Annotated in this window: 48 protein-coding genes and 1 pseudogene (2 of these 49 cut by a window edge); 24 read left to right on the forward strand and 25 right to left on the reverse strand. The window is 41.1% G+C overall.

The features are described 5' to 3' along the window. Window positions 1–1,806, reverse strand: partial view of a YdbH domain-containing protein gene (locus HRT96_RS09005; protein WP_293155203.1) — the 5' portion only. Its footprint begins 876 nt before the window's first position; only the first 1,806 of its 2,682 coding nucleotides appear in the window; its start codon is at window positions 1,804–1,806; its stop codon lies beyond the left edge, outside the window. 123 nt (window positions 1,807–1,929) lie between these two features. Between HRT96_RS09005 and HRT96_RS09010 the strand changes: the two genes are divergently transcribed. Next, window positions 1,930–2,181, forward strand: coding sequence for a hypothetical protein (locus HRT96_RS09010; RefSeq protein WP_006034457.1), 252 nt, complete (start codon window positions 1,930–1,932; stop codon window positions 2,179–2,181). 14 nt (window positions 2,182–2,195) lie between these two features. Here the strand turns inward: HRT96_RS09010 and HRT96_RS09015 are convergent, their stop codons facing one another. Beyond that, window positions 2,196–2,720, reverse strand: coding sequence for a YgjP-like metallopeptidase domain-containing protein (locus HRT96_RS09015; protein WP_006034458.1), 525 nt, complete (start codon window positions 2,718–2,720; stop codon window positions 2,196–2,198). A 146-nt stretch (window positions 2,721–2,866) separates the two neighbouring features. On the opposite strand from HRT96_RS09015, the gene HRT96_RS09020 reads away from it, so the two are divergent. After that, window positions 2,867–3,211: a YajD family HNH nuclease gene (locus tag HRT96_RS09020; RefSeq protein WP_293155208.1), complete on the forward strand. Its 345-nt coding sequence runs from the start codon at window positions 2,867–2,869 to the stop codon at window positions 3,209–3,211. Window positions 3,212–3,339: 128 nt separating this feature from the next. On the opposite strand, the gene HRT96_RS09025 is transcribed toward HRT96_RS09020, so the two are convergent. After that, on the reverse strand, window positions 3,340–4,593 hold the full coding sequence (locus tag HRT96_RS09025; RefSeq protein WP_293155211.1) for a BamA/TamA family outer membrane protein: 1,254 nt from the start codon (window positions 4,591–4,593) through the stop codon (window positions 3,340–3,342). A gap of 261 nt (window positions 4,594–4,854) precedes the next feature. Between HRT96_RS09025 and HRT96_RS09030 the strand changes: the two genes are divergently transcribed. Beyond that, window positions 4,855–5,712: a DUF547 domain-containing protein gene (locus tag HRT96_RS09030; RefSeq protein WP_293155214.1), complete on the forward strand. Its 858-nt coding sequence runs from the start codon at window positions 4,855–4,857 to the stop codon at window positions 5,710–5,712. Between the two features lie 46 nt (window positions 5,713–5,758). On the opposite strand, the gene HRT96_RS09035 is transcribed toward HRT96_RS09030, so the two are convergent. The 3 genes from HRT96_RS09035 to hisA form a co-directional block, all read right to left on the reverse strand. Continuing rightward, the gene (locus HRT96_RS09035; RefSeq protein WP_293155217.1) at window positions 5,759–6,313 is read right to left on the reverse strand and encodes a type II secretion system protein; all 555 of its coding nucleotides are present in this window, start codon (window positions 6,311–6,313) and stop codon (window positions 5,759–5,761) included. 68 nt (window positions 6,314–6,381) lie between these two features. Continuing rightward, on the reverse strand, window positions 6,382–7,650 hold the full coding sequence (locus HRT96_RS09040) for an HD-GYP domain-containing protein (RefSeq protein WP_293155220.1): 1,269 nt from the start codon (window positions 7,648–7,650) through the stop codon (window positions 6,382–6,384). 205 nt (window positions 7,651–7,855) lie between these two features. Next, a complete protein-coding gene (gene hisA / locus HRT96_RS09045) occupies window positions 7,856–8,614 on the reverse strand; it encodes a phosphoribosylformimino-5-aminoimidazole carboxamide ribotide isomerase (RefSeq protein WP_293155223.1) in 759 nt (252 codons plus the stop codon). 235 nt (window positions 8,615–8,849) lie between these two features. Between hisA and HRT96_RS09050 the strand changes: the two genes are divergently transcribed. Continuing rightward, complete coding sequence (locus tag HRT96_RS09050; protein WP_293155226.1) at window positions 8,850–11,765, forward strand: HD domain-containing phosphohydrolase; 2,916 nt, start codon at window positions 8,850–8,852, stop codon at window positions 11,763–11,765. 457 nt (window positions 11,766–12,222) lie between these two features. On the opposite strand, the gene HRT96_RS09055 is transcribed toward HRT96_RS09050, so the two are convergent. The 6 genes from HRT96_RS09055 to HRT96_RS09080 all read right to left on the reverse strand — a co-directional run bounded on the left by HRT96_RS09055 (window position 12,223) and on the right by HRT96_RS09080 (window position 21,068). Continuing rightward, the gene (locus tag HRT96_RS09055) at window positions 12,223–15,783 is read right to left on the reverse strand and encodes a methylmalonyl-CoA mutase family protein (RefSeq protein ID WP_293155446.1); all 3,561 of its coding nucleotides are present in this window, start codon (window positions 15,781–15,783) and stop codon (window positions 12,223–12,225) included. Window positions 15,784–15,861: 78 nt separating this feature from the next. Further along, a complete protein-coding gene (locus tag HRT96_RS09060; RefSeq protein WP_293155229.1) occupies window positions 15,862–17,034 on the reverse strand; it encodes a dihydrolipoamide acetyltransferase family protein in 1,173 nt (390 codons plus the stop codon). Continuing rightward, on the reverse strand, window positions 17,034–18,011 hold the full coding sequence (locus HRT96_RS09065) for an alpha-ketoacid dehydrogenase subunit beta (protein WP_293155232.1): 978 nt from the start codon (window positions 18,009–18,011) through the stop codon (window positions 17,034–17,036). Before HRT96_RS09065 ends, HRT96_RS09060 begins: the two co-directional genes overlap by 1 nt. Then, on the reverse strand, window positions 18,008–19,114 hold the full coding sequence (gene pdhA, locus HRT96_RS09070; RefSeq protein ID WP_293155235.1) for a pyruvate dehydrogenase (acetyl-transferring) E1 component subunit alpha: 1,107 nt from the start codon (window positions 19,112–19,114) through the stop codon (window positions 18,008–18,010). Before pdhA ends, HRT96_RS09065 begins: the two co-directional genes overlap by 4 nt. Then, a complete protein-coding gene (locus HRT96_RS09075; protein WP_293155238.1) occupies window positions 19,107–20,180 on the reverse strand; it encodes a Glu/Leu/Phe/Val dehydrogenase dimerization domain-containing protein in 1,074 nt (357 codons plus the stop codon). The genes pdhA and HRT96_RS09075 overlap by 8 nt, the downstream gene beginning before the upstream one ends. A gap of 201 nt (window positions 20,181–20,381) precedes the next feature. Further along, window positions 20,382–21,068 carry a helix-turn-helix domain-containing protein gene (locus HRT96_RS09080; RefSeq protein WP_293155241.1) on the reverse strand — a complete coding sequence of 229 codons (687 nt, stop codon included), beginning with the start codon at window positions 21,066–21,068 and terminating at the stop codon, window positions 20,382–20,384. A gap of 401 nt (window positions 21,069–21,469) precedes the next feature. Between HRT96_RS09080 and HRT96_RS09085 the strand changes: the two genes are divergently transcribed. From HRT96_RS09085 to HRT96_RS09095, 3 genes are all read left to right on the forward strand, one after another. After that, complete coding sequence (locus HRT96_RS09085) at window positions 21,470–21,634, forward strand: hypothetical protein (RefSeq protein WP_293155244.1); 165 nt, start codon at window positions 21,470–21,472, stop codon at window positions 21,632–21,634. 90 nt (window positions 21,635–21,724) lie between these two features. Next, window positions 21,725–22,228: a nitrilase-related carbon-nitrogen hydrolase gene (locus HRT96_RS09090; RefSeq protein WP_293155247.1), complete on the forward strand. Its 504-nt coding sequence runs from the start codon at window positions 21,725–21,727 to the stop codon at window positions 22,226–22,228. After that, window positions 22,153–22,686, forward strand: a complete 534-nt coding sequence (locus tag HRT96_RS09095) for a nitrilase-related carbon-nitrogen hydrolase (protein WP_293155250.1) — start codon at window positions 22,153–22,155, stop codon at window positions 22,684–22,686. Before HRT96_RS09090 ends, HRT96_RS09095 begins: the two co-directional genes overlap by 76 nt. 204 nt (window positions 22,687–22,890) lie before the next feature. Here HRT96_RS09095 and HRT96_RS09100 read toward each other — a convergent pair whose 3' ends face one another. Next, entirely contained in the window at window positions 22,891–24,054 is a 1,164-nt protein-coding gene (locus tag HRT96_RS09100; protein WP_293155253.1) for an Imm49 family immunity protein, read from the reverse strand. Window positions 24,055–24,528: 474 nt separating this feature from the next. On the opposite strand from HRT96_RS09100, the pseudogene HRT96_RS09105 reads away from it, so the two are divergent. The 4 genes and pseudogenes from HRT96_RS09105 (at window position 24,529) to HRT96_RS09120 (ending at window position 27,879) form a co-directional block, all read left to right on the forward strand. Next, window positions 24,529–26,027 (forward strand): annotated as a pseudogene (locus HRT96_RS09105) (ISNCY family transposase). Between the two features lie 521 nt (window positions 26,028–26,548). After that, complete coding sequence (locus tag HRT96_RS09110) at window positions 26,549–26,923, forward strand: hypothetical protein (RefSeq protein ID WP_293155256.1); 375 nt, start codon at window positions 26,549–26,551, stop codon at window positions 26,921–26,923. Between the two features lie 113 nt (window positions 26,924–27,036). After that, entirely contained in the window at window positions 27,037–27,330 is a 294-nt protein-coding gene (locus HRT96_RS09115) for a hypothetical protein (protein WP_293155259.1), read from the forward strand. A 306-nt stretch (window positions 27,331–27,636) separates the two neighbouring features. After that, a complete protein-coding gene (locus HRT96_RS09120; RefSeq protein WP_293155262.1) occupies window positions 27,637–27,879 on the forward strand; it encodes a hypothetical protein in 243 nt (80 codons plus the stop codon). Between the two features lie 156 nt (window positions 27,880–28,035). Here HRT96_RS09120 and HRT96_RS09125 read toward each other — a convergent pair whose 3' ends face one another. Both HRT96_RS09125 and HRT96_RS21950 read right to left on the reverse strand, forming a co-directional pair. Next, entirely contained in the window at window positions 28,036–30,066 is a 2,031-nt protein-coding gene (locus HRT96_RS09125; RefSeq protein ID WP_293155264.1) for a leukocidin family pore-forming toxin, read from the reverse strand. A 428-nt stretch (window positions 30,067–30,494) separates the two neighbouring features. Beyond that, entirely contained in the window at window positions 30,495–30,689 is a 195-nt protein-coding gene (locus tag HRT96_RS21950; RefSeq protein WP_366052031.1) for a helix-turn-helix domain-containing protein, read from the reverse strand. Window positions 30,690–31,403: 714 nt separating this feature from the next. Here HRT96_RS21950 and HRT96_RS09130 point away from each other — a divergent pair. The 3 genes from HRT96_RS09130 (at window position 31,404) to HRT96_RS09140 (ending at window position 33,004) form a co-directional block, all read left to right on the forward strand. After that, window positions 31,404–31,985 carry a hypothetical protein gene (locus HRT96_RS09130; RefSeq protein WP_293155267.1) on the forward strand — a complete coding sequence of 194 codons (582 nt, stop codon included), beginning with the start codon at window positions 31,404–31,406 and terminating at the stop codon, window positions 31,983–31,985. 173 nt (window positions 31,986–32,158) lie between these two features. Beyond that, window positions 32,159–32,416 (forward strand): hypothetical protein, encoded by a 258-nt coding sequence (locus HRT96_RS09135; protein ID WP_293155270.1) that lies wholly within the window; start codon window positions 32,159–32,161, stop codon window positions 32,414–32,416. 6 nt (window positions 32,417–32,422) lie between these two features. Further along, on the forward strand, window positions 32,423–33,004 hold the full coding sequence (locus HRT96_RS09140) for a CPBP family intramembrane glutamic endopeptidase (protein WP_293155449.1): 582 nt from the start codon (window positions 32,423–32,425) through the stop codon (window positions 33,002–33,004). A gap of 194 nt (window positions 33,005–33,198) precedes the next feature. Here HRT96_RS09140 and rarD read toward each other — a convergent pair whose 3' ends face one another. Further along, the gene (gene rarD, locus HRT96_RS09145) at window positions 33,199–34,122 is read right to left on the reverse strand and encodes an EamA family transporter RarD (protein ID WP_293155273.1); all 924 of its coding nucleotides are present in this window, start codon (window positions 34,120–34,122) and stop codon (window positions 33,199–33,201) included. A gap of 334 nt (window positions 34,123–34,456) precedes the next feature. Between rarD and HRT96_RS09150 the strand changes: the two genes are divergently transcribed. Beyond that, window positions 34,457–35,791: a sodium-dependent transporter gene (locus HRT96_RS09150; RefSeq protein ID WP_293155276.1), complete on the forward strand. Its 1,335-nt coding sequence runs from the start codon at window positions 34,457–34,459 to the stop codon at window positions 35,789–35,791. 127 nt (window positions 35,792–35,918) lie between these two features. Here the strand turns inward: HRT96_RS09150 and HRT96_RS09155 are convergent, their stop codons facing one another. The 8 genes from HRT96_RS09155 to HRT96_RS09190 all read right to left on the reverse strand — a co-directional run bounded on the left by HRT96_RS09155 (window position 35,919) and on the right by HRT96_RS09190 (window position 44,485). Beyond that, on the reverse strand, window positions 35,919–36,308 hold the full coding sequence (locus tag HRT96_RS09155; protein ID WP_293155279.1) for a CBS domain-containing protein: 390 nt from the start codon (window positions 36,306–36,308) through the stop codon (window positions 35,919–35,921). After that, window positions 36,305–36,655, reverse strand: coding sequence for a P-II family nitrogen regulator (locus tag HRT96_RS09160; protein WP_293155282.1), 351 nt, complete (start codon window positions 36,653–36,655; stop codon window positions 36,305–36,307). Before HRT96_RS09160 ends, HRT96_RS09155 begins: the two co-directional genes overlap by 4 nt. 73 nt (window positions 36,656–36,728) lie before the next feature. After that, window positions 36,729–37,538, reverse strand: coding sequence for a DUF1538 domain-containing protein (locus HRT96_RS09165; RefSeq protein WP_293155285.1), 810 nt, complete (start codon window positions 37,536–37,538; stop codon window positions 36,729–36,731). Next, window positions 37,535–38,275 (reverse strand): DUF1538 domain-containing protein, encoded by a 741-nt coding sequence (locus HRT96_RS09170; RefSeq protein ID WP_293135963.1) that lies wholly within the window; start codon window positions 38,273–38,275, stop codon window positions 37,535–37,537. The genes HRT96_RS09165 and HRT96_RS09170 overlap by 4 nt, the downstream gene beginning before the upstream one ends. 197 nt (window positions 38,276–38,472) lie before the next feature. Then, window positions 38,473–40,125 carry an AMP-binding protein gene (locus HRT96_RS09175; RefSeq protein WP_293155288.1) on the reverse strand — a complete coding sequence of 551 codons (1,653 nt, stop codon included), beginning with the start codon at window positions 40,123–40,125 and terminating at the stop codon, window positions 38,473–38,475. Between the two features lie 56 nt (window positions 40,126–40,181). Next, window positions 40,182–41,168 carry an acyltransferase gene (locus tag HRT96_RS09180; RefSeq protein WP_293155291.1) on the reverse strand — a complete coding sequence of 329 codons (987 nt, stop codon included), beginning with the start codon at window positions 41,166–41,168 and terminating at the stop codon, window positions 40,182–40,184. A 258-nt stretch (window positions 41,169–41,426) separates the two neighbouring features. Further along, window positions 41,427–43,634: a TonB-dependent receptor gene (locus HRT96_RS09185; protein WP_293155294.1), complete on the reverse strand. Its 2,208-nt coding sequence runs from the start codon at window positions 43,632–43,634 to the stop codon at window positions 41,427–41,429. A gap of 209 nt (window positions 43,635–43,843) precedes the next feature. Beyond that, window positions 43,844–44,485, reverse strand: a complete 642-nt coding sequence (locus HRT96_RS09190; protein ID WP_293155297.1) for a LysE family translocator — start codon at window positions 44,483–44,485, stop codon at window positions 43,844–43,846. Window positions 44,486–44,614: 129 nt separating this feature from the next. Between HRT96_RS09190 and HRT96_RS09195 the strand changes: the two genes are divergently transcribed. The 4 genes from HRT96_RS09195 (at window position 44,615) to ugpC (ending at window position 48,911) form a co-directional block, all read left to right on the forward strand. Further along, window positions 44,615–45,907: an extracellular solute-binding protein gene (locus HRT96_RS09195; RefSeq protein ID WP_293155300.1), complete on the forward strand. Its 1,293-nt coding sequence runs from the start codon at window positions 44,615–44,617 to the stop codon at window positions 45,905–45,907. A gap of 72 nt (window positions 45,908–45,979) precedes the next feature. Next, window positions 45,980–46,861 (forward strand): ABC transporter permease subunit, encoded by an 882-nt coding sequence (locus HRT96_RS09200; RefSeq protein ID WP_293155303.1) that lies wholly within the window; start codon window positions 45,980–45,982, stop codon window positions 46,859–46,861. A 32-nt stretch (window positions 46,862–46,893) separates the two neighbouring features. Further along, window positions 46,894–47,739 (forward strand): sn-glycerol-3-phosphate ABC transporter permease UgpE, encoded by an 846-nt coding sequence (ugpE, locus tag HRT96_RS09205; RefSeq protein WP_293155306.1) that lies wholly within the window; start codon window positions 46,894–46,896, stop codon window positions 47,737–47,739. A gap of 80 nt (window positions 47,740–47,819) precedes the next feature. Then, window positions 47,820–48,911, forward strand: coding sequence for a sn-glycerol-3-phosphate ABC transporter ATP-binding protein UgpC (gene ugpC, locus HRT96_RS09210; protein ID WP_293155309.1), 1,092 nt, complete (start codon window positions 47,820–47,822; stop codon window positions 48,909–48,911). Window positions 48,912–49,089: 178 nt separating this feature from the next. On the opposite strand, the gene HRT96_RS09215 is transcribed toward ugpC, so the two are convergent. Beyond that, complete coding sequence (locus tag HRT96_RS09215) at window positions 49,090–50,298, reverse strand: NupC/NupG family nucleoside CNT transporter (RefSeq protein WP_293155312.1); 1,209 nt, start codon at window positions 50,296–50,298, stop codon at window positions 49,090–49,092. Window positions 50,299–50,904: 606 nt separating this feature from the next. Here HRT96_RS09215 and HRT96_RS09220 point away from each other — a divergent pair. The 5 genes from HRT96_RS09220 to HRT96_RS09240 all read left to right on the forward strand — a co-directional run. After that, window positions 50,905–52,077, forward strand: coding sequence for an isovaleryl-CoA dehydrogenase (locus HRT96_RS09220; protein WP_293155315.1), 1,173 nt, complete (start codon window positions 50,905–50,907; stop codon window positions 52,075–52,077). Between the two features lie 5 nt (window positions 52,078–52,082). Then, a complete protein-coding gene (locus HRT96_RS09225; protein ID WP_293155318.1) occupies window positions 52,083–53,690 on the forward strand; it encodes a carboxyl transferase domain-containing protein in 1,608 nt (535 codons plus the stop codon). A 77-nt stretch (window positions 53,691–53,767) separates the two neighbouring features. Beyond that, a complete protein-coding gene (locus tag HRT96_RS09230; protein ID WP_293155321.1) occupies window positions 53,768–54,583 on the forward strand; it encodes an enoyl-CoA hydratase-related protein in 816 nt (271 codons plus the stop codon). 5 nt (window positions 54,584–54,588) lie between these two features. Then, window positions 54,589–56,739, forward strand: coding sequence for an acetyl/propionyl/methylcrotonyl-CoA carboxylase subunit alpha (locus tag HRT96_RS09235; protein WP_293155324.1), 2,151 nt, complete (start codon window positions 54,589–54,591; stop codon window positions 56,737–56,739). Beyond that, window positions 56,739–57,671: the 5' portion of a hydroxymethylglutaryl-CoA lyase gene (locus HRT96_RS09240; RefSeq protein ID WP_293155327.1), read on the forward strand. It continues 36 nt past the right edge of the window; only the first 933 of its 969 coding nucleotides appear in the window; the start codon lies at window positions 56,739–56,741; its stop codon lies beyond the right edge, outside the window. Before HRT96_RS09235 ends, HRT96_RS09240 begins: the two co-directional genes overlap by 1 nt.

The raw sequence follows: 57,671 nt of genomic DNA on the forward strand, positions 1-57,671 counted from the left end.
CATGATTAAAGACGGGATGCTTTGTTTTGGAAAGAGTACATAACCAAACAGCTTATTTACAGTCACTTTATTTGGCGTCTTTTGATTTGACGACATTTTATTTGAAGACAAGTCCCTCGAATTTAGGTTTGCTAGCGCCATGGTATTTTCAGTTTTTAATACCACATCATCCAACTGCCAATCAGAACTTATATTTATAGCTTTAGCACTAAAATGCCCCTGATGCTGCGCCGTTAATCTTTCTATCTTATAGTCGCGTTGATAGCTGTTGTTGAACAACGCTGTCGATAAAGCAAAGTCAAACGCTTGTACCTCGCCCTTGTCGATATTCACTGTCATCGGTGCGAGTAAAGCAATCTTAATATTCTCGCTGGATATATCCATGTAATTAAATTTCAGCGCCGTTAATGCGGCTTCATTAACGGTGACTTTAATATTCATTGCTGACTCGGTCGGATTGACGTCGATATGTCCTTGCGAATTTAGCTGTACTGGTACATGAATATCACTGACATAATGACTGTTGGTGATCACCGCGAACGACCAATCACTCTGCCAAGATTGCGGAGTTAACTGTAATTTATGCACCTTTACAGCTACACTATTTTTAGCTGTTTTATCCAGCATTTGCACTTTAATACCGAGTTGCGTTGCTTGTACTCGCCAGCGTTGAATATCACGTTCCTGTATTGAAAGCTGTAAAGATAAAGGTAACTCAGGTGTAATAACGATAGGTGCTAATGTTGGTGACGCTTCTTTGTTAAACGATTGACAAGCCGTTTTGTCTATATTGAATAGCTGAGTATAAGACGCACATGTATCTGCGGTGAGATTGATTGGGTCTATATGCGCGATGTTTAAATTAACATGCTCAGGTAACCAATTAATACCCTCAAGCACGAGTGCGGTATCGACAGTAACATCTGCATTGGCAATCATGACTTGCTGGTTATGACTCATTCCAAGATTACTAAATGACAATTTGACGGCCACATTATCTATCAACAGTGGATCGAACCTTGTTTCAAGCGTTGCAGTACCTACTATAGTGGTGCTCAGATCGGGCAACAGCTTGTTCACAATGGTGCTAATGTTGGTTAAATCTGTGGTTAATTGCACTTTAATTAACGCTTGGTTATCCGCACTATCACGATCACTATCGATATCGATATCGATATTGTTGCCATCAACATTATTATCGACAATATAGTTTAACTTAGCTTCTAACAGGTTTCGTCCTGCCTGCCACACTGAAAACCCAAACTCAGGAACATCCGCCATATATTTAAAGTCGATGTCTTTGATGGCAATAGAATTCAAGTCCAAAGCCTTTAGGTCTATTACTTGAAAAACGTTGGTCTTGAAGTGAAGTTGCTTTAAATTAAACTTAGGTAAATGACTGCCCTGCACTGTTATGTTGGCAATATGAAGATCGGGTATCCAATTAGGTAACTCTGGCAAAGTAAGCGGCGTAATGCCAGATTGCGGTGCCGCTTGATTGGTTTGACCTTGCGTAGTTTTTTCAAACTGTAAATAATCAACATGCAACTCAAGCTGCGCAAGAGTAACCGTCTCGATAAATAAAGGTTGCTGTAAGTCAAATTGAACCGCGAGTCCATTTAACGTCGTAACTTTTACACCGTAAGGGGCGGCGAAATGATTAGTAACACCGACGATAATACGTTCACGATATACCAAGGTGACAGCGACACTTAATAGCATCAGAATTAGCAGGCTTAAGCTCCAGGTTCTGAGTTTATTCGATGATTTTGTTGTTTTTGTATTGGTGTTGTTCGACGCCGACATTGAAGTGCTGACCTTTACGAGTATAATTTCCTATCCTGAACTACAAACATAGTGAAATCAAGGATGAGATGCGTGTAAACTACAACATTATTTCTGATACTACTTCTCATAAGAAAGATTTAAATGGCTAAACCAAACAAAAAAGGTCCCACTCAAACAGTTGAGATCTCATGCAGTAAATGTAAAACACTGCTGTTTAAGTACCGTAAAGGCGGTAAAGGCAGCCTAGTGAAATGTTTTAAAGAGCGTATCGTCACAGACTACTGCGAAACGCCCTGTACTTGCCCTAAGTGTGGACAAATCTTTGCAAGAGACATGCTAATCAGAGGCACGCCAGCTTATAAAATGGTAGGTGGCAAGGTAACGATGAAGTAGCTGTCTCGAACTAATTAATAGATCTCACCGCGAAATTCGACTTGGGTTAAATACAAACGCATATCAAATTCTAGCTGATGGTAATCAGGCAACATATGTTCGCAAAGTTTATAGAAGGCTTTATCGTGATTTTTTTCGCGAACATGACTTAACTCGTGTACCGTTATCATTTGTAAAAATGCTTCTGGACAACGTCTAAACATCTCACTGATGCGGATCTCGTTTTTACTCTTTAATTTATTGCCCTGCACGCGTGATACAAAGGTATGCAAACCCAGTGCGTTATTCACCACATGAATTTTAGGATCATAAATGATCTTGCTGATCGGCGATGACTTCTTTAAATAATTGTTCTTTAAATCCATAACATATTCACGCAATTTCTTATCATTGGTAATTACATGCGTTGTTGGGTATTTAGTTAATAAGAATTGACTAAGCTTATCCTGCTCTAACATCAATTTGACCTGGCTTTTAACTTGATCTGAATAGGCTGACAGGTATTTAAGTGCGGTTGAATCTATTTTTGAGACTGACATAGGTAGCTAAAATACTGGTAAATTGAATAGCGCACATTTTACCTCATCCACATTTGTTCTGATACCCATAACTGGCTTAAATAAGCAGTTGATCAGTGTTGGATATACTTTTACAATACCCTTTTTATTATTATGGATGCACAGTTATGTCATCAGATACTTTAGGTTCTAGCGCAACGTATAAGCGTATGGAGCAAGGTTATCGCGAGAAAGCACTTAAGTTATTCCCATGGATATGTGGCCGTTGCACACGCGAGTTTGTTTATTCTAACTTAAGAGAGTTAACGGTTCACCACATGGACCATGACCACAGTAACAACCCGAATGACGGTAGTAACTGGGAATTACTCTGCTTATATTGTCATGACAACGAGCATTCAAAATACACTGAGCACGATCAGTACGCGACAGAAATTGAAGCGGGTGATAACAATCAAGACTCGGCGACTTACAATCCTTTCGCTGATTTAAAATCAATGTTCAAGAAGTAACAATTGATTTTCACTGTATTTCAGCTTTAATTTCAAATACTAAAAAGCCGTAATTGCAACCCTTTAAAGGGGTCTCAATTACGGCTTGTCTGTTTCTTATCGATGTCTTTTCTATCGTTTCTTTGCTGCTAGAATGGCTGATTAATCATAAACCACATTTGTGCATCATGTTCACTTTTCGCATAATCGATACGCACCAGCACACCTTCAACATTAAAACGTAAGCCTAAGCCCGCAGTCCATTTCAAGTCATCATGCAGCGCCGATAAATCAAAACTATCAGCAACCTGTCCAGTTTCGACAAAGGCTGACCATTGCCACCACGGGAAATCGTAAAACGATAAATTATGTAACGGTTGCCAATGTGGTTTTACGCGGTATTCGGCACTATAAGCGACTGCGCTTCGGCTGTAAAACTGGCCTGATGAATAACCTCGTAAACGATTAAAACCACCCAATTTAATACCAGCAAAAGAGGGCGAACGATGTTTATCAGTAACGCCGGTACCACTATCCCATGTTGGCGTATCGGCAAGGTAATAGTTAAATGCTAAGACTTGTTCTTTGAACAAGCTATTTGCATCCAAAGGCACAAACACACTTTGCTCAAGTTCCCAAGTCGTCCAGCTATTACGTTCATCGTTACCGAAATCGCGACGCACCGTAAATCGAGTTTGACTGCCCGCCTCTGTATCACCAATACTGTCTCGGTTATCCCAATTCAGTTGTAGTTCTAACCCTTGTGCAACATCGGGTAAATTAACATAACCAGTCACATCACGCTTTTGCTGAAACGGGGTAACACTAACGCTGGTAACGCCAGATTCGAGTGGATTAAATGCTATCTCACCACGTTGTTGCATTAGACTACGAGCGGCACCATTGGCACCCAAGCCCCAGGGCAATACATATTTAGCCTTAATACGTAGCGACGAGTCAGTACCCTCAGCAATAATTTCGTTGGTAGATCGAGGTGCACCTAGCACTCTTGCCGCGGGTACATAATAGATACCATTACTAAAATAACCACGATAATATTCAATCGAAAATAACCATTGTGTTAAGCCCGGTAGTGCGTAATTATTGAATGCAATAAAACCAATGTTACTGTCATTCTCACTGTATAAACCCAAACCAAAAATTGATGCTTGTGGCTGCCCCGCATGCTTTATAATCCCTGACACACCGAAAGCAGTACCGAGTGTTTCGGTTGAAATAATAAACGGCACACCTGCAACTTCGGTATCAAATGTAGGTCTGTTAGTCGCACTATCTTTTGTGATTTCTGTTGCCATCTCTTCGGCAACCTCTTCAGCACTAAGCGGACTTGTCATCAGCAATGCGGAGCATAACAAGGATACACAAACATTCTTATAAGACACTCATACTCCAAACAGTAATAAAATCGATATGAATAAAATCCGGGCTCAAAAATATATCCTATAACTCTTAATATGTATACGATAATACAGAAATAAGCAGCTCTGGCAGCTATTTATACTAGATTACTCAACTTAAACAGCCAAACCACTAAGTATCATATAAACCATAATAAGTGATCGCCATGAGCTATGATTAATACTATAAACGATGACCAATGTTGTACAATAAGTTCAACAACTTCAATACAGGCAGGGATAGATGTGAACGACAATCAAAAATCATTAATAAGTAAATCAACGATTACTCTGTGGTTATTACTCATAGGATTGTTTAGTGGACTGTATTCAAATAGTGTTATTGCCGCAACAACGTCATATTGGAACAAGAGCAATGAATCAATGGCAGCAGATATTGACCACAGCCAGTGGCAATATATTTTAAATCGTTATTTAATCATGGGAGAAAATAATGTTGCCATTAACTTGTTTAATTACAGCGGTGTCACCAATGTAGATAAAGCAATCCTCAAACAATACCTAACCCAAATTCAACAGGTTAATCCATTACAGCATACTAAATCACAACAACAAGCTTATTGGATTAATTTGTATAACGCGCTGACAATACAGCTGATATTGGACAACTACCCGGTAAAATCTATTACCAAATTAGGTAAGCGCTTCTTTTCTTTCGGTCCTTGGGATGATGATGCAGTCACGGTCAACGACAAAACCCTGAGCTTAAACGACATTGAACATGAAATACTGCGCCCTATTTGGCTAGACCCACGTATCCATTATGCAGTGAACTGCGCTAGCTATGGTTGCCCGAATTTGGCTGCAACTGCATTTACCGCGAATAACATGGAACAGCTATTAACTGCGAGTGCTTATGCCTATATAAATAATCCACGAGGCGTTACTGTTAAAGGGGATGACTTGGAAATATCGAGTATCTACAAATGGTATTCAGAGGATTTTGGTGATAATGACCAAGCATTAATTGAACATTTAAAGCGTTATGCAAAACCTAACTTAAAGCAAGCTTTACAGTCATTTCAGAATAATCCTGGCGATATCGATTATGAATATGATTGGCGTTTAAATCAGTCAGAATAATCAGTTAAAAAGTGCCGGAATAACGATACTCTGTCGCAGAGAATCGTTATTGTTCTTTAAAATGTGTCGTCACGCTACCGTTATTACTATCATAACGAATATACAAATCTAAATTACTTGTTCTTTTGTACAAGCAAACCCCTTCAGGTTCAGCTGGTTGATTAAAGTAGCCATAAACAACTGTAAAATCATCATTGTAACCGGTTGCTTTATCAATTTTATTACCACCTGTATTCAGAATCGTATTCCAGAGAGAAATACAATCGTCCCTGTTATCGGTGGTAATTATTTGATCATTACCAGCAAAACTCTGTGCTGGCCAGCCAGCGGAATTAAAGTCAATTTGCCCTTCAGCGCCCGTTCCATACAATTGAACATTATCATTTGAGGCAATGTCAGTGGCAGAACCCATGATCACCCATTTACTGTGAGCTAAATTGACCGCACTTTGTAAAGCACCACCGGTACCTTCGACAACAGCAATATCAGCATCATCAGCTAAGTTCAAAAAACGCGGTAATGCTGTGGCGGATAATACCCCGAGTACAATGATCACAATAACTAACTCGATAAGAGTAAAACCACGCTGTAACGTATTCACAATAATAAACCTTTGATATTAAGTAAGCCGCAATTATAGAGCAATAAGTCTAATTGTATATGTCATAATTAACCATTGTCCTTTGTACTTTCAAAGTAATAACTAATTCGACTTCTCGGGTTTAGATATTCATAAATACGTTCCGGTAACTTGTCGGGTTTAATCACACCCGTAATTGTTAATTCAAGTTGTTCCAGATCAATAATAGGCGCTTCTGCACGAGGTACTTCAGCATCATAAATAAGAATATTAGGGTATAATAATCTATTCGTATTCACTGACAGTACCATCCCGATTTGATCATTCGATAATCGCACGACACTACCCGGAGGATAAACCCCCACTACTTTCACTAATAACTTCAAATCACTTTGGTTGTACTTATTTGCACTATTCTTATATAGCCAAGATAACGCATTAGAAGGGACTCTTGCTTTACTTATATCCATTGGATGACAAAGTGTATCGTATGTATTAACAACACTGACAAGTTGAGCAAATAAGTCAATGTCATCACCTTCTAAACCCTTAGGGTAACCGCTGCCATCTAATAATTCATGATGTTGAGCAATAATAGCTTTTGCCGACTCCGGAAAAGTATCAACTAAATTAACGATATCCAGTCCATATTTAGGGTGTAAATTTAGAAAGTTCTGTTCTGCATTAGTAAGCGCAGTCGTTTTTCGTAATATTTGTGGCGGTATTTTCAGCTTGCCCATATCATGAAACAGCGCGCCCATACCGATGCTTTTGATTACACTCGCATCTAAACTTTTCATTCTAGCCAGCAACATAGCGAGCACAGAGACATTCAATGAATGATAGTAAATATTTTCATTTTCTTTGGTTTCACTCATCAAATGCAAAACAATGTGTTCTTCTTTTAACAACGAATCAACCATATTACCAATAAGTTGTTCGGCCTCATCAATGGCATTTAATGGTCGACTAGATAGTTTGCTCATCACAGAACGGACTTGAATCATCGCCGACTTAAAGTTTTTTTCAGTTTTGGTAATTCGTCGACGATGACTTTTTAATTTTTCAATTCCTTGCTGTTTACGCTCCCATAACTCACATCTAATTTGTTCAAGATCGATATTCGAAGCAGGTTCTGGTGATTCAGTACCAGGCTTTTGAGGTGGCAACAAGCCATTGTCACTTCGTTGTGGATAGACAGTAACGTGTGAAACACCAAGTTTACGAATAAGCAAAAGTTGTTCTTGAGAGTCTATTTTGAAATTATTGAACATGAAAGGATGATCACACCAACCCAAGGGTAATTTTACGTAATTCCCCACTTGGATACGATCTATTGAAACTTTAATACCACTCATAATAAACCACAAAACAAAACAGAGTTGATATTTTAGTGGAACGACCTAGTATTTTAAAGATGTTTTTATAATAGAAATGGAGAATAATATTTAATCTTGATTTTCATCACAGATTTAAGCGCATCTAATTTTATTATTACTTTTGAAAATAGATAGCGGGCAATATCTGCACAATGTCGTATGGTGCCCGTTATATTAATAAGTATTAATGTCCCTGATTCCAATCAATGCATTGCTGTAAAGTTATACCGGAACCACCAAATATATCCAGCGCACTGCCAATAGTTAAATCAACGTGACCATTGGATAAACGTTCCACTAGAGCCAAGTCCTCGATGCTACGAGCACCACCAGCATAAGTGACAGGAATTTTAGTATGTTGACCCAATAAGCTAACAAGTTTTTGATCAATACCATTTTGTAAACCTTCTACATCCGCAGCATGAATCAAAAACTCGGCACAATGTTCAGACAGTTGTTGTAATGTCTCAGCATTAATCACAGTACTTGTTACTGTTTGCCAACGATTTGTCGCTATATTCCAACCTTGTGCTGTTTTCCTGCAACTCAGATCCAAAATCAAATGTTCTTTACCGACTTCACCTTTCAATTGCGCTAACTTATCCCAACTAAATTCATTACCATCAAACAAATATGACGTCACAATGACATGAGATGCACCGGCCTCTATATACTTAGCGGCATTGGTTAAATTAACACCTCCACCAAACTGCAAACCATGCGGCCATGCTTGTAAAGCTTTTAATACTTCGGCTTCGTTATCTGGGCCTAATGCAATCACATGACCGCCACGTAAATCATGTTGACGATAAATATTGGCATAATATGCAGCATCATATTGGCTAATAAAATTAGTCGCGGCACCTTGGTCATTCAAACTACCGCCAACAATTTGTTTTACTTTACCCTGGTGTAAATCAATACAAGGACGAAACTGAGTCAAAACAACACTCCTCTGTTTGAAGACTAAACGATCAATTCCTGATCTTTACCCATTTATTAGATTTTATAGTATACCCAAACTACTTGAAGATGCTATATCAGAGATTGACTCAGATAAAACATCCGCGAACACATTAAATACTCACTTAGAGTTAATATGCTATTCAATAGTGTCATAATTTTATGCTACCCTGTTATTGGTAATACATTAGTATGTAGACTCACGGGAGCTAGACTTGCAAAAGATTAAAATATCACTGACTAACTATACTGCAATTGCATTTTCAGCATTTCTGTTTATTACGATTAGTATATTAATTTCAATCAGTTATAATCGCATGTCAGAGATGGCTCATGATGCAGTTTCACAACAGTTTCAACGTTATGTTGACGATATTTATACTTCAGTGAGTGATAAATACAGACCCATAACACAACTTTTTGGTTACCTTAGTACCAGCTCTGATTGGAACCATAAACAAGCCTCCGATGTCAGTTTAATCAAAGCAACTGATCTAACTCGATACCTCGCGAAAGATACATTAACCAATTCGATTTATATGGGTTTCCCGAATGGTGATCTGCTGGGCGCACATAAACTAAGCTCTAAAACTAAACAATACTATTATGACGCACCTGAAAACGCCAAGTTTGTCATCGAAACGCTTACATACAAACAAGCTAATTCAAATGAACTTACCCGGGTCTACCTCAGCAACAATTTTGACGTCATTGATACGACAGTAACTAAAAATGATTTGTTGAATGTCTTCGAACGTACTTGGTATAAAATTGGTATGCAGAGCCCTAACCTAGTGCCAACACCTATATATAAAGATTTAAGAACAAATGAAGACTCATTGACGTTGGTACAAAAACACCGGTTTTCTGATGTTGTCATCGCAACCGACCTTAATATTCGAGCCATAGTCGATAGTCTAAAAGCTTCCGATTTAAGTAATGATGCTATTCGAGTGCTATTTGGTGACAAAGGCCAGTTCGTCGTTTATCACGATAATGATAGCCGCTTCTCTAATTTCAACGATGTATCAGTTGATAATGCGATGGGCAACCTGCTAAAAAAAGAAAAGTTTAAGACAATTGTCCGTGATAACCTCAATAGAAATAATCTTTTTTCCTTTAATTTAAAAGGTGAAGAATGGTTAGCTCAAAGCCACAACATAACATTCATGCAGAATAACAACGCACGCCTTCTCATTGCAGTGCCTAAAGATAGCATTTTAGGTCCATCAAAAAAAATGCTCCGAGATACCATGCTGATGTTAGTTTCAGTCGGGGTTTTATTCATTCCATTAAGCTGGTTATTCGCCCGTGTATTAACTCGACCTTTACGTACCCTCTCTGAACAAATTAAACAAGTGACGGCGTTAGACGTATCAGAAAGCGAAACAACACTGTCTCATATTAAAGAGATCGCAGAACTACAGCAATCAACGGCGAAAATGCGGAAAACACTGGATGATTTCTTACGCTTACTCACCATGCTCTCTAACGAACAAGATATTCATAGTTTATTAGAGAAAACCTGTTCTAAAGCCAGTGTGATGCTTGAAGCTGATAGTGCTTTTGTATATTTAAAATCTGAAGAAGATGACAGCATATTAGAACCCTTTATTTTGCATACTCAAGATGACAACATAAATGCGGATGTCACACAGTGCCCTAGTCTCTCGACACAATGGCCGTATGAAAAATTAAGAAACAATGTCAATGTCAAAGATATTCAATTTAATCTTATCCACCCAATGTTAAAAACAGCGTTAGTTAAAGCAGGCATACACTCCGAAAATAGCAATGTTTATACGTTGACTATCCCGTTAGTTGATCGCAGTGGTAATATTCTTGGTCTGCTTGGTTTTAGTTACAGTGAATGTCTTGTTGGTGAAGAATTGACGCATGTCATGGGTGTCTCAAAAGCATTATCGGACTTTGTCTCACTGTCTTTTGAAGGACAAGATTCAATTGCTAAACAGAAAAAGTTTCTTAACTCATTTATCAAACTGATTGCCGGTGCGATTGATACAAAATCACCCTATACAGGTGCTCACTGTCAACGCGTTCCCGAGCTAGCAAGTATGTTGGCCAATGCTGCTTGTCAGTCAACACAAAAACAATTTTGTAAGTTCAACCTGGATGCAGAGGGCTGGGAACAGCTCAATATCGCGGCTTGGTTACACGACTGCGGAAAAGTGACGACACCTGAATATGTCATTGATAAAGCGACCAAGCTAGAGACAATTTACAATCGAATTAATGAAGTAAGGATGCGATTTGAAGTACTTATTCGAGATGCGCAGATTCAAGCACTGACCGCTATTACACAGGGTGAATGTGCGAAACAAACCAACCAAATACTGGCTGACAACATACACCAAATCGAAGCTGACTTTGCATTTATTGCTAACTGTAATCTGGGCGAAAATTTTATTGATGATGATATGAAGGCCCGCATAGAAGCGATATCACAACAAACTTGGTTGCGTTTTCTCGATGATGAACTCGGACTTTCACCTGCTGAACTTGCACAAAAAGACAGAACAGGCCCTATCACACTGCCGGTAATGGAACCCGTGTTGTCAGATCGCGCCGAACACATGATCTCACACATTGATAACTCATTAGAATTAGAGGCACATTTACGCTTTAACATGAAACGCCCGCTGCACCGCAACAATCTTGGTGAACGGCATAACCTGATGATTCAACGTGGCACAATCAACACAGAAGAACGCTATATCATTAATCATCATGTGATTCAAACAATTACCATGTTGGAACAACTGCCATTACCGCCACATCTAAGCCGTGTACCCGAGATTGCAGGTGGTCATCACGAACAACTAAGTGGTCGAGGTTATCCGCGTGGTCTTCAGGAAGGAGACATATCCCTTGAAGCACGTATATTAGCTATTGCAGATGTATTTGAAGCGCTAACTGCGAGTGATAGGCCTTATAAAACAGCTAAGTCGCTGAGCCAAAGTATTAAAATATTAAGCTTTATGAGTAAAGATAAGCATATAGATAACGAGCTATTTAAACTGTTTTTAAGCTCTGGTATTTATCTTGAATATGCACATAAATACCTAAAACCGGAACAAATTGATGACGTCGATATCTCAGAGTATTTATAGCAACCACTGCTTCTGGGTTTTAGGCTTTAGTCTGTGAATTGTGAATTGTGAATTGTGAATTGTGGCTATTTTCTATATGCCAGAAACTAAAATGCCACCTATAAATAGATGGCATCAAATTCTGAATTCCTAGAAATTAGTAACCTAAATGTCTTGGGTAAGTGAATTTTAAATTATATAAATCACCAAAAACAGGTGTTGCAGGTACTGAATTTTTCATAGGGGTCACCTTCTAAATCATTAATCAAAAATCGAACCACGTGGCTCAGTTCATCTCGGTTCCTTGGAGGCGGTTTAACGGACTCATCCTTTGAGCATTTTTCTATCTTCTTGTTCAGAAGATGTGACCAATGTAACATAAATAAACCATTGCGCAAGCTTTCATTTGAAACCGATCACATAATCAATCAAATTAACTAGACAATATATACCCACGCTAAGCTTAATTAATCAACAGCTACATATTACGGCGATATTTACCACCGACTACATACAACACATCCGTCAGTTGGGATAGACTTGCAAATGGCGCTGCAGACATGAGCGCAGCAAAACTATTACTTTCACAGCCATGATTAGATAATAATGCCGTTTTCATTGCTGCCAATGACAACTCACCCTGCTGTTGATGTTGCTGCTTAAATTGTAAAACACCGTCTATCTGTTGCTGCTTTTTATTATCACTGCAGCGTACCAATTGTTTATTGCTCGATGGTATCGAATCATGGAACCCCTCATCCCTAGACATACAATTAACCCCTACCATATCGAGTTTTGCGCTGCCTTTTAATTTCTCGTAATACATGCTTTGCTGCTGGATCTGCGTACGTTGATAACCGGTTTCAATTGCACCAAGTACCCCACCACGACGGGCTAAACGATTAAACTCGCCATATACGGCTTCTTCAACCAGGTTAGTCAATAGCCCAATCACATAACTCCCTTGCAACGGGTTTTGATTTTTATTCAGTCCAAACTCACGATTAATAATGGATTGAATCGAGAGTGCACGATAGACCGAGTTTTCCGTTGGCGTAGTAATGGTTTCATCATACGCATTGGTATGCAGACTGTTACAGTTATCACAAAGCGCATAGAAGGCCTGTAAACTGGTTCTAATATCGTTTAAATCAATCTCTTGTGATTGCAGGCTACGTCCTGATGTTTGGATGTGATATTTTAATTTTTGGCTACGTTCATTAGCGTTATATACCGACTTTAATGTTCGCGCCCAGATTCGTCGTGCAACCCGCCCAATCACGGCATACTCGGGGTCCATCCCATTGCTAAAAAAGAAACTCAGCCGTGGTGCCACATCGTTTATATCCAGACCCTGCGCCAAATAATATTCTAATAAGGTAAAACCATTCGCGAGTGTAAAGGCTAATTGAGTGATTGGATTCGCCCCGGCCTCCCCAATATGATAACCACTCACTGACACAGGGTAAAATTTCGCTATCCCGTTGCGACTAAAATAGCCTTGCATGTCGGCCATTAATTTAAGGGCAAAGTCTAATGAGAAGATACATTCATTCTGAGCAATTTCTTCTTTTAAAATATCAGCCTGTAACGTCCCTCTGACCTTATCGTAAGTCGCGGTTTTCAACGCAGTGTATTCATCCTCTAAGCCCAGTAAATCAATCATTAACATCTGCCCTGAGATACCGAGTAACTTAAGTCCTAAACCATCATGGCCTTGCGGTAAATTGCCACGATAAACTGGCCGTTCGTTAGCTCTATTACGATTACTGCCACAAGACGACAAATACACGTTAATGAGTTTGTTGGCTTTTCGCCATAGATTCGCTTGCGTTAAATACAACTCAACTTGCTGGTCAATAGCGGTATGTAAAAACCACGCCATGAGGATTGGTGCAGGTCCGTTAATCGTCATCGAAACCGACGAGCCTGAATCACACAGGTCAATGCCGGAATACAACACTTTCATATTATCCAATGTGGCGATCGATACGCCTGACATACCAATGCAGGCAAATACATCAGGACTGATAGCGGGATCGTGTCCATACAAGGTATTTGGGTCAAATGCCGTAGACAATCGAATCGACTTTTGACCTTTAATTAAATAATGAAAGCGTTTATTGGTGTCTTCTGGCAAACCTTCTCCGGCAAACATCCGTGTCGGGTCTTCATCATTGTGTCTGGTGGGAAAAACGCCCGCGGTATAAGGATACTGCCCAGGGAGATTTTCATTCAGTAGAAAAGCGGTAATGTTATCCCAATGCCTCTCGTTTGGTTTTGCCACGTGGGGGATCACGGTACCACTTAAACTGACAAAATGATCGCGATGCTCACCATATGATTGATGGCAAGCAATGGTATCAACGCCCTCTTCAATTCGTTTAAGTGCTAATTCGTCATCGTCTCTAAACCAAGCAAGTAAAGCTTGCCTAAGTGGGACAGAAATCTGGGCCAAAAGCTTGTTATAACGTGATCTTAACGGGGGTAATAACGCTTTCAGTGAGGCATCGGTGACTAAGAAACTATCCGTATCAGACTCATTATCTACATCCGCTTGAGGATAACGAGCGAGTTTCGCCGGTAAACAAGGATCACCTAAGTCGCTTAACATCTGATAGCAAGTATGTAGCGTTCTAACTTGCTCTATTTGCTGGCTATTCTGCGCTGTTATATCGACATAATGATTGTAAATAGCGGTTAAATAGTCCGAGTTTTGTAACTGCAACTGACTCGTCGTTAGGGTCCAATCATAACGCGGGTATGTCGTTAATGTTTGTTGGTAAGCATTTTTTACATCGGTCTGTGCCGTAAAAGGTAACTTGGTCATCAAAAATGCAATAAAACGACCAAAACCATGATCGTTATAATGGCTCGCTACCATAGCAAAGATGGGAAGTTCATCACTCGCAATATTACTTTCGTGCTGGTTAAAACGCCATTGCTGCTGCACATCATTAAAGGCATCTTCACTACCTTGTTGATCCGCTTTATTGAGCACCACAGCATCGGCATATTGTAACATCTCTATTTTTTCTAATTGGCTACTGGCACCATAATCCTTGGTCATTAAATAAAGGCTGAAATCAACCATATCAACAATGGCACTATCACTTTGACCGATACCCGCGGTTTCAATTAATACCAGGTCAAAGCCGTGGTTAATTAACATCGGCACGCAGGTTTGTAATGCTAGACTGACTGACACATTGGCCTGTCGTGTGGCAATAGAGCGCATGAATAATCGTTCGTGCGGCAAGCTATTAATACGAATACGATCACCGAGCAAGGCGCCGCCAGTTTTTTGCCAACTGGGATCGACGGCTAAATACGCAACCTTGATATCCGGATAAAGCTGTAATAACGCCCGTAATAATTCATCACTAAATGTACTTTTACCCGCACCTCCCGTCCCTGTGATCCCCATCACCAACGATTTTTTGGCTGGCGATCTAGAAGACAATACCGATGACACTTTATCTTTACTGACTCTTGTACTAGTGCCGTTATTAGCTAACCGGTTTTGCTCAATCGCCGTAATTAATTGTCCAAAATACAAATCAGTTACCGGGGATACGCCCGGTTTTTTAACCTTAAACTTCGCGTTACCTTTTGGCTTAATCGCCATTAAACGCCCGAGTAAATCACTGATCATCTCATCTAAACTCAGCACATCGGCACTGGTATATACACGGGAAACGCCTTGTTCTTCCAACGTTCGAGCTTCGTCAGATGTTATCGTTGCACCACCACCAACAAACACCGCAGGTTGAGCGCCAACATCAGCGAGACTAGATAATAAGTAACCAAAATAGGCATTATGCCCGCCCTGATAAGAGCTCATCGCAATCGCGTCAACGTCTTCTTGCAATGCAGCCGTCACCACATCATTAACTGAACGATTAATACCTAAGTGGATGACTTCAACTCCCCGCGCTTGTAATAACCGCCGTACAATATTAATTGCAGCGTCGTGACCATCAAACAGACAGGTCGCTGTTAATATTCGCAAGGGATACTTGGTTGAAGTCGTTTTCATCACTCTTCACTCCATACTTGTTATAAAATATTGCTGTAAAAAATTGTTATAAAATCTCGTAATCACGGGGTACTTGTATTAACTATCCAGCGCTAGGTCTGCCATTAACACAGCTAAGAATCGAGCGGCTTCGCCACCAGTGATAGACCGATGATCAAAGGTTAATGACAAGGGTAACAAGGTGAGTTCGACAATTGTCCCTTTACCATCATCCGACGCTGTCTTGTTTAAATTAGTGTAGGCAAGTTGCTGAAATAATCGGCCGGTACCAAGGATTGCTACAGTAGGGGGCATGACGATTGGATTCGCATATTTACCGACCATACTGCCAAAGTTAGATAGGGTGATGGTATTGCCGCGTAAATCGTCCGCCGCTATTTTTCGCTGTGAGACTAATTCTTTGATGGTATTAATTTTGTCACGCATCGCGCGTGCACAGTAACGTTGCGCATCGCGGATCACTGGCACAAATAAGCCATCTTGGGTATCTACCGCTAAACCTAAATGCATGGGTTTAATGATACGACGACCAATTGCATGACTGTCATACCAAGCATTCAATGTTGGTTCTGCTGCACACGCAAGTGCCATTGCTCTGATTAAGCGTACCGTGATATCACCCAGAGCAAACCACGCTGTAATATCAGCATCATCATGGAGCGTCACAGGAACAACTTCGGCATGCGCTTGGGTCATCGCTTTGGCCATACTGCGGCGAACACCTTTCAGTGGTACGAGTTCACCCACATCTGCAAATATTTTAACCACACGCTCTACGTCTGCAGCTGTAATGGTACTGTGTGGGCCAGAAGGTGTAACAATGCTTAAATCAATATTGTATCGATGTGCTAATGCCCGTACTGCTGGCGTTGCTTTTACGCCAATACTGTTGCCCGATACCGATTGCGGCGTTTCTTTTAACTTAGTGTCGGATGTATGCAATTCCCCAACAACAGATGTCGAGGCTTTTACTGGTTCGCGTGTTGCAGCACCATTTTCACTCGATATTACGGTGCCCTCTTCTACGAACTCAACAAGTGGATCGCCGGTATGAATAATGTCACCACGTTCACCATACAGTTTCACCACAATAGCGTTTTCAGGACACGGGATCTCGACAATGGCTTTTGCCGTCTCCATCGACACCATTAACTGGTCTGCCGTCACGACATCACCAGGTTTAATAAACCATTCAACAATTTCAGCTTCGGGCAAGCCTTCCCCTAAATCAGGTAATTTGAAAATATGCATCAGAACTCCATGACTTTGTTAACGGCGGTAATAATTTGCGCAACGCTTGGCATATAATATTTTTCCATTTTAGCTAAGGGCATTATGGTGTCATAACCGCTCACGCGTATGACCGGAGCCAACAACGTCATCAAGCCTTCCTCAGCAATAATGGCTGCGATTTCAGAAGCTACCCCACCACTTCGAGCTGCTTCAGACACGATCACACAGCGACCCGTTTTTGCTATCGAGCTTAATATCGTGGTTTTATCGATGGGTTTAATCGAGGCAAGATCAATAACTTCCGCCGATATATTACGTTCCGCCAACTGATCTGCTGCTTGTAAGGTTTCGTATAACATTGCTCCCCAACTAATTAAAGTCACGTCAGCACCTTCGCGCAGGGTAAAGCACACATCTAACGGTAATGCTTGGCCGTTATTATCAACAGATTCAGTTTGTAACCGGTATATACGCTTTGGTTCTAAAAACACTACAGGATCAGGGTCTCGAATTGCAGCCAGCAACAAACCGTAAGCCCGTCCAGGAGAAGATGGAATAACCACACGAATACCGGGAAGATGCGCAAAAATAGCTTCGGTACTTTCACTGTGATGTTCAGGTGCATGAATACCACCACCATACGGCGCACGTAACACCATAGGACAGGTTAAACGGCCACGCGTACGATTACGCATTCGACCGGCATGACATAAGAATTGATCGAATGCAGCATAGATGAACCCCATAAATTGAATTTCGACAACGGGTTTCATCCCCTGCGCTGCAAGACCAATTGCCATACCGCAAATGAGTGATTCGGCTAAGGGAGTATCAATAACGCGCTCACGCCCAAACTCTGCCTGTAATCCTTCTGTCGCACGGAAAACACCACCATTAGCACCAATGTCCTCACCCAGTAAGACGACATTTTCATCTTCTGCCATTGCATCAAACAAGGCATGATTAACTGCATCAATGAGTGTCATGTCCTTCATTTTTCACCTTCCTGTGAGACCGTGTTTCGAACTTGCTCTAACTGGTCTAAATACTGATCGGGCAAGGTTTCATACAGATATTCAAACATGGTGGTTGGCGACGCAGGTGGAATAGCAAGATAGCGCGTTACCGCGGCATCAATCTCCTCACTACACTCTTTTTCTAACAGCGTTATGGCGGCATTATCAATGATCAATTCATCCATGAGTAAATTTCGCAGTCGAGTCATGGGCTCTTTCTGCCAAGCTTCTCCGACATTATCCTCATCACGATAACGAGAAGCATCATCGGCAGTGGTATGATCGGATAACCGATAAGAAATGGTTTCAATTAGATGCGGTCCTTGCCCTTCTCTGGCTCTGTCGATAGCGGCTTTAATTTTGATATAACAAGCAATCACATCATTGCCATCTACTTGTTCGCAGCTAATCCCACCAGCAATGGCTTTTTGCGCTAATGTTTCACAACTCGATTGCTCATCGCGCGGCAAAGAAATAGCCCATTGGTTGTTATTGATAATAAATACTAGGGGTAACTGCCATACTCCAGCGGCATTAACTGATTCATAAAAATCACCCTTGGATGTCGCGCCATCGCCACAAACAACAACTGCAACACGTGGCTCTTTACGTAACTTCATGGCATAACTGATACCAACAGCATGGCAACACTGACTAGCAATAGGGATGGTACAAGGCATATCTTCTCGCGGCCCCTTAAAATCCATCCCCCGCTCATCCCCACCCCAGTACATTAAGATCTCTTCGGGTGTTACCCCACGAATAAGTACCGCAGCTGTTTCTCGGTAAGCTTGAATAAAAACATCTTCTGCGCGCATCGCTTTACCTATCGCCGCCCCTACCGCTTCTTGACCTAGGCAAGAGGCATAAGTACCAAGACGGCCGGTACGTTGTAACGCAATGGCTTTACAATCAAAAGTGCGGGTAAATAACATCCATCGATAAAATTCAACAAGCAATTCGTTACTCACACCGGCGGCAGAAAAATATTTAAAAGGTTCTGACAGTTTGCCTTTTTCATCAAGATATTGGGTATAACCAACGCGGAATGTACTTTCGACCTTAACGGTATTTTTATTCATAATCAGCTCCGGAAAATGGTCCCGTCAGTATCTTTTCAGCTAAACTATTAGCGACATCAACTGTCGAACTGTTTTGCTGCTCTGCTTGGATAAATATAGCTAATAGCGTGTCATACAAGGCCGCCAATTTATGCTGCACCACATCCGGTTTATTAAGATAGGTGATCTGTAATACCCCCCCGGAATTAATGACATAGTCAGGCGCATATAAAATGTCTTTGGCAGCCAACGCATCCGTCATATTCGGATGTTGTAATTGGTTATTAGCAGAACCAGCAATGATGGAAGTGTTTAATTGGGCAATAGAATGTGCATTAATCACTTGGCCTAATGCACACGGTGAAAAAACATCACAATGAACAGCATAAAGGTCATCACCAGTGACAATATCAGCGCCGAATTCATCGACCAGTCGCTGTGTTGCTTGCTGATTTGGGTCGGCGATCGTTAACTTGGCTCCGTCATTGTGCAGTAACTTCGCCAATGCATAACCTACATTCCCAACACCTTGAATTGCCACATGAAGCCCGGCAAGTGACTCCTGTTGCAACTTAAATTTAACCGCCGCTTTTATCCCATAATAAACGCCTTTCGCTGTATGCGGAGACGGGTCTCCCGACGCTAACCCTGCCGTTGTCGTGCACATAACATGGTTTGTTTGACTGGCGATTACGTCCATATCAGCAATCGTCGTACCGCTGTCCATGGCAGTAATGTAACGACCACCTAAACTTTCAACAAACCGCCCAAACGAGGTAAACAGCGCCTTACGATCCGTTAAATTTTTAGGTTTTAAGATAACCGCTTTACCGCCACCAAAAGGTAGTCTATTTATTGCCGTTTTATAACTCATGCCAGCCGCTAAACAGCAAGCGTCTTTAACAGCAGCATGAGCTGAAGGGTAATTAATCATTCGGCAGCCACCAATAGCAGGGCCTAACTTGGTACTGTGAATAGCGATAATGGCTTGTAACTGCGTTTCTGGATCACGCCAGAAGTGCACATCGCTGAATGGATATTGTTCAGCCATGTCAAATAGATCGGTAGACTCTATAAAGCTTGCCATGAACGGTTCTCCAACCTTGGGTTGTGAATACCCTGAAGACGCACAGTTAATTACATTTTAAGTCATTGGGTATAAAGGAGGTTACTCTATGGATAACTATAGACACGATACGCAACAGTGCCCATTCGCAAACCCTTTATCGTGACGAAGAACGCGTCAGCGGTGAAAGTCTAAAAAATGAGCTAAGGACATCTCAAGCAGCTAGGCTAGTCTGCTCTTAATACTAGAAAATTCGCTGAAAGCTAACCATTGTGGGATGTTTTGCATCAGATATGAGGTACCACTAATAACCAAGTTACCATTAGACTCAGCCTTAGATAGGTTGGTGTCGCCCAGCCATAACTGAGTCATTGTTTTTAGGTCAGTAATGAAATTTATATCAGGATCAAATCCTGGATCATCAACACAGAGATCAATTTCACCATTTTCTGCCAGCAACCACCAATTGCGATAGACTTTACTCAAATCTTTAAATTCAAAATGTAATACAGTGCGGCCCTGAGGTAATGCTGAACTATTAATAGTGCGGCGCATGTCCCACATTAACAATTCGACACTCAGATCATCATCCGACATTTGACTTCGCACCCAACGAGATCCCCACTCTCCCAGCCCCATCACAATAGGCTCTAGTTCGCGCCCAGCTTGAGTGAGATGATACTCATTACTCCGGTTATCACTGGACCGTTTAAGCTCGACCAGACCACGTTTTTGCAAAATATTGAGTCGTTGCGATAGCATAGTGGGAGAGATTAATGGCAAACCACGTTTAAAATCATTATAACGGTGACTGCCGCACAACAGTTCACGTATTAACAACAGAGTCCAACGTTCCCCCAGCGCCTCGCAAGCTTTGGCGATAGGGCAAAACTGTCCGTAACCTTTCATTTTCATCCCCCCCTTAGGCCGCTCCAATAACGCTACAGTTTCCGTAGTTTAAGCTACAGTTTCCGTACTTGATGAATTATAGACGATCAACTGTACTTGAAGTATCACACCACCAATATAGAAGCTTCAACATGGACATTAAAAATACATACCAAGGTAGCTGTTTTTGCGGCGAGGTTAAATTTACTGTCACAAGTGAACCAAACCTGACGGCTTATTGTCATTGTGACTCCTGTCGTCATTGGTCTGCTGGGCCTGTAAGTGCTTTCACTTTATGGCAACCCTAATCCCTAAAAATTACTCAAGGGCAGAACAAAATTAACAGCTACAACAAAACACCCGGCAGTACTCGTAAGTGGTGTAAGTGCTGTGGAGGCCACCTTTTTACTGAGCATCCAGACATGGGATTAACAGACGTGCCCGCTGCTGTACTACAGGATTTTTCCTTCGAGCCGACGCTGCATGTCAACTACAAAGAATCAGTGCTGCGGATAACAGATGGTTTACCCAAAATAAGTGATTTACCAAAAGAGGCTGGAGGTTCCGGTAACTTATTAACTGAATAATTACTAAGCCATATATATCCAATCCAGATGCTCACTAATCACCATGTGGCATAAAAATGAAATTATTTACTCACTCACGGAGAAACACTCATGAACATAAAAGTTGCAATTGCACAAAAACCACCAGTGCTGCTCGATCTTGAAGCATCAATCAATCAGGCTGTGGAAACAATCAACGAAGTAGCAGATGAAGGAGCGCAACTGGTCGTATTTCCCGAGGCATTTCTGCCAGGTTATCCCACTTGGATATGGCGGCTCCGTCCAGGGGGAGACATAACTCTTGGTAATGAAATTCACACGAAATTAAGAAATCATGCAGTCAATATCGCTAACGGCGATCTTGATAGAATCTGTGAAGCTGCGACTAAAAATAATCTTGTTGTGGTGATGGGAATGAATGAGATTGACTCGGAATTTAGCGGCACTACATTATTTAATACTGTGGTAGTGATCGGATTTAACGGTGCTATTTTAAACCGCCACCGAAAAATGATGCCAACAAACCCCGAGCGTATGGTTTGGGGGTTTGGGGATTTGGCGATGCCAGTGGCCTCCGAGTTGTTGATACTCCTGTTGGTAGGATCGGTTGCCTGATCTGCTGGGAAAATTATATGCCATTGGCTCGCTACGGCCTATTTGCTCAAGATATAGATATTTATATCGCTCCAACTTGGGATAGTGGTGATACTTGGATCGCTTCAATGAATCATATTGCTCGCGAAGGTGGTTGCTGGGTTTTAAGCTGTGCTACAGCAATACAAGGTAAAGATATTCCAGAGACGTTTCCACAACGAGACGAGTTGTTTCTAAGTGATGAATGGATAAATTCGGGCGATGCTGTCGTAGTTAAACCTTTTGGTGGTGTTGTAGCCGGTCCGCTCCATCAAGTGAAGGGTGTTTTATTTGCCAATATAGATTTAGATGCAGCTCGAGATTCTCGCAAAGCTTTGGATGTAACTGGTCACTATAATCGACCTGATATTTTCCATTTAGAAATAGATCGTCGCACAATGCCTCCGCTAACATTCATCGATAACACGACTATCGACTAGTACAATAACCCAGCCATTTTTGTCCAAGAATGAGTTAGCTAGTCTTGCTAACTCAAAATTGCCCCTTTCTGCGTTAGTGCTTTTACTCAGCAGCAATAAGGGCATAGTTATTTGCCATCGATTTTCTCATGTAAAACATCTCCACCTATGGAGATGGAGATGGAGATGGAGATGTTTAGTTTAAAAGAAGACTATCGGTAATAACTAATCATACTCAATAAACCTCACATTCGTGATAGCCTCTTGTGAAAATTGTGCGATAAACGCCTGCCAGCGTGTTGTCATAGCTGCTAACCAAGCTTGCGGATCTTGTATTAAGCTTGGCTCCATAGAATAAAGCGTTAGAACCCAATCGTCTCCAAGTACCTCGATAAAAATTTCACCAACAATATTTTTGTTGATCTGTTTAGAATCAATATCACGGCCAATAACATCACAAAGAGGCGGTAATTCTCGTTCTTCTTTTGCCCACTTTAGCGCTGCTTCGTAAATATGCCTCGATTCAGGTTGAGTTCTGGGCAAATGTTCCGCGGTAAACTCAAAATCACTGCATATTGGCTTAGGTAGTGCTTTTATTTCCGGAAAGGCCTCATCGTAAGTCGGAAACTCGCCTTTTACTAGCCACTGCGGCATATAATCAGTTTCAACCTCTGGTACTAGGCCGAACCTATCATAGGCATAAGCCGCAATGCCCGTGATACAAAGCGCAATCATTGCCTCTGCATCATGTGACCTATCTTCATTATCATAGTAGGCTTTATGTGCCTGCAGTGCGTGCAACAAGCTACTCTGATAATGTGATTCTCTCTCTGCGCTGTGAACAACGCAGATCAATTCAACCAAGGGTAAATAGAGATGATTAACGTATTCTTTCTGCTCCTCCCACTCCACATAAAAATGAGCAGACGCTTCTACCACCTTGTCTCTTAGCTTACGCATATCTGCGTAGGGGTTAAACATACCTTTGCATAGTTCGGCAAATGCAAGATTAAACCCATTAATCTTACCCGAACTATATGGCTTTGAAATGATATTATCAGCAACTACCTCACAACTATGCCCTTCTAACGTGAGTGTTATCTTTTTACCTTCATGTAACTGAGAAAAGACACCCAACATCCCTGACTCTGGAAATGTATACAGGTTACGCATAATTTGGGTTTTAGGTTTATTTAGTAAATAACTTTTCCCAATTAAAGCTTGTAATCCATTTACACTACATAAATTCCGATAACGACTTGCATTAAAATTACTTAGTTTTCGTCTTTCCCAATTTTTAATATCACTGACATAATCTGAATTTATTCCTTCCTGTATTGAAGGGCTAAGAGTGTCGAACTTATTAAATCTATGATGTATCAATGTCATGTTGGTTTTCCTACTATCCGCCATTAAATGTCCATATAAATAAAATTAATCATGTCCGAAAATACAGCCTAAAATTAACGTGTTAAATGACTAATCTACTGATTCTATGATAGTTTAATGTATTGCTACGATTTTTTATATATGTTTAAAAAGGGCTTATGCAGATTTTTGTATAATTAACTTAGGGTTACAGCTGTATCAGTCACGCTAAAACACTAATTGAATACGTCTACATATCGACTTAGCATAGTTTCTGTAATGCGAATAATAGGCACTGAAGCTTAAGCTCCAACACGGTTTTGTCCAAGAATGAGTTAGCTAGCCTTGCTAACTCAATGTGAACACCAAGGGACTCTGTCGTACCATAACTACCAAGCGACTCTGTCGTTTTTATAATTACCAAGGGAAATTGACGGATCAAATTTTTAAGTAATCCTCTGAGTATCACTGTGTACTTTTCAGAGGTTACTAAGGATGATCGTGATGAATTCCCAATCCCAGCTCACTGTTGATGTGATTGCTAAGGTTGCTGAAGGCAAAATTAGCATTCTTAATGCCTCAAAACTGCTCAATAAGTCCAGTCGAACCATTGAACGTTATCTCCGCCGATATAAAAAAGATGGCATTCGTTTTGTTATCCATGGCAATACGGGGAAAACACCAACCAACAAGATCCCCGACTCATTGAAGCGACAAGTTCAGTCACTCATTAAAGATAAGTACTATTATTTCAACCTGTTGCACGTCATTGATATTTTGAGGGTGAGAGAAGGAATTCAAGTGAAGCGTGAAACGCTTCGCTCTTGGGCTCATGCTATTCACCATGTGAAACGGGCTAAACATCGTCGTTCAAAAGTGAGAAGAAGGCGTGAACGGATGGAATCATCGGGATTAATGCTGCAAATGGATGGCTGTCCACACCTGTGGTATGGGGATAAGAAGTCTTGCTTAATATGCGACCAGTGATATCCATGCTGAATTCTTTCCGTCCGAGACTACCGATGGTTGCATGAAAGTGATGAAGGCTTATATCGAGAAGCGAGGGCTGTTTAAAACTCTGTACGTTGATAGAGCGGGCATTTTTGGGGGACCTCTTCTCACAAATGCAAAGGGCATGTGAAGAACTCGGGATCGAGATCATCTTTGCCAATTCACCCCAAGGTAAAGGTCGGGTCGAACGCGCATTTGATACCTTCCAAGACCGCTTGGTTCCAGAGCTTCGGTTGGCAGAGATAACGGACATGGACAGCGCTAATCATTACCTGAAAAATACCTTTATTCCAGATTATTGGTTGAAACAACTCACTGTCCATGCAAAGAATATTAATTCGGAATTTAAACCAGTCCCAGCGTACATCAACCTTGATGCTATCTGTGTTCAGAAATAATACAGAAAAATCCGTCGTGATCATACCTTCAGTTACAACAACACCATGTACATAATCGATTCCCCTTTAAGGCATTCAATCGTGAACCAGAAAGTAGAAATACGGAAACAGTTGGGTGGCGGCTTTACCGTTTATTTTGCCGATAGAAAGCTCATCACGTCTGAAATCAAGGAACCATGCAAGCTAACTGAATACGGGGAAGAAGTGCAGAAAAAAATCGATGCCATTGACCTCGCAGAAGAGCTGGGTAACTTATCTGAAGCGGCTCGAATAAGTGGTTGCTCAAGGGAAAGCATCTACAATAATCGACGCCTGCTTGAAACTCAGGGACCTCTGGCGCTTAAACGGATGTATGGTATCCCTCGTCATACCAATCGTATAGACCAAGATGTTGAAGATAAAGTCATAGAGCTAACATTAGAAAAACCTCACCTGACCCAAATCCCTATCAGCAGTGAAATGATGATAAGACACAATATATCAATCAGTCACTCGACAATTAGAAATATCTGGGTAAGAGAAAAACTGAATACTAAGGTGTTACGGATCGAACGTGCAGGAGCATTAGCGAAAGCAACATATTAAAATGAGGGGGGTGGACTAAACTTAACAGTGTAAATGACAAAGTCCCACGGTAATTACTCCGTCACACTCCCTCGGTAATCACATAATAGGACTAACTCAAAATTGCCCCTAAATGCCTTAAGTAACTGCTCACCCAAAATATATTCATATCGTTATTCCATACATTAAATCATGAAAAATTGATCGGCTGAGTTGATTATATTTATGGATAAAGAAAATTGCTAGATAGGATGATTTTATACAGTGTTATTGGCATTTTGGTAAACTGAGTCTCAATTTGTCAAAAGGCAATCAGGTTTATCTTGAACCATGAAACTAATATCAATATAATCAATTACATAGCTAGTTTTGTATATAACTTACAAGACTAAATAAATAATTTACAGGACGACTCGTTTTCCCATAAACATGTAATTAATAAATTTGAAGTATAATCTTACTTTTCAATTAATCACCTTTTATTGAGGAATGTATTTGGCAAATCAAGAGTCCTGTTATACAAACGTTACATGTCATAAATTATGAGTATCTACGAAGAAGAATTAGAAGGTCGAGAGTTCGATTGGTTCGCAATAGATAGCGAAGGAAATATCAGCTTATTCTCAACTGCTGGTGAAGGCTCAATACCTTGCCTAGTTATTGAAAGTTATGCGGAACATGACGATATTTCGGAGCGACTCGACTCCCCAAATTGGGGATGCTCAGAAGTTTGGTCTGATTATGCCCAACTTGGGTTTTATGTGTTTGACTGGAATTTACATGGTGGCCCCTATAAAAGAGAACGTGAACCTACGAGTAATATGGACACTGAGTTAAAGAGAAAATTAATGGCAATGGCTAGTATTCCTTCGTTACCAGTAAAGTTCACGGAACTAAAGGAAATGGCAAATGTGTAGCTCAGCATGTAACAAGTCAAAGCACTCTGACTTGGTAATGCTGTCCCCTTTTTTATTCCCAAAAGCCGCCAACTTCACCAAACCGGTGTTTCGGCGTTGGTACCTAGGAAAGTATGAAGCAAATATTCAACGGAATTGATGTAACTTTGATAAACGAGCCTCATTATTCGGTCAATTCGACAGATAATATTCGTTCATATGAAGTTGAACTCTGTAGAAATAAAAAATACCGACATTCTTCAGCACATGGTTTATTCGTTGGCGATATCGATAGCCCTGAATCATCAGTTATATTTTTAGGTGTTGGCGGTGCGACAGGAGTGCACGAATACTCTTTCACCATTAACGACGATATTTGTTATGTTGCTTCAGGAGACTCTATTTATTCTCTTAAGCTTCCACACTAGAACTTATTTGGGTTAAAAAAGTTGATTTTGCTACTTGCTTTGGTGTCGTTTGGGTAAGTGAGTACGATTGTTTAATTTCTTGGGGTGAATTAGATATACGCCGATTAAAATCCAATGGAGACAAAATCTGGACAGTATCAGGCCCAGAAATTTTCACAGAGGGTTTTGAGTTTGCTGACGACAGCGTATTAGTTACGGATTTCGACGGTATTGCTCATAGAATATCTATTGAAACAGGTCTGTCGGTGCAAGTCGGAACATAACAAGAATTTAAAGTGAGACTGCTAACAGTTTGCTTGGAGAGTGATGAGTAAGGAAGTTAAAGTTGAAGTAGCAATATATAAGTTTACTGCAGCAGACCATAGATACTCAGTTCAGAGTAAACTTGGTGTGCCTGATGGTATCAGAGGTTGTTTTGGCAAAAGGAAAATATTTTTGATATCCCAATATGGCCAAGTAGAGTTTCACTTCTCTCCTCAAGACGCCCTTTTACTCATTCATAGTGAAAATGAGTTGGGTGAATCGGTGTTGAGTGAAAAGTTTGAATAGCGAGCTTAGGCATTTAACAAACCAGTCCATCGGACTCGGTAAACGCAGAAAGTCGCAGCCAGCACTGAAATTCCAGTACTAGAAAGGACTCTCTGCGAATGGCAAAACCTTCAACCAGTGAACTGACTGGTAAGGCAGCCTATTAATGAGTTCGGATTAGATTTCTATTATCTCATCACAGCTACTATGACCAATATATTCCCAGTCCAGACTGCTGGTTTGATCTGTTGGGAAGGTCCCATACTTTTCTGTATTCAGGCGGAAGTAGTCATTGGTTTTCGTGTAAGGGTTGCGATAATAATAGACATCGCCAACATTGCCACTCAGGGAAACATCCCACGGGTGGATATTGCAGAACCCTGCTGCCTCGCCTGTATCATAGATGTTAGTGCTGAACGTGAACGTACGATTTTCAGCTCCCCTCTCTGACGAATTTGAAGACAAGAACAACGTATTGTTCTCGGTCTTGGCTGATAATACCCGATCGTCGAACTCATTCTTCAACAGGTCATCGTTCCAATCCCACTTCTGCGTCAGAGATGGCGTACATTGGCTAACCCTGCTCAGGTCGTCGCCGTCCAGGCACTGCGAAATATCATCGACTGACACATAGCGTCCCAGTTCATCGTAGATAAAGGACTGTTTAGTATCCTTACGATCACAGCCTACAAGCGCAATAGTGCCGTTATTACTGTAATCAACAGAGATACATTTATTTTTAAACGCACCCATTTGCAAATTCACCGGATTGCCACCTAGGAAGATTGCATGATCCCAATTCACTGTAAAGGTGCGCTCTACATTCACACGCTTCGGGGTAAAATCACGTCCCTGAAAACTTCTCCAACCACCAACACCAATGAAATGTCGATAAATACCCATACGGATTGGGCTAAAGTTGACTGATGTATCGATGGTGAAACTGGTCTTGCCTGTCTCATCAGAGTTAGCTGCATAGAACACCTCCATCTGAGGGGTGAAATTGCTGTAGCCAATTGGCTTGATCAGAGACTTGTTAATGATGTCATTAGGAAAATCGGAGATCAAGTCCAGGGTGGATAGGGTTCGAAGGTCGTCTGCTGATTTATATTCTTCTCTCTGCCATGTGGTGACAAATGTGCGATCATTCGGGGTGGATAATTTAATGGCGTAATCCGTTGTTTTATACGAGAACCATTTTTGTGAAGAGTAAGAAGCATTAGCTTCCAATTTGGCTTTCGGTCCATCTTCACTCACTTCAACACTAGTAGTTCCACCAATGGTGAAGCCTTGAACCTCTCGGTGTTCATAATTACTCTGAACATTGTCCGTTGGGTATTTATAAATAATCCTTGCCTTACCGTTCGACGAAGAGACACCGACCTTATAGTCAAGGGCAATGGCATCATAGGTGTACTCTCCTATCCAGCCATCAACAATGCTAATGTTGCCAGGTCTAAACCATAACGTTCGGTCAATGCTGTCATTCAGATGTATACCACTCCCCCGGGAATCCCCAGCCAGCGTCACACGTACCAGTTTTTTATCAGGCGCAGTCTGACTGCCGAATTTGACAGGGAGTGAACGCAAGAGATCCACTTTATAAATTAGAGATATGTTGGGTGTATCGCAATAAACCGATTTGTCTGATGAACCCCATAATTGCCCCGAACTAAAACTGCACTCCCCATCAGATATAGGACGGTTAGCTGACACATAGAAAGAAAGCGCCGGTGAGCCTTGTGACTTTTTAATGGTCAGCGGTGCAGAGAAGGTTGTGATATTTGCTGTTTCCAGTGCACTGACATTAGGGTCTTCTGGGCTGCTGACTGGAGTATAGAGGAGTGAACCTTTGAATGCGGAAATAACAAGGAAGTCTTGCTCAAAGGAAATACCAGTAATTTTACTGACTTTATCGAGCGCACGTTGTTTCTGTTCAGGGCTGGTTAACGATGAAAAATCTAACAGGTACTTATTTTTATTACCGACAACCTCCCGTTCAATATCCTGTAAGGTCAGTTTTTGTAACTCACCGCCTTCCTTTAAAAGCGAAGCTGCATTGAAATATACAACATTCTGGCTGTTAGTTAACTGTTTAACAATATTGACTGCACCATCCGTCATATTGTTTGTGACTTCAAAGGGTTGGCTTAATACAGCCGAGGATGCCAGCAGCAGTGTACTGAGCATAAATACGTTTTTTTTCATTTTATTTTTTCCTATTTATTGACCTAATATCAGATAATTAACAACCATTCTAGATCAAATACTGGATGATTGCACCACTTATTAAGCAAATACCGGACGATTAACAACCAATAGCACCTACCCTGTTGATCTCCCACTCTAAATACAAATAATTATCATTACATTTAGATGCAAATAGTTGAAAGATATTACAAGTCGGACTGACCTTACCCGATTTTCGGAAATCAACGGCCTACTTCATACCTAATGTCCGACGAACTTTGGGCAAAGAGCGAGGTTGATATACCTGAGGTTTGCGTTTGGCATGTGATCGCCACAATCCATCCATTGACGTAGTGTTTCAATGCCCACAGAAATAACATATAGCTCGGTGAGTTTTTCGTGTGCGAGAGTTGGACCAAAATCGAGGTAATGGATTTGCACTAACTCTAGAACATGTTGCTTGAATTTATAAGAATGGTGATGGTTACTGGGCTGGCACGTCTATGTGAAATCAAACCTTCAGTACCATGTTTTAAATATTGCTTCGTCAGTCGATATACTTGTCGTGGACTGAGGTTAAGAAGCGCGGCAGCATCGATGCCAGAGATACGTTTATCAATAACATTTTTGATGATGTTAATTCAGTATATTTCAATATCAGCCATAGTGAGTAACATGGCACAACTCGATACTTGGATTAATTACGACCAAGTATACCAAAATGTGACATATCTAAATTGTTAAAATGTGACATTACTATATTGCACTTACAATTTAAAACCCGATCACTCCGTATAATACACGTTAAGGTTAATTGGTTATAGTATCAGTTAGATACCATCACTTATCCTACAAAAGCTAATGACTATCGGCTAGTAAAATAACTCTAACGCAGTTATGCCCACAAACGGGCTGGCTCACCTAGCTAACTCAAAATTGCCCCTTTCTGGCTTAGAGTCCTTACTCTGTCATAATATGTGCATATCGATTTGTCATATATTTTCTCATGCAAAATTTACCAACCCAGTTGATCATAGTTATGCGCCAAAAAAACTATTAGATAAAGTGATTTTATATAGTGTATTGGCATTTTGGTTAAAGCTGTTTCGAATTATCAAAAGGCCGTCAAGTTTATCTTGCAGCCTAAAATTAATATTAATATACTCAATTACATAGCAATTTTTTGTATATAACTTATAAGACTAAATAATTTACAGGTTGACTCGTTTTCCAATAAAAATGTAATTAATAAAATTGAAATATAATCTAATTTTTCAATTGATTAATCTACTTTCATTGAGGTGAATAAATTTGGTAAATCGAGGCTCCTGTTATACAAACACCAAGAGGAAATTGTGCATAAATCGAAGAAAATCACGCTAGTCTTATTGACTTTGACTGTTCCAAGCATGGCTTATGCTAATGCAGGTGTGCCAATGTTATTTTTAGCAATGCCAGCATTTTTGCTTTCGCTAGTGCCAATCATCACTATTGAATCATTGTATATATCAAAGAGTTTGGAGCTGTCGATTAGTCAATCTTTGAAAACGGTAAGCATCTCTAATTTGGCTTCAACCATTATAGGTATTCCTATTACTTGGTTGCTACTCGTCGTAGTTCAAATGGTGACAGGCGGTGGTAGTGCCTACGGCATTGATTCAGTCATGGGTAAAGTGTTAGCGGTTACTTGGCAAGCACCTTGGCTGATACCATACGAGAAAGACTTAAATTGGATGATACCTGTCGCGGGATTAGTATTGTTGCTTCCCTTCTTCTTTGTTTCATGGTGGTCAGAGTATTTTGTGTCAAAGAGCATCAATAAATCACTACCTCCTATCAGTATTAAGAATAAAGTACGTAACGCAAACCTAATTACTTATTCTTTACTCGCAGCTTGGCCCATAGGCTTCTGGGTGCTCGGCAATGCAGCGAAATAAGCATTTAACAAACGCGCCAATTACGCGAGCATTATGCGACGGTCGACCAAATATAGAATTCTAACCCTGTTACTTTCTTTACTCTCGTTCTTGTGAAAACGATATTAATTCAGTATGTTGAAACCATTTGAATAAAAACATTCCAAATCGAACTATTTATTAAGGACAATTTAATGATTTTAGAATCAGACATCTGGCTATGGCTGCCATTAACGTTCTCAATCGGGGCAAGTTTCGCACGAAAAAATGCGATATCTTTGACTGTACTTGGTGTGACTCTATTAAGCGCATTTGCATTGGGGCGAATCGAGCTTCTTGCATTGTTCAGTACTTTCATTATTCTTAGTTTCTCATATTACCATTCTTCATTATTAACGACCAAACAACCGAAGCCGATTAATTATATAGGTTTGGGGATTGTGGTTGCTTAGTGTGTGATGCTGTTTATGCACCTTATTCCGGGGTTCAACAATCTTCAGGTGTTAGACAATGTAAAAGCTGGCCCTGAAAGTTTGCCTTTTTCTATGTATCTAAATTTAGATAAGCCGCTTACATTTTTTGCACTTCTTCTAGCTTACCCAATACTACTCGGCGGTAAGAAAAAATGGCAGTTAAAACCACTGCTTATAACACTTCCTCTTTTACTTTCTCTCTTACCTATTGCAGCATACTTTGGGGCGATTAAGACTGAGTTTGGTTTGCCGTCTTGGTGGTGGTTGTTCGTGCTTAATAACTTGCTATTAACCTGTGTAGCTGAAGAAGCACTATTTCGAGGCTTTATTCAACAATCATTAAGTCGTCGTTTTGAATGGCAAATTGGCTTAGCAGTCGCGAGTATACTATTTGGCTTAGCTCATTTTTCTGGTGGTACATTATTGGTGATATTCGCTACTTTAGCCGGTTTAGGTTATGGCTTGGTATTTCACTTTACTAACCGCTTATGGTGCGCAGTACTTGCTCATTTCCTCTTTAATTTCGTGCATCTTATCTTCTTTACTTATCCTGTTTTAGCAAGATAATTAGGCACATATCTATATATCCTCTATAAAAACAAAAATACGATTTTTTAAATCGTATTTTTGTTCAGACCCTGATGTAGTCATATTTTATGTAATGTAAACTTTGCTCTTTGAAGCTTAAAATCTCACCCTGTCCAAATATGGCTGAGATCAATCCACTCATGATTTGCGCATTCATAATTCCCAATATAGTACTAACCGCGTCGTTTATAACTATCTACCGCGATTAATACCAAGGCAAGCATAATAGCCCCATAGATTGGCCATTGGATTAATTCAATGCGCTCACCAAGTAATAAGCCAACACAAAAAACTAATGTCGGCTCTAAATAAGTCAATAAACCAAACAGGCTAAGTGGGAGCATTTGTGAAGCGTATAAAAATAATAACATCGGTAGTGTGCCTGTAATCGCCAGTCCTAGATAATAAGCCCAAGACAAGGCTTCGATTTGTAGCCAATCATTAAAGGGTTGTAAATAAAGCATGCCAAGCAGTGCAACTGGTAGTAAAAAAATGTTGTCTAAGGTGAATACCAGATCGCTCGCCATTGGGTAACGTCGACGATTCATAAAATACAGCGGATAACCTAAAGCAATCACAAACACAATCCAAGAGATGCCATCAGCAATGACATAGGCATAAACAACACCACAAGCAGCAATGATGCATGCGAATAACTGTGCACGGGTTAATTGCTCACCATAAACAAAATAACCAACGGCAACCAAGATCAGAGGTAGCGCAAAATAGCCTAATGCCACAGACAGTATTTCCCTCTGTAGAGGCGCCCAGATAAAAATCCAAAACTGTGGTGCAATTAAACAGGCAGAAAGTAAAAATTGCGGCCATAATCGCCATTGTTTTAATTGTTCCCACAACAATGATATTCGCCCTACTACGATTAAACCCAATAACATAATAACAGCGCTCCACAACACTCTTTGCCCAGCTAGCCAATGACCAGCGCCTCCGGCAACACCTGTTTCTGGCCAGGTCGGTTGGAACTGTACATACAAGGGCAGCAATGCAAATAAACAAGAAGCGAATATTGAAGCTATTAATCCCTTTTTGTGATCGGACAAATGGAGCGTTTTACTATTAAGTTTGGAGAAAATCATAGGTTATCAAATTCAGCTGGTTAGAGAATGAGAGTAAGATTTGGGATAATACCAGGGCACGCCACTGCAGTTTTATATATTGAATATAAAGATTCAGATGAGGCTGATAAGCTAAATATAAATGAATTGGTTAAATTATAAACTGCACACACATTAATAAATGAAACATATGCCCTTCGGGCTTTTAATAATACGATAAAACTGTTCTACTTGTCACCAATATAATTAAAATCTAATTTTGACCACGTGTACATAAAGGTTTACACCACGATAAACCATGCGTACAACTCGCAAAATTAACCACTAACTCGGCAAGAAATACGTTGGAATAAAAATGGCAACAGGTTCAAGAGCACAATTTTCGTCTCGATTCGGCTTCCTCATGGCAGCAGCAGGTTCTGCAGTCGGTGTCGGTAATATTTGGGGTTTCCCTACACAAGCAGCGAGTAACGGCGGAGCTGTATTTTTACTTGTTTACTTATTCATGGTGTTTATTCTAGCTTACCCATTACTAGTAGCAGAGCTAACCATCGGTCGTCACGGTCAAGCTAATCCAATTAAATCTATTCAATCGATTTGGCCAAAACAAAAAATGGCGGCTGCTGGTTTAGGTATTGCAGGCATGGTTGCGGTATCAATGATCTTAAGCTTTTACGCCATTGTTGCGGGCTGGTTATTAGGTTCATTACTGTCTCCACTGTTTGCACTTATCGGTCTTGATGCAGCGGCTGAATGGGTGAATGCATTTGGTACAGAACGTAACTTGGTGATGATGGTTATCTTTATGCTGATGACGATCAATGTTGTTAAAAGCGGCGTTACTGATGGTATCGAACGCTGGTCTTCACGTTTAATGCCATTACTCTTCATCTTATTTGGTTTGCTGACTGCCTATATCTTAACACTCGATGGCGCGAGTGAAGGTCTTGAAATGTACCTTATTCCCGACTTCTCACACCTAAGTTCAGACTTAGTGATCAGTGCGATGGGTCAAGCGTTCTTCTCATTATCGTTGGGTGTATGTGCAATGATGGTATACGGTTCATATTTAAGTAAAGATACCAACATTCCAAAAACAGCCGTACAAGTCGCATTACTGGATACCGGAGTTGCATTTGGTGCAGGTCTACTGATTTTACCTGCGATGTTCGTGGCTCAAAAAAATGGCGTTGAAATTTATGACGCTGCCGGTGCCCTGCTTAGCTCTGATACGTTAGTATTTAATGTATTACCTGCGATGTTTGACACCATGGGTACTATGGGTATTGTAATCAGCATTTTGTTCTTTGTATTAATGCTTATTGCCGCTCTAACGTCATCAATCGCAATGTTAGAAGTGCCAGTATCTTGTGCAACCGAAGAATTAAATAAGGATCGCTCTACAGTTGTTTGGTGGATTGGCGGTATTATTACGTTGATTTCAGCAGTGATCATCTTTAACTTTGGCGATTTGTTTGGCTTAGTGATCACAGCAACAACTGTTTATGCACAACCTATTCTTTCGTTAATCTTCGCATTATTAGTGGGTTGGATATGGCGTCGTGACCAACTACTTACCGAAATTAAACAAGGTAATACAGAACTGGAAGATGGTTTATTTTGGAAAATATGGCCTTGGTATGTACGTGTTATTTGCCCTGCACTCATCATTCTAGTGTTAGCATCTTAATGGTGATCAACTTTTGATTTTACAAATGAAAATATAATCAAAAGACAATAAAAAGGCGGCTATTTCCTATTGTAATAATAGTGACATTGCCGCCTTTTTATATAATTTATTAACTTGGATTAACGTATTACAGCTCGTGTAGAACTAGTTCGTTATAGCCAATCAAACCTAAAATATCTTCATTTTCAATCACAGGTGCGTGAGATAAACCAAAACGCTCAAATAACCGAGCACAGTAACGAATATCCATTTGCGGCGGTACAGATACGATCGGTTTTGCCATCACTTCATAAATATTAACACGATCGGGTGAACGGTCTTTAGCTAATACTTGCTTAGCGATGTCTGATAATACCAAAATACCGTAAGCATCATGTTGGTCACGCTTATTCACAATGATCACTTTCGAATCACTCTGTTTCATGGCATCAATCGCTTCACGAATGGTCTGCATACCGTCCATACAAATATAATTTTTCGTCATAACCGCATTGGCTTTAATTAGATTTTTGGTCACAGTTCATTCTCCACAGTTTTCGTTAATTGACTAATTTGGTGATTCACACCGACCGCATCTTCCACGTCAATTTGAACCGCAATACCGGACCCCGGCTTTTCATCAAACTGACCGACTTTATTGATTTCTTCTAAAATATGTCGACTTAAATGTTCTTCAACAATAAATAATAAAACATCACGCTGCGTTTCTAGGGTTAAACCAAAAAAGGTTTTCGATTGCTTAAGGCCTTCACCTCTCGCATTATTAATAATAGTGGCACCAGTAGCACCCGCACTGCGCGCAGCATCCATGATACGGTCTGTAATACCAGCATCGACAAAGGCGACGATTAATTTAAAATGCATTTTATTCTCCAACAATTCATAATTTTAACTGTTACTGTTATTGCTATTGCAATCACTCGTGAACATTCGCTAATTAGTTTGAAGCGACATTGTTGTCACGAGCACTGATCCACTGCGATATTTGTGCATAAGCCATGACCGACATGATCGGAAACAGACTCGCAAACGCAATCAGACCAAAACCATCGATTATCGGGTTACGCCCTGGCACTGTTTCTGCTAATCCGAGTCCGAGTGCCGCAACTAAGGGTACGGTTACCGTCGACGTCGTTACGCCACCTGAATCATAAGCCAATGGGATAATCAGTTTTGGTGCTACCAGTGTTTGTAACACCACAACCACATAACCCGTAATGATGTACCAATGAATAGGGTCGCCGACAACAATGCGATAGCAACCGAGCGAGATACCAATCGCCACACCCAATGCAACAGATAAACGTAAGCCCCAAACACCTATGGCACCGCCGGAAACTTCATTCGCTTTGATCGCAACCGCAATCAATGATGGTTCCGCAATCGTAGTAGCAAAACCGATTAAGAATGCAAATAGATATACCCAGTAATAATCAGTCCAAACCAGCTCACGGACGCTGCCAGTGACGGTTTCGACATTATTGACACTCGCAAGAAAAGCCGGGTCGGTAAGTTGCTGTGCCATTAAGCGCCCAAGCGGAAATAACGCCCACTCCAACCCAATCAAAAACAGTGACAAGCCAAGTAATACCCACAAGAAACCCATTAATACTCGGCCTAAATTAGGTAAAGGTTTACGAATGACAGCAAACTGGAAACCAAATAAAATCGCGGCAATCGGTAATACATCGTGAAACGTCGTCACGATTGTCGCGCCAATTTGATGTAACATATCGACAAAGGTCATAGCATCACCATTCCATAAGCCATTACAAAGATAATCGGGTTAAGCGATGCTAACGCAATAAGACCAAAACCATCAATCATCGGGTTTCGACCTTTAATAGAAGATGCAAGCCCCACCCCTAACGCAGTGACAAGTGGCACAGTGATTGTTGATGTCGTGACACCGCCCGAATCATAAGCAATACCAATAATCTCAGCGGGTGCAAACATCGTCATGATCACCACCAATATATAACCACCAATAATGAACCACTGCAGTGGCCAGCCTTTGATAATACGTAGCACACCAATTGCAATCGCAATCCCAACACTCAATGCCACACTCATTCTTAAGCCTTGGGCATATTCATCAATTGCCGTTTGTGTCGTGCCGATAAGATCACCACTGGCTGCAACCCTCGCAGCCTCGGCTGCAACGGCAATTAATGCTGGTTCCGCAACCGTGGTACCAAAACCAAGACAAAATGCAAAAGTTAACAACCAACCAACACTGCCCTTACGCGCAAACGCATGAGCCATAGATTCGCCAATGGGAAATAAGCCTTGTTCAAGGCCATGAATAAAGAAGGTGAGTCCTAATAATACAAACAGTACGCCAATAAGAAGTTGGCCGACATTCGGTAGCGGCTGCTGAATAACCACTAACTGAAAGAATAAAATCACAAGAATAATGGGCGCAAGATCCCTGATACTTCCCAACATAAATTTAAGTAAGGTTTTAAATGTATTAACCAACATAGCCTCCTTGATCAGATTAATCACTCGGATACTAGCGCAGTGTAAAACTAAAAAATTGATCTAAATCAACGGGAGCAGATATAACCCTATAGAGGTGTATTTAACGAGAGTTAAACCTTAGATTAACCTTAGCTCAACCTTGCGGTAACAATGATGATGGCTAAAAGGGAAATGAATATGTATGTAACCGAACCAGTCTATCCATTAAACCGTATGCTTGCATAAATTTGGTCTAATTCTGCAACACTGCATTGCTGCCAATGCTTGGGCAACTCGTTTCTTAAGCAGTGCTCTAGTTCTACTGATAAATAAACAAAAGACAACGAATCAGCATTTAAACTATGAAAATTTTCATCGGGGGATAACTCGGCTAAATCTAACGCATCAATAAATAGGTGGCTAATACTCTCCCACTCTTTCTCATCTAATTCTAAAATACTTGAAATAGAGCATAACGTACGCTGAAAAAATCCAACCGACGGTTTTTTATAGGCATGATTTATAATCGCCCTAAAGTCATATTTTCCATTAGAGAGTAGTGGAATGGCATTAACTATGTTGATGATGAATTTGTCACGCGGTAATGAATAGTAGTCGCTTAATCGTGTCAATAAATGAGTTATATCTACGTCATCATGGCTTGCTTCCAAGGCGATAATAATAGCATTATCATTACCTGTTACTGCACTTTGTGGATAATGACTTTTAACAAAACTTTGCACATCATCAAGGTTTATCCGCAATCCAAATAATTTCACAAACCGTTTGGTTCGGCCGACTAAGTAAAAAAGATCATGATGTGTACGACAAGCAATATCACCAGTAAGTAACATCTCTGGGGTTTCATCGTTAGCCAAACCAGTCACTGACTTGGCATAACCCATCATCACATTGTCACCGCGATAAACCAGTTCACCAGACTTATCTAACGTTTTAATCTCGTTTCCTTCGTCATCAACAATATATAATTTCCCCTGCGGAATCGCACGGCCGATGGTATTTGGGAAGTCGACAGTCAGGTGTGGTGGCAGGTAAGAGATCCTAGGCGAGGCTTCGGTCTGGCCATACATGACAAAAAATTCGACCCCGTTCGCTTGCGCTTGCAACGCATATTGTTTGACTAAAAAACCTTCGAGCTTACCACCGGCTTGCGTGACATAACGTAAACTAGGGTATGTTTTAAAGTCAAAATCAGTCTTTAACAGAGCCTCAAAAGTATAAGGCACACCGGCAAAACTGGTGGCAGAATATGTCTTTAAGTCATACCAAAATCCAGTGTCTAATACGCTATGAGCGGTAAATACGGTACATGCACCAGCCTGTAAATGGGAGTGTAAAATAGATAAACCATACGCATAATGTAATTTTAGATGTGCTAAAGCAATATCATGTTCAGTCAAATTCAGATATTCGACAATCGACTCCGTGTTTGACTGGATATTACTGCTACTAAGCTTGACAAATTTGGGGGTACCCGTCGTGCCTGATGTCGACAGCAACAAGGTTAAGTTTGGATGTAACTGGTAATTGCATTGTGCATGCTGGCACACCTGACCAAAACCATCAATAAGCAAATTGGGTTGGTAATTTTTAATCAGCTGAATTGATTTATCACTGTTAAAATCGTCAGCAAGATAAACGACTTTGTTACTCTTTAAACACGCTAAGTAACAAATCACCGATACAATGGTATTTTTTGATTCAATAAATACCAATTCTTTATTATTACCAAGTTGCAAAGATAATATCTCTACTTGATGATCAAGATTATTATAAGTAATGGTGTCACCATTGACTGCATCAATTACCGCAATGTTATCTTTAAATCGGCTTAAATCATCAAAAAACATACACGCCCTCTATTTCTAAACAATATAATAAAATACTGGACTGATAAAAAATTAGCTCATAGTCCGATAAATATTTTTGATTTCTCCTTTAAAATTAATTTAATTATCACAAACGACGATAACGATAGAATCAGCGTTAGCGCAAAGCTTGCTGATGCAGCAAATAACCCGGTTACTTCAACACTCAGATATTGGTTATACACTATTCGTATCGTTGAAATAAAATAACCATGCACAAAATATAAATAAAAACTTAAACGGGCAAACATATTTAAACATTTATTTTTCTTTGCTAAATAACGTTTTGCAAACGCAATTAAGATCACCGCCAACACCATTTTACACAATAGATCTACCGATGAACTAAATGCGGTACCCCATGATAACCAAAGATAAACAACGATATAACCCACTAACAGCACGCCACTATATTTTGTCAGCGCTTCATAAATACGTGGCTGCTGCCAAAGTAACATCCCTAATACATAAGTCGGTAAAAAATACACAGTCCAAATTACGTTATTTATACTAAATTCAGGACGTCCAAACCACATTGCAGGTATTAAAGACAGTATAAAAAAAACACCTAACAATTGCTTACTTTTAATATAAATAAAACTCGGACTGAAAATATAAAGTGGAATGATCATGGGAATAAACCACAGTGTTACAAGATGTGCCCCTGATAGCATAAAATACAAATATTGATAAACCAGACCTAAACTATTAAACCAATTCATATCAATCCAGAAATGGGTAGTTTTAATCCCAGACAGATAAATAAAAATAGCCGGAAGTGAAACAAAAAAATAAGGGATGATAATAATTTTAAATTTATGTTTTAAATATTTTAGATAATTAAAATTAGTCGATAATGATGAAAATAAATAACCTGCAACAACAACAAATAAAATAGTTGTATTATCAAGTAGCAAGCCAATACCATACAAGATCATCGAGCCATCATTATTAATCGTGCCGATTGCATGGATCAACATGATTAATAAAATTGCAATGCCTCTAAAATTATTTATAAATTGCATTGAATTTTTACCTTTAACCAACCAGTTATTAACCAGTTGTACCTCATCAATATCAGTCTAAAATCTATGTAACCTACACAAAATTAAATAGGTTTATCAAGGTTAATGACGAAATAATACTCACTTGCTCCCTAGGGTATAATTATATGCCAATATCGAGTAAACGCCCAAAAGGGGCGATATTAATCCAATATAGATGCTCATTTTAGATTAATATCGCAGACACAAAATCTCTACAGATGTTGTGTCACTCAACAATTAAAATTGATACGCCACATTCGCGCGGATCTCACGCCCAGCCGCTGCGACCCCGTTTGATAGGTAGGGTTCATAATAGCGGTCTGTCAGATTCTTAACTGTTAATCTCATGGTCAGTTGTTCTTTATCAGCCAAAGGTTGCCATTTCACATAGATATCTTGCAATGTATACGACTCGCTTGCATTGTTAACAACATAGCTCGTAGTTGGTACATCATCTTGTTTATCATACCAACGTAAGTCCCAGCCTGTTGTTAATCCTCGAATCCATTCGTAGCCCATTCCAACATTAATATTCAATGGTGGTATACCTGGTACATGATCATCTGGACCAGTGGAATCTTTCCATGAACCATTATGTTTACCTTGGATACTCACCAATGATGAATTCGCATAAAAACCATTAAGGCGATATTGCCCCATAAGTTCAATACCATAGGTTTTAAAACCATCGAGGTTTACGCGCCAACCTTGCTGAGTCCCATCCACCCTTTTGGCTTTCATACGCTGACCAATGTCATTTTCGACTTCATTATAAAAGCCGGTGATTTGACCTGAAAATTGATCGTTATGCGTAAAAACACCCACCGTATGATTCGTTAAGCTAGTGCTAAAGGCGTGTATACGTTCTGCATCAAGATCTCGACTTGTTGCTTTCGCGCCTCTTGCTCTAGCATATTGAACCGAATAAGTATCATCAATTGTTGGCGCTTGAAATGCATAGGCATACGCCATGTTTAGACTGGTGTTATCAGTAATATAATAATCTAACTCAAGGCGAGGACTCCAACCATCGTGCGATATGGCACTATAGTCATGCCCTACTGTTGGGTCATTATAATCACTGGCTAAGTTACCTTTACCTTCGCTACGCACGTAATCATAGCGAATTGAAGGTGTGATTAATAAATCATCCGTAATTTGATAACCGTCAGCAATATAAAATGAGTAGGTAGACTGAGTACCAGAAGGCTCATAATAAGGGGTGTAAATACCAAAGTTTTTCTTTGCATCTTTCGCCTTAGTCCGATTATTTACTAAGGAATTTCTATCCTGATACTGGTATTGTAAACCCGTTGTGATCGTATGATCGCCCAATTGCGCAGTATTATTTAAATCTGTAAAGTGACGCTTATAATTAAGATCTGAAGCATGACCATATGCACCAACACTCACATACAGACTGCGTTTATTTATGCTTCCATCAGTATTATATTTATTCCAGGTAAAATCAGGTCGCTCCCAATGACGTTTATTTTCCGAAACTGATAATGTAAAATCGACATCAACCAGCGCATTGATTGGATTATAATGATAATTTGCCGTCGTCGTATTATTCGAATATTGATTGTAAACAGTATAAGCGAACTTTGCATTCTCTACTGAACCATATTTCCTTATCTGATATGGCCCTATTTTTGGCATAGTACCGCGACGTGTTGCCCAGGGTTTACGTCCTTCATCAGAAAATTCACTGTGACTGAGTGCAAAACGATGTGTACCAACATCATAGCTCATTTTTGCTAACCAGTTTTTTTGCTCTGAACCCGAAAATTTAACCGTATTCCCATTACCGTCGGCCATATCTCCGGTATTACGGGTGATGCCATTAACCAAGTATTGGAAACCACCTGTTTTACCATAAGCAGTGACACTGTAACGTTGATTATGATCTCCACTGTTAAAACCAGCTTGCACACGAACGCCAAAGCTTTCACCTTCCCGAAGCAGGTCTTCTGCATCTTTAGTCTTGATTCGAATAGTACCGCCAGCACCACCGTTTCCGGTTTTATAATCATGTGCTCCTTTAGTCACTTCAACTTCCCCAATCATACTCGGGTCAAAGAAGAAACTGCCATAACGGTATTGCTGGAACCCAATTGGCGCACCATCAACATAAAAAGCAAGATCTTCAGTCGCAGAGAAACCACGAATGTTGATACGTTCCCCACCTTGACGCGCACCACCATCAATGGTGACACCTGGAATCATATCCATAATTTCAGCAACATTATTGGCTTGTTGCTCTTCAATTTCTTCCCTTGTAATTAACGATTTACCCGGCTGGTCGACAGTTATCGCACGCTCAGTGTCATTGGCCACCACCGTCGTGATATTTTGATCTGGTTGTTCAGATGCAGAAACGTTTAAGCTGGAAATAATGGCTAGCGCTAGAGTATTAAGTTTAAATATAGTGTTAAGTCGCATTTTCATTTATCTATAAGGATCGTAAATGCGCATTTTAAACAACCTTAAATACAATTGATAATCATTATCAATTGTATTTTGTAAGCGTTTGTCAATTTTCAGTCTATTATAATGTGAACATCTATATTAATAGTGTTTTAATTCAATATAATAGCTGTTTTTAGCGTTTAAAATTGGCACTAAAACACCCCTCATAATTGATGATGAGCCTAACTTTGTTTTGTTAAGGCGAGTTTAATACCGAAAAATAGGAACAAACCGCCAGTGAACTTGGTGAGATAAGTCGTTAAGCGTTGGTTATGTTTAAGCTTGCCGCCAATCGATGACGATGACCAAGCCAGAATATGGCACCAGATCATGGCGTTAATATTAAAAATGATACCGAGAAAAATAAATGACAGGGCTTTGTGCGGATCATCCATGGCGATAAATTGTGGTACAAAAGCCAAGAAGAACAAGGCTACTTTGGGATTGAGGACATTGGTTAAAAAGCCTTGAAAGAAGATTTGTGATAATGATGTATTGTTACTATCTACATTAACAGCATCAACATCAGCCGTTTTACTCTTTGACAACAGCATACTAAAACCAATGTACAACAGATAGATACAACCAATCACCTTAATCACTGTAAATGCCATGGCCGATGTGGCTAAAATAGCTGAAAGACCAAACGCAGCGGCAAGAATATGCACTAATGTGCCGGTGCCAATACCAAAAGCCCCGACAGAGCCAGCACGAAATCCCTGCCCTGCACTACGCCCAATCACATATAAAGAATCAGGACCGGGGATCAAATTTAACATGATGCCAGATAGCACAAATAACCACAGTTCTGTGACTCCAAACATATTACAACGCCCTATTTATGACTTAACTTTAACTTTACCACAACAAAAGTGAAACGTAACTGTCATTATTCCCCCTTATTATAAGCACCACATTTACTGTTAATAACAACCTAATCATTAAGGATTGAGATGAAAAAGCAATTGATAACAGGTGTTCTTGCTTCATTACTATCAAGTACAACTATGGCTGCGACAGATATTACTTGGTGGCACGCGATGAGTGGCCAACTGGGTGAAACAGTCAATACTATTGCTCGTGATTTTAATGCTTCACAAGATGAATACAAAATTACCCCAGTATTTAAAGGTTCATACGTTGAAACGCTGACAGCAGGTATTGCAGCCTACCGAGCCGATCAAGCGCCAAACATACTGCAAGTTGCCGATGTCGGTGCTGCAACGATAATTAATGCACCCGGTGTCGCTAAACCGGTGCAAGATATCCTGGTTGAATCAGGTTATGCATTTAACAATCAAGACTATATTGCTGGCGTACGTGATTTTTATGCTGACAGTAACGGGAAAATGATTGGCATGCCTTTCAACAGTTCAACACCTGTTCTGTATTACAACAAAAATATTCTCGATAAAGTTGGTGTTGACGCACCTAAGACGTATGAAGACATGGAACAAGTCGCGAAGAAACTAAAAGCACAAGGCTATGCAACTTTCTCACAATCGCTGACACCTTGGATCATGTTCGAAAACTTCAAGTCACGTCATAACTTACCGGTTGCCGATAAGAATAATGGCTTTGATGCACCAGCCACCAAGATCATGATCAATACGCCCGATATGAAGATGCACTTTAACAAGCTAAAAGACTGGTCTGACAAAGGTTATTACAAGTATTACGGTTCTGATTGGAACGCCAACCAAACACCATTTGAAAAAGAGCAAGTGGCGATGTGGATGGGTTCATCAGGTTCATTTGGTGGTTTACGAAATCGCGTTGATTTTGATTTAGGCACAACCTACCTGCCGTACTGGAAATCGATAAATGAGAATGCTGGTCGTACCTTTATTGGTGGTGCGGCATTATTCGCCATTGATGGTAAACCGAAAAAAGAACAGCAGGCTGTTGCCGCATTCTTTAATTTCTTAACGAGTCCTGAAACACAAATGTTCTGGCATAAATCAACGGGTTACGTAACAGTAACCAAAGCCGCTTACCAGCTAACTAAGCAATCTGGTTACTACCAAGAACAACCTGATGCCGAAGTAGGTATCAAACAATTAAGCTTACCGGGTGGTGAATGGACACGAGGTTATCGTTTAGGTTTCTACTCACAAATCCAAGAAGTCATGCATCGTGAGTTTGATAACGTTTTTGCTAACCGTACATCGGTAGAAGAAGCGCTCAACAACATCGACAAAGAAAGTCAGGTTATCTTAAATCGTTTCGCTCGAACGGTACGATAACCTATTACTGACTGTGGCTCACATGACGTGCACCACAGCTAATTTCTTACTTTAATTCATTAGGTTTTTATTGTGGAACAACGCCAACAATTTACCCATTCGGCATTGCCTTATATTCTTTTAGTACCACAAATTGCAATTATCGCGGTGTTTTTTTTCTATCCGGCGGCTGAAGCCGTTTACCTGTCGTTTATGTTAGAAGACCCTTGGGGCCTGTCATCTACGTTTGTCGGATTAGAAAACTACAGCATCATTTTTAATTCCGCAGAATACTTAAAATCAGTGTTTTTCACTCTCGGTTTTGCAGTAGTCGTATCGTTTTTATCTTTAGCCCTTGCCCTGCTGCTCGCCGTTAAAGCCAACAATATTTTACATGGTAAGAGTGCGTATAAAATCACCTTAACTTGGGTTTATGCCATAGCACCCGCCGTGGCAGGTATTATGGGTGGTTTTATCTTTAATCCACATATCGGCGTATTCACCGAAATTTTCGCCAGTCTCGGCTGGGACTTTAGCTTATATACCAATCCTTTTGACGCGACGTTAGTGTTAGTTTTAGTCTCGGTATGGAAACAAATTTCAGTCAACTTTATCTACTTCTTAGCGGGCTTACAGTCGATTTCATTTGCGGTGAATGAAGCGGCAATGCTGGATTGCGAAAGTGATAACCGCCGATTCTGGACGATCACCTTCCCACTGCTTGCGCCAACGGGTTTTTTCTTATTAGTCATCAACTTGACCTATGCCTTTTTTGATACCTTCGGGGTTATCGATACCTTGACGTCAGGTGGACCTGGCGGCGGAACCACATCACTGGTGTATAAAATTTACCGTGATGGTTTTATTGGTACCGACCTGGGTGGCAGTGCAGCTCAATCAGTGGTGTTACTGGTTTTAGTATTGGCATTAACTTGGATGCAATTTAAGTTTATCGAAAAACGTGTGCACTATTAATCGCAGTCTGCGGTTACAACTTTGAGAATTTTATGATGAAACAAAATCAATGGTTAGACCATGCGATCCTGATTATCGGCGCACTCTTTATGATCATGCCTATCTGGCTCATATTTGCCAGTTCAACACACAATCCAAATACCATTATCAGTGATGGATTACAGTGGTTACCGGGTGGTAACTTCACCACTGTTTACAGTGAAGTATGGAACAAGAGTATCGGTTTTAGCAGCGATGTTAACGCAAAATCCATGATCATAAACTCAATGATCATGGGGCTTGGTTTTGCTGTCGGTAAGATCATCATTTCAATGATGGCCGCTTACGCACTCGTTTACTTCCGCATGCCGTTTGCATCATTTTGGTTCTGGCTTATTTTTGTCACGCTACTGCTGCCGCTTGAGGTTCGGATCATCCCCTCTTATGAAGTTGTCGCAAAATTGGGCATGTTAAACAGCTTTTCTGGATTAATCTTGCCATTAATTGCATCGGCAACGGCAACTTTCTTCTTCCGTCAGTTTTTCCGCACCATTCCGAATGAATTATTGGAAGCGGCACAACTCGATAATGCCGGCCCAGTACGCTTCTTTCTGGATATTTTATTACCGTTATCAAAAACCATGATTGCCGCTATTTTCATCATTATGTTTGTGGTCGGTTGGAATCAATATTTATGGCCAATCATGATGACCACAGATGAAAGCTACAACACCATCGTCATGGGGATTAAGCAACTACTGAGCGACATTAGCCAAAGCAGTCAACCACGTTATGATCAAGCGTTTGCGTTAGTTATCTTCGCCATGCTGCCACCTATTTTAGTCGTCATCATTTTCCAACGTTGGTTTGTGCAAGGCCTTGTTGAAACAGAAAAGTAGTCATCGTTGTGATTGTGCTCATAACCGCTACTCATAACCACCAATAGTATCACCACAGCAAATTTGTAAAGAGATAGAATATGTTAGTACTTAAAAATTTAGTTAAAACTTATGATAACGGCCACCAAGCAGTAAAAGGGATCTCAGTCGATATTAAACAAGGTGAATTCATTGTATTAGTTGGCCCATCAGGGTGTGGTAAATCATCCATATTACGCGCTATCGCCGGTTTAGAATCAATCACCGGTGGCGAGATAGAGCTAAATAATCGTCGTATTGATACTGAAAAACCAGCAAGTCGTGATATTGCCATGGTATTTCAAAACTACGCCCTATATCCGCACATGACGGTATATGAAAACTTAGCCTATGGTTTAAAGAACCGCGGTGTTGATAGAGCTAGCATCGAATCAAAAATTGAAAAAGTCGCAAAAACACTGAAGATAACAGATTATTTAGATCGTAAACCCGCTAAATTATCTGGAGGTCAACGTCAGCGTGTGGCGATGGGTCGAGCGATTGTCCGCGAACCACAATTGTTCTTATTTGATGAGCCGTTGTCGAACCTAGATGCGTCATTGCGTGCGCACATGCGTTTAGAAATTAAGAAACTACAACGTGAATTAGCGGTGACGAGTGTTTATGTTACCCACGACCAAGTTGAGGCCATGACATTAGCAGACCGTATTATTGTATTGAATCAAGGTAAAATAGAACAAATAGGTACACCAGCAGAAGTCTATCACCAGCCTGCAAGTAGCTTTGTCGCCAGTTTTATTGGCAGTCCCGCGATGAATTTTCATCAAGCTGAAATTGCTGATGGTATGATAAATTTTGAACATCAACGTTTATTCCTCGCTGAGTATGCGCATTTACCTGCGCAGAAGATCCAGTTAGGTATTAGACCTGAACATGCGCTACTCGAGGCTTCAAATTCAGGGTTAAGTTTTTCATTAACGGTACAAGCGGTTGAGCCTTTAGGGCCTAATCAACTGGTGCATGGCTTAGTGAATGAAAAAATATTTACTGCGTTAACACCCGAACTGCACTTCCAAACTAAGGAAGTCTTAACGCTAAATGTCGCAAAACAACATCTACACCTGTTTGATAAAGACGGTAAGCGCCTACTTACCAATAACAATGCGACCGACTCGCTAGCACAAGCAAGTTAAGCACTCGCGTTATTTTAATGACGAATGCACAAGCTGGAATGTTAAAACGGCCATAACCAAAAAGGCACACACCTAAATAAGTGTGTGCCTTGCTCATTGTAGAGCCTAGTTGCACGCTGTAACGACCAACCGCTATCTCGATTCTACTTTTACTTTACTTTTTTTTACTCTTACTCTATTACAGACTAATGAAAATACCTGCTAATGCCGCACTCATTAAGTTAGCCAATGTTGCCGCTAATACGGCTTTAAAACCTAAGCTTGCCACATCTGAACGACGCTCTGGAGCCATCACTCCGATAGACCCGATTTGAATGGCAATAGAACCAATGTTGGCAAAACCACACAGTGCAAAAGTAATAATCACTTGGCTGTGTTCAGAGATAGTCTCTTTAACTGCAGCGAAGTCCATGAAAGCCACAAATTCATTTAGAATCATTTTTTGGCCAATAAATGAACCCGCAATCAGCATTTCATGCTCCGGTATACCGATCAGAAAGGCTAATGGCGAGAAAATATAACCCAAGACACTTTGTAACGTCAGGTGTTCAATACCGACCCAGTTACCGACCATTTCAAAACCTGCATTCGCCATTGCGATAACACTCACAAATGCGATTAACATAGTACCGATTGCCACAGCAACCTTCATACCATTCATCGCACCTGCTGCTAATGCATCAATCGCGTTACTATGTTCGCTTTTTGCTATTTCAACATGAGCATCTTCAACTACCGTTTCTTGCTCTGGTACTAATAATTTAGCCATCAGCAAGCTACCTGGAGCCGCCATGAAGCTTGCAGCAATGAGGTACTTAATCTCAACACCTAAACCGGCATAACCACCGAGTACACTACCTGCAACCGATGCCATACCACCCGTCATTACCGCAAACAATTCTGAACGTGTCATTGTTGGTAAAAACGGTTTTACAAGTAATGGTGATTCACCTTGAGAAAGGAAAATGTTACCTGTTGCCGCTAATGATTCCACACGACTGGTACCAAGAAACTTCTGGATACCACCGCCAATCACTTTAATCACCCACTGCATTACACCAATGTAATAAAGAAGTGAAATAAGTGCACTAATAAAAATAACTAAGGGTAATACGCGGATCGCAAAGATAAATCCTCCCGTCGCTAAATCACCAAATAAGAATTGGATACCTACATCAGCAAAACCTAAGACACTCGAAACACCACTACTCATCGACCCAAGCATGCTTTGGCCAATAGAAGAATAAAGCACCAGTGCGGCAAAACCCGCTTGTAGGAACAGAGCCCCACCCACGGTACGCCATTTAATCGCTTTGCGATTTTCAGAAAGTGCACAAGCACATAAAATCAGTACTACGATACCGACTAAGCTAATTAACAACTGCATAATTTCATCCTGCTCATAAAAATAGATGTATAAAAAATGAAGGTGTCATACCGATTGTAATAAAATTTAGATGGCAGTAAACGCAGGAAAGATTAACACCCAGTGGGATTAACTTAGACCTGATTAATAATCATTATTTTATTGCAATGGGTATTACGTGCATTGGTATATGAGGAGAGGAAAAACAGCATTTTCGAAAAAAATAATCTAGTCAGTCCGTCCAATAACAACATACGAGTCACCTTGATAGCAAGCTACAGTCACGCTGGTCCAAATCCTTGGGTCGCTCACATTTCCTTGATGACGGCTTGTAACTAAGGTGGCTAAACTCGATGGTTCTGGCCGGACGAGAATTATATAGAGATATAGATCACATTAACAACTTTAATTAAATAAATATTAAACCATGCAAATTAAAGCTCAAAGATCAAACTAAACATACAGTTTTTAAACTTTAATTACCCCCATCTATCAACATATTCAAATTGGCAACCCCACTCGTTAACTACCATACTCAAATTAATGAAAGACAAGATTAATTACCGAGTACCTTAATGATCGTGAATGGACATGAACCTTCACTTAATCATCCTAATAGGAACACAAATGGCAAATGCCTACAGATCACTCAACTTTTGTCTTGGCGAAACTATCGACCTATTACGCGAAAGCGTCGAAGCCTTTGCAAATGCTGAAATCGTCCCACGCGCAGCACAAATAGATCGAGATAATCTGTTTCCAGCGGATATGTGGCAAAAGTTTGGTGACATGGGATTATTGGGTATCACCATCAGCGAAGAATATGGTGGGGTTAATATGAGTTACCTCGCTCATGTCATTGCGATGCAAGAAATAAGTCGCGCATCTGCATCGGTTGGGCTCAGCTATGGCGCACATTCAAATCTGTGTGTTAATCAGATATTTCGGCATGGCAATGCCCAACAAAAACAGAAGTACCTGCCTAAACTCATTAGCGGTGAACACGTAGGTGCATTAGCCATGACCGAACCCAATGCGGGTTCTGATGTCGTTTCAATGAAATTAAGTGCGGTATTAGACGGTGACGACTACATACTAAATGGCAATAAAATGTGGATCACCAATGGTCCCGAAGCCAGCACCTATATTGTTTATACCAAAACAGCCCCGGAATTAAACAGCCACGGTATTACCGCTTTTATCGTTGAACGCGGCTTTGCTGGATTTAGCCAAGCACAAAAACTGGATAAGTTAGGTATGCGCGGTTCCAATACCTGTGAGTTAGTATTTCAACACTGCCGAGTACCAAAAGCCAACATCCTTGGCACACTCAATCACGGCGTGCAAGTACTCATGAGCGGCCTTGATTACGAACGCCTTGTGCTCACTGGTGGTCCACTGGGTATTATGGATGCCTGTATGGATCTGGTTATCCCCTATATCCACCAGCGTCAGCAGTTCGGGAAATCCATTGGCGAATTTCAACTTGTGCAAGCCAAAATTGCTGACATGTATAGCCAAATGAACGCGGCCAAATGTTATACCTATACGGTTGCCCACGCTTGTGACAACAGTGACGCCAGCCGTAAGGATTGCGCTGGGGTGATCTTATACAGCGCCGAACTGGCCACAAAAATGGCACTGGATACTATCCAATTATTGGGCGGAAATGGGTACAGTAACGAATACCCAGCGGGTCGCTTACTCCGAGATGCCAAACTCTATGAGATCGGCGCTGGCACATCAGAAATGCGCCGTATATTGATAGGACGAGAACTGTTTAATGAGTCAGGAGCGTAGCAAGTATGGCGAAAATAGGTTCAACACTCAACATCACCCACCCTACTTTTGTGGCAAAACAACAAGCTATGCAGGATCTTGTTCAACAACTCGAAAGTAATATTGAACAAGTAAAACAAGGGGGTGGCGAAATAGCACAACAGCGCCATTTAGCCCGTGGCAAAATGCTGGCCCGTGACCGTATTGATGCCTTATTAGATCCCGGTTCGCCCTTCTTAGAGCTCGGACAATTTGCGGCTTGGCAATACTATCCCGATTCAGTGCCCGCCGCAGGTATTGTTGCGGGTATCGGTCGTGTTAATGGCATCGAATGTATGATCATAGCCAATGATGCGACTGTAAAAGGCGGTACTTATTACCCGTTAACGGTGAAGAAACACCTACGCGCGCAAGAGATAGCAGAGCGCTGTTGCCTGCCCTGTATCTATTTAGTCGACTCTGGAGGGGCATTTTTACCGCGACAAGATGAAGTCTTTCCCGACCGTGACCACTTTGGTCGCATCTTCTTTAATCAAGCCAATATGTCTGCCAAAGGCATCCCACAAATAGCGTCAGTCATGGGCTTATGTACTGCTGGTGGAGCCTACGTTCCCGCCATGGCAGATGAGTCTATCATTGTAAAACAACAAGGTACCATCTTCTTAGCGGGCCCACCATTGGTCAAAGCTGCGACAGGTGAAGAAGTCAGTGCAGAAGAACTCGGTGGCGCAGATGTACATTGTAAAACGTCTGGGGTTGCCGACCATTACGCCCAAGATGATGCCCATGCATTACAGTTAGTACGCCAGGCCATCGCTAATATTAATCACCTTAAACGACCTAATTTAACTGTAGTTCCCACTGTCCCTCCTCTATTCGACAGCCTAGAGTTATACGGGATTGTCGGCACTGATTTAAAAAAACAGTTTGATGTGAAAGAAGTCATCGCCCGTATTGTTGATAACTCTGAATTGGATGAGTTTAAACAGTACTACGGCACAACTCTGGTTTGCGGTTTTGCCCGTATTCACGGTTACCCTGTCGGCATCATCGCCAATAATGGGATCTTATTCTCGGAATCGGCGCAAAAAGGCGCACATTTTATTCAGCTGTGCTGCAAACGTAAGATCCCACTGGTATTTCTGCAAAATATTACCGGCTTTATGGTGGGTAAAAAATACGAAGCAGAAGGGATAGCAAAACACGGGGCTAAAATGGTTGCCGCTGTCGCTTGCGCCCAAGTGCCTAAGTTTACCGTCATTATTGGCGGCAGTTACGGGGCCGGTAATTATGGCATGTGTGGCCGCGCTTACGACCCCACATTGTTATGGATATGGCCAAATGCCAGAATTTCAGTGATGGGCGGCGAGCAAGCAGCCAGTGTACTCAGCCAAGTCAAAAAAGACGGCTTAGCCCGTAATAATAAAACCATGACCACAGCAGAAGAAGCTGAATTCAAAGCGCCTATTATTAAACAATATGAAACCCAAGGTGATCCTTACTATGCCAGTGCGCGATTATGGGATGACGGTATTATCGACCCATTACAAACAAGGCAAGTACTTGGGTTAGCTATTTCAGCCGCCCTTAATGCGCCGATTGCAGATACCCAATTTGGTATTTTTAGAATGTAGCTTAAGTACTGACAATTGCATGCAACTGCTTCTGTACAGTGCAGTCCCTAATTAAAAACCACAGTTAGGATCGTTGAATGACAAAGGATTCAGACCAACTAAATATCATCAATGCAGAGCACTTACATACGGCGGTTGATAATCAGGGTGTAGCCACTATCACCCTCACTCGGACCAAAGTACGCAATGCATTTAGTGCCAAAACAATCAGTCACTTGCTGACGACCTTGGCAGTATTAAAGCATGATCCTGCGGTACGAATATTGATCCTCCGGGCCGAAGGTGAGCACTTTTCAGCGGGCGCAGACATTAACTGGATGAAAGATATTGCCAAACTTGGCTATCAAGAAAATCTAGCCGATGCCGCACAATTAGCCAAATTGATGGACAATCTCAATCAATTTCCCAAACCAACCATAGCGCTAATACAAGGAGCCTGCTTTGGCGGGGCGATCGGACTTGTCGCCTGTTGTGATATAGCCCTCGCGACAACCACAGCTAAATTTTGTTTAAGTGAAGTGAAAATTGGGCTTATTCCTGCGGTAATAAGCCCTTATGTGATAATGGCCATCGGGCCACGACAAGCACGGCGTTACTGTTTAACCGGCGAAATGTTTACCGCGGAGCAAGCGCTAGACTATGGTTTGATCCACCAACTGGGTGATAACTTAGATACGCTAGCCTCCCCCTTTACTGACGCATTACTGGCGAATAGTCCCGCCGCTATGCAGGCCGCTAAATCATTAATTCATGGTGTCACTAATCACGTTATCAATGACACATTAATCGCAGATACAAGCCAACGGAACGCCGCAATTCGGGTATCAAACGAAGCTCAAGAAGGGCTAGATGCATTCCTGAATAAACGCAAACCTGGCTGGACTAAGGAATAACGTCTATGTCGCATCAGGTCTTCAATAATCCGCCACCACTGTTTAGTAAACTACTTATCGCTAATCGCGGCGAAATAGCCTGCCGCATAATAGCAACCGCGCAGCGACTTGGTATTACGTGTGTCGCGGTTTATTCTGCTGCGGACACCAACGCCCGTCATGTAGAGATGGCAGATGAGGCGTTTTATTTAGGACCGGCACCCGCGCCAGAATCTTACCTTAATAGCCAACGAATACTCACCATTGCCCAACAAGCTAATGTACAAGCCATTCATCCCGGTTATGGGTTTCTATCCGAAAACGCATCATTTGCCCTAGCCTGTGCCCAACAAGGGTTAATCTTCATCGGCCCAAGTGCTAGCGCTATCACCACAATGGGCAGTAAAAGTGCGGCAAAAACGATGATGGCGACCGCAGATGTGCCCCTTGTTCCCGGTTATCATGGTCACGCCCAAGATGCACAAACACTAAAGTATCACTCACAACAAATTGGCTATCCACAACTACTCAAAGCTGTCTATGGCGGCGGTGGTAAAGGTATGCGAGTGATCTATCACGCCGATGAATTTTGCCAAGCACTCGCCGCAACCAAGCGTGAAGCCATGGCTAGCTTTGGCAATGACGACATGCTTATTGAACGTTACTTAATCAAGACTCGTCACGTCGAAATTCAAATATTTAGCGACAACTATGGCAACTGTATTTACTTATCTCAGCGGGATTGTTCCATTCAACGCCGCCATCAAAAAATACTGGAAGAAGCCCCAGCGCCGGCATTACCTCAGGCAACACAAATTGCCATGGGTGAAGCCGCAGTCGCGGCAGCCAAAACCATCAATTATCAAGGCGCTGGGACGGTGGAGTTTTTGTATGATGAACAAGGTCAGTTCTATTTCATGGAGATGAATACACGTTTACAAGTTGAACACCCCGTTACCGAGATGATAACAGGATTAGACTTAGTCGAATGGCAACTGCATATTGCCAACGGCACGCCATTACCACTGACTCAAACGCAAGTTAAAATCAACGGCCATGCTATTGAAGTACGCATTTATGCCGAGGACCCAGATAATGATTTTATGCCTGCCAGTGGTAATATTGCGTACTTAAGTCAACCACCAGCATCTCGACATGTCCGTATTGATACAGGCGTGGTTCAAGGGGATGAAATTAGCCCCTATTACGACCCTATGATTGCTAAGTTAATTGTCTGGGATCATACCCGCGACCTGGCCATTATTCGTCTACAAAGCGCATTATCGGACTATAAGATAGCCGGCATTAAAACTAACATTGGTTTTTTAACGCAACTGTTACAAGTGCCCGCATTACAACGGGCAAACTTGAACACTGACTTTTTACTGACTCACGCGGCAGAATTAGCACCAACACACGTCAACCTTGACTACGAGTTACTTTTAGCTGGACTGGCATTACAGCTGCAAAATGAGCAGTCTCGACAGCTTAACGTCGCCAATAATACCGAAAATCATGATCCATACTCTCCTTGGTCGCAAGCAACAGGCTGGCGTTTAAATCAGCCTTCAACCAACACCGTAAAATTTGCGACTACGAATAATGACCATCACGACCGCCAGCACTACACGCTCACGTTGACCACACTTATCCAAGGTTACCAAGTACAAATTGATGGCCAGCATCCACATAAACAAAAACAGCACTTACAGCAAGCAGCTCTCAGCACAGGTTATCTCATCAGTGGTGAACTGAATGGTGATGAACTCACGGCATTTATCGATGATCATAGAGTCAAGGCCACCGTCGTTATATCGCCATTACACATCACGGTATTTTATGCAGGTAACAGTACGGTATTATTTCGCCAATCCATCATCCAATCAGCAGTGCAAAACCAGGCCTTACCATCGAATATGGATAATGAATTCGAAACAAAAATAACCGCACCAATGAATGGCGTAATCGTCAGCGTGCTTTGCCAAGTAGACCAAGTTGTCGACACTGGCGAACCGTTAGTCGTGATGGAAGCAATGAAGATGGAGTGCAATATAAATGCGCCTGTCGCGGGCACAATTACCACCGTGTTTTATCAAGCAGGTGACATGGTCGAAGATGGTGCTGAATTAATACAGTTAACCCCTGCCCTGATTCTTGATAACAAGGAACAAGCCTAATGGCGTCTCTACTCTCTGACAAAGTAAACCAGGTATCAGCCAAACTGAACCAATTACCCGAAAAGGTTAAAATTGTCGAAGTCGGTCCCCGCGACGGCCTGCAAAATGAAGTAGAAATAAGCCTAAGTGATAAAATATCCTTGGTAAATATACTGAGTAATACTGGATTAACCCTCATCGAATCCGGCAGTTTTGTCTCGCCTAAATGGGTACCACAGATGGCAAATAGCGGTGAGTTATTTAACCGCATCAAACGCACGACGGGCGTCACCTACTCGGCATTGACACCCAATTTAATTGGTTTAAATGCCGCCATTGCTGCAAATGTCGATGAAGTGGCGATATTTGGTTCTGCATCCGAAAGTTTTAGTCGTAAAAATATTAACTGCTCCATTACTGACTCGCTACGTCAATTTGAACCTGTGGTCAAACAAGCTCTCGCGGCAGGACTACCCGTACGTGGTTATGTCTCTTGTACGCTTGGCTGCCCGTACGAAGGTTATATCAGTATTAACAAAGTCGCCAAAGTCGCTCAGCAATTACACGCTATGGGCTGCTATCAAATAAGCCTCGGCGATACCGTCGGAGTAGGCACGCCGGAAGCGGCCAAAGCCATGATTAACGCTGTCTGTCAGCATGTACCTATCAACCATTTAGCCGTGCATTTTCATGATACTTATGGCCAAGCACTGGCGAATATCTATGCCGCATTACAATTGGGTATTAGCGTTATCGACTGTGCAGTGGCTGGTTTGGGTGGTTGTCCTTATGCTCAAGGTGCGTCAGGTAATGTGGCTACTGAAGACGTAGTGTATATGCTAAATGGCTTAGGTATCGAATCCGGCGTTAATTTAAATGAATTAATTGCCGCGGGTAATTTCATTTGCCAACGTTTAAAGCGTCCCAATGGCTCTAAGGTTGCGTTAGCCTAC

Source organism: Moritella sp. (assembly GCF_013215705.1).
Lineage (GTDB): Bacteria > Pseudomonadota > Gammaproteobacteria > Enterobacterales > Moritellaceae > Moritella.

What these genes read in the sequence shown, in the direction of transcription:
- HRT96_RS09010 (WP_006034457.1), top strand. Translation starts at nt 1,930, where the DNA reads ATGGCTAAACCAAACAAAAAAGGTCCCACTCAAACAGTTGAGATCTCA.
- HRT96_RS09015 (WP_006034458.1), bottom strand. Translation starts at nt 2,720, where the DNA reads ATGTCAGTCTCAAAAATAGATTCAACCGCACTTAAATACCTGTCAGCC.
- HRT96_RS09020 (WP_293155208.1), top strand. Translation starts at nt 2,867, where the DNA reads ATGTCATCAGATACTTTAGGTTCTAGCGCAACGTATAAGCGTATGGAG.
- HRT96_RS09040 (WP_293155220.1), bottom strand. Translation starts at nt 7,650, where the DNA reads ATGAGTGGTATTAAAGTTTCAATAGATCGTATCCAAGTGGGGAATTAC.
- HRT96_RS09055 (WP_293155446.1), bottom strand. Translation starts at nt 15,783, where the DNA reads ATGAAAACGACTTCAACCAAGTATCCCTTGCGAATATTAACAGCGACC.
- HRT96_RS09060 (WP_293155229.1), bottom strand. Translation starts at nt 17,034, where the DNA reads ATGCATATTTTCAAATTACCTGATTTAGGGGAAGGCTTGCCCGAAGCT.
- HRT96_RS09065 (WP_293155232.1), bottom strand. Translation starts at nt 18,011, where the DNA reads ATGAAGGACATGACACTCATTGATGCAGTTAATCATGCCTTGTTTGAT.
- pdhA (WP_293155235.1), bottom strand. Translation starts at nt 19,114, where the DNA reads ATGAATAAAAATACCGTTAAGGTCGAAAGTACATTCCGCGTTGGTTAT.
- HRT96_RS09075 (WP_293155238.1), bottom strand. Translation starts at nt 20,180, where the DNA reads ATGGCAAGCTTTATAGAGTCTACCGATCTATTTGACATGGCTGAACAA.
- HRT96_RS09080 (WP_293155241.1), bottom strand. Translation starts at nt 21,068, where the DNA reads ATGAAAGGTTACGGACAGTTTTGCCCTATCGCCAAAGCTTGCGAGGCG.
- HRT96_RS09085 (WP_293155244.1), top strand. Translation starts at nt 21,470, where the DNA reads ATGGGATTAACAGACGTGCCCGCTGCTGTACTACAGGATTTTTCCTTC.
- HRT96_RS09090 (WP_293155247.1), top strand. Translation starts at nt 21,725, where the DNA reads ATGAACATAAAAGTTGCAATTGCACAAAAACCACCAGTGCTGCTCGAT.
- HRT96_RS09100 (WP_293155253.1), bottom strand. Translation starts at nt 24,054, where the DNA reads ATGACATTGATACATCATAGATTTAATAAGTTCGACACTCTTAGCCCT.
- HRT96_RS09110 (WP_293155256.1), top strand. Translation starts at nt 26,549, where the DNA reads ATGAGTATCTACGAAGAAGAATTAGAAGGTCGAGAGTTCGATTGGTTC.
- HRT96_RS09115 (WP_293155259.1), top strand. Translation starts at nt 27,037, where the DNA reads ATGAAGCAAATATTCAACGGAATTGATGTAACTTTGATAAACGAGCCT.
- HRT96_RS09120 (WP_293155262.1), top strand. Translation starts at nt 27,637, where the DNA reads ATGAGTAAGGAAGTTAAAGTTGAAGTAGCAATATATAAGTTTACTGCA.
- HRT96_RS09125 (WP_293155264.1), bottom strand. Translation starts at nt 30,066, where the DNA reads ATGAAAAAAAACGTATTTATGCTCAGTACACTGCTGCTGGCATCCTCG.
- HRT96_RS09135 (WP_293155270.1), top strand. Translation starts at nt 32,159, where the DNA reads ATGATTTTAGAATCAGACATCTGGCTATGGCTGCCATTAACGTTCTCA.
- HRT96_RS09140 (WP_293155449.1), top strand. Translation starts at nt 32,423, where the DNA reads ATGCTGTTTATGCACCTTATTCCGGGGTTCAACAATCTTCAGGTGTTA.
- rarD (WP_293155273.1), bottom strand. Translation starts at nt 34,122, where the DNA reads ATGATTTTCTCCAAACTTAATAGTAAAACGCTCCATTTGTCCGATCAC.
- HRT96_RS09150 (WP_293155276.1), top strand. Translation starts at nt 34,457, where the DNA reads ATGGCAACAGGTTCAAGAGCACAATTTTCGTCTCGATTCGGCTTCCTC.
- HRT96_RS09160 (WP_293155282.1), bottom strand. Translation starts at nt 36,655, where the DNA reads ATGCATTTTAAATTAATCGTCGCCTTTGTCGATGCTGGTATTACAGAC.
- HRT96_RS09165 (WP_293155285.1), bottom strand. Translation starts at nt 37,538, where the DNA reads ATGACCTTTGTCGATATGTTACATCAAATTGGCGCGACAATCGTGACG.
- HRT96_RS09170 (WP_293135963.1), bottom strand. Translation starts at nt 38,275, where the DNA reads ATGTTGGTTAATACATTTAAAACCTTACTTAAATTTATGTTGGGAAGT.
- HRT96_RS09175 (WP_293155288.1), bottom strand. Translation starts at nt 40,125, where the DNA reads ATGTTTTTTGATGATTTAAGCCGATTTAAAGATAACATTGCGGTAATT.
- HRT96_RS09180 (WP_293155291.1), bottom strand. Translation starts at nt 41,168, where the DNA reads ATGCAATTTATAAATAATTTTAGAGGCATTGCAATTTTATTAATCATG.
- HRT96_RS09185 (WP_293155294.1), bottom strand. Translation starts at nt 43,634, where the DNA reads ATGCGACTTAACACTATATTTAAACTTAATACTCTAGCGCTAGCCATT.
- HRT96_RS09190 (WP_293155297.1), bottom strand. Translation starts at nt 44,485, where the DNA reads ATGTTTGGAGTCACAGAACTGTGGTTATTTGTGCTATCTGGCATCATG.
- HRT96_RS09195 (WP_293155300.1), top strand. Translation starts at nt 44,615, where the DNA reads ATGAAAAAGCAATTGATAACAGGTGTTCTTGCTTCATTACTATCAAGT.
- ugpE (WP_293155306.1), top strand. Translation starts at nt 46,894, where the DNA reads ATGATGAAACAAAATCAATGGTTAGACCATGCGATCCTGATTATCGGC.
- ugpC (WP_293155309.1), top strand. Translation starts at nt 47,820, where the DNA reads ATGTTAGTACTTAAAAATTTAGTTAAAACTTATGATAACGGCCACCAA.
- HRT96_RS09215 (WP_293155312.1), bottom strand. Translation starts at nt 50,298, where the DNA reads ATGCAGTTGTTAATTAGCTTAGTCGGTATCGTAGTACTGATTTTATGT.
- HRT96_RS09220 (WP_293155315.1), top strand. Translation starts at nt 50,905, where the DNA reads ATGGCAAATGCCTACAGATCACTCAACTTTTGTCTTGGCGAAACTATC.
- HRT96_RS09225 (WP_293155318.1), top strand. Translation starts at nt 52,083, where the DNA reads ATGGCGAAAATAGGTTCAACACTCAACATCACCCACCCTACTTTTGTG.
- HRT96_RS09230 (WP_293155321.1), top strand. Translation starts at nt 53,768, where the DNA reads ATGACAAAGGATTCAGACCAACTAAATATCATCAATGCAGAGCACTTA.
- HRT96_RS09235 (WP_293155324.1), top strand. Translation starts at nt 54,589, where the DNA reads ATGTCGCATCAGGTCTTCAATAATCCGCCACCACTGTTTAGTAAACTA.